Annotated in this window: 42 protein-coding genes and 1 pseudogene; 17 read left to right on the top strand and 26 right to left on the bottom strand. The window is 68.4% G+C overall.

From position 1 onward, the window contains the following. The 6 genes from folK to Q0Z44_RS08720 all read right to left on the bottom strand — a co-directional run. Nucleotides 1–530 (bottom strand): 2-amino-4-hydroxy-6-hydroxymethyldihydropteridine diphosphokinase (gene folK, locus Q0Z44_RS08745; RefSeq protein WP_366517592.1); only part of this gene is annotated, 530 nt, incomplete at its 3' end. After that, nucleotides 527–2,092, bottom strand: a complete 1,566-nt coding sequence (gene pcnB, locus Q0Z44_RS08740; RefSeq protein ID WP_298011800.1) for a polynucleotide adenylyltransferase PcnB — start codon at nucleotides 2,090–2,092, stop codon at nucleotides 527–529. The genes pcnB and folK, both read right to left, overlap by 4 nt. Beyond that, nucleotides 2,089–2,757 (bottom strand): HAD family hydrolase, encoded by a 669-nt coding sequence (locus tag Q0Z44_RS08735; protein WP_109036712.1) that lies wholly within the window; start codon nucleotides 2,755–2,757, stop codon nucleotides 2,089–2,091. Before Q0Z44_RS08735 ends, pcnB begins: the two co-directional genes overlap by 4 nt. Beyond that, on the bottom strand, nucleotides 2,754–3,506 hold the full coding sequence (locus Q0Z44_RS08730) for a DnaA regulatory inactivator Hda (RefSeq protein WP_298011799.1): 753 nt from the start codon (nucleotides 3,504–3,506) through the stop codon (nucleotides 2,754–2,756). The genes Q0Z44_RS08735 and Q0Z44_RS08730 overlap by 4 nt, the downstream gene beginning before the upstream one ends. Nucleotides 3,507–3,537: 31 nt before the next feature. Then, the gene (locus tag Q0Z44_RS08725; protein ID WP_298011798.1) at nucleotides 3,538–4,617 is read right to left on the bottom strand and encodes an AI-2E family transporter; all 1,080 of its coding nucleotides are present in this window, start codon (nucleotides 4,615–4,617) and stop codon (nucleotides 3,538–3,540) included. Between the two features lie 49 nt (nucleotides 4,618–4,666). Then, nucleotides 4,667–5,404, bottom strand: coding sequence for a hypothetical protein (locus Q0Z44_RS08720; protein ID WP_298011797.1), 738 nt, complete (start codon nucleotides 5,402–5,404; stop codon nucleotides 4,667–4,669). A 181-nt stretch (nucleotides 5,405–5,585) separates the two neighbouring features. Here Q0Z44_RS08720 and plsY point away from each other — a divergent pair, with 181 nt between their 5' ends. Together plsY and Q0Z44_RS08710 are read left to right on the top strand one after the other, a co-directional pair. Continuing rightward, the gene (gene plsY, locus Q0Z44_RS08715) at nucleotides 5,586–6,218 is read left to right on the top strand and encodes a glycerol-3-phosphate 1-O-acyltransferase PlsY (protein ID WP_298011796.1); all 633 of its coding nucleotides are present in this window, start codon (nucleotides 5,586–5,588) and stop codon (nucleotides 6,216–6,218) included. 15 nt (nucleotides 6,219–6,233) lie between these two features. After that, nucleotides 6,234–6,668 (top strand): glutaredoxin family protein, encoded by a 435-nt coding sequence (locus tag Q0Z44_RS08710; protein WP_298011795.1) that lies wholly within the window; start codon nucleotides 6,234–6,236, stop codon nucleotides 6,666–6,668. A 9-nt stretch (nucleotides 6,669–6,677) separates the two neighbouring features. Here Q0Z44_RS08710 and Q0Z44_RS08705 read toward each other — a convergent pair whose 3' ends face one another. The 4 genes from Q0Z44_RS08705 to dcd form a co-directional block, all read right to left on the bottom strand. Beyond that, the gene (locus tag Q0Z44_RS08705; RefSeq protein ID WP_109036717.1) at nucleotides 6,678–7,304 is read right to left on the bottom strand and encodes an L-threonylcarbamoyladenylate synthase; all 627 of its coding nucleotides are present in this window, start codon (nucleotides 7,302–7,304) and stop codon (nucleotides 6,678–6,680) included. Nucleotides 7,305–7,354: 50 nt separating this feature from the next. After that, nucleotides 7,355–8,221 (bottom strand): 3',5'-nucleoside bisphosphate phosphatase, encoded by an 867-nt coding sequence (locus Q0Z44_RS08700; RefSeq protein ID WP_298011794.1) that lies wholly within the window; start codon nucleotides 8,219–8,221, stop codon nucleotides 7,355–7,357. A gap of 51 nt (nucleotides 8,222–8,272) precedes the next feature. Next, on the bottom strand, nucleotides 8,273–8,656 hold the full coding sequence (locus tag Q0Z44_RS08695) for an iron chaperone (protein ID WP_109036719.1): 384 nt from the start codon (nucleotides 8,654–8,656) through the stop codon (nucleotides 8,273–8,275). Nucleotides 8,657–8,923: 267 nt separating this feature from the next. After that, nucleotides 8,924–9,493, bottom strand: a complete 570-nt coding sequence (dcd, locus tag Q0Z44_RS08690) for a dCTP deaminase (RefSeq protein ID WP_109036720.1) — start codon at nucleotides 9,491–9,493, stop codon at nucleotides 8,924–8,926. Nucleotides 9,494–9,659: 166 nt separating this feature from the next. On the opposite strand from dcd, the gene Q0Z44_RS08685 reads away from it, so the two are divergent. Beyond that, on the top strand, nucleotides 9,660–10,922 hold the full coding sequence (locus Q0Z44_RS08685) for an MFS transporter (RefSeq protein ID WP_298011792.1): 1,263 nt from the start codon (nucleotides 9,660–9,662) through the stop codon (nucleotides 10,920–10,922). Between the two features lie 6 nt (nucleotides 10,923–10,928). On the opposite strand, the gene Q0Z44_RS08680 is transcribed toward Q0Z44_RS08685, so the two are convergent. Further along, entirely contained in the window at nucleotides 10,929–12,671 is a 1,743-nt protein-coding gene (locus Q0Z44_RS08680) for a bifunctional protein-serine/threonine kinase/phosphatase (RefSeq protein WP_298011791.1), read from the bottom strand. 227 nt (nucleotides 12,672–12,898) lie between these two features. Between Q0Z44_RS08680 and Q0Z44_RS08675 the strand changes: the two are divergent. The 3 genes and pseudogenes from Q0Z44_RS08675 to ybiB all read left to right on the top strand — a co-directional run. Further along, nucleotides 12,899–14,116: pseudogene (locus tag Q0Z44_RS08675) on the top strand (FAD-dependent oxidoreductase); the annotation flags it as partial. A 185-nt stretch (nucleotides 14,117–14,301) separates the two neighbouring features. Then, nucleotides 14,302–17,136, top strand: a complete 2,835-nt coding sequence (locus tag Q0Z44_RS08670; RefSeq protein WP_298011789.1) for a nitrate reductase — start codon at nucleotides 14,302–14,304, stop codon at nucleotides 17,134–17,136. A 71-nt stretch (nucleotides 17,137–17,207) separates the two neighbouring features. Further along, nucleotides 17,208–18,167: a DNA-binding protein YbiB gene (ybiB, locus tag Q0Z44_RS08665; protein ID WP_298011787.1), complete on the top strand. Its 960-nt coding sequence runs from the start codon at nucleotides 17,208–17,210 to the stop codon at nucleotides 18,165–18,167. Between the two features lie 6 nt (nucleotides 18,168–18,173). Here ybiB and Q0Z44_RS08660 read toward each other — a convergent pair whose 3' ends face one another. Both Q0Z44_RS08660 and Q0Z44_RS08655 read right to left on the bottom strand, forming a co-directional pair. Further along, a complete protein-coding gene (locus tag Q0Z44_RS08660; RefSeq protein ID WP_298011786.1) occupies nucleotides 18,174–19,175 on the bottom strand; it encodes a DMT family transporter in 1,002 nt (333 codons plus the stop codon). Between the two features lie 38 nt (nucleotides 19,176–19,213). After that, the gene (locus Q0Z44_RS08655; RefSeq protein WP_298011785.1) at nucleotides 19,214–22,831 is read right to left on the bottom strand and encodes an indolepyruvate ferredoxin oxidoreductase family protein; all 3,618 of its coding nucleotides are present in this window, start codon (nucleotides 22,829–22,831) and stop codon (nucleotides 19,214–19,216) included. A gap of 249 nt (nucleotides 22,832–23,080) precedes the next feature. Here Q0Z44_RS08655 and Q0Z44_RS08650 point away from each other — a divergent pair, with 249 nt between their 5' ends. Next, the gene (locus Q0Z44_RS08650) at nucleotides 23,081–24,130 is read left to right on the top strand and encodes an NADP(H)-dependent aldo-keto reductase (RefSeq protein ID WP_298011784.1); all 1,050 of its coding nucleotides are present in this window, start codon (nucleotides 23,081–23,083) and stop codon (nucleotides 24,128–24,130) included. 24 nt (nucleotides 24,131–24,154) lie between these two features. On the opposite strand, the gene gshA is transcribed toward Q0Z44_RS08650, so the two are convergent. Together gshA and hisC are read right to left on the bottom strand one after the other, a co-directional pair. Continuing rightward, nucleotides 24,155–25,696, bottom strand: a complete 1,542-nt coding sequence (gene gshA / locus Q0Z44_RS08645) for a glutamate--cysteine ligase (RefSeq protein WP_298011783.1) — start codon at nucleotides 25,694–25,696, stop codon at nucleotides 24,155–24,157. A 105-nt stretch (nucleotides 25,697–25,801) separates the two neighbouring features. Further along, complete coding sequence (gene hisC, locus Q0Z44_RS08640; protein ID WP_298011781.1) at nucleotides 25,802–26,896, bottom strand: histidinol-phosphate transaminase; 1,095 nt, start codon at nucleotides 26,894–26,896, stop codon at nucleotides 25,802–25,804. 92 nt (nucleotides 26,897–26,988) lie between these two features. On the opposite strand from hisC, the gene Q0Z44_RS08635 reads away from it, so the two are divergent. Continuing rightward, nucleotides 26,989–27,894 (top strand): bestrophin family ion channel, encoded by a 906-nt coding sequence (locus Q0Z44_RS08635; protein WP_298011780.1) that lies wholly within the window; start codon nucleotides 26,989–26,991, stop codon nucleotides 27,892–27,894. A gap of 18 nt (nucleotides 27,895–27,912) precedes the next feature. On the opposite strand, the gene Q0Z44_RS08630 is transcribed toward Q0Z44_RS08635, so the two are convergent. From Q0Z44_RS08630 to Q0Z44_RS08600, 7 genes are all read right to left on the bottom strand, one after another. Then, a complete protein-coding gene (locus Q0Z44_RS08630) occupies nucleotides 27,913–29,778 on the bottom strand; it encodes a PAS domain S-box protein (RefSeq protein WP_298011779.1) in 1,866 nt (621 codons plus the stop codon). A 27-nt stretch (nucleotides 29,779–29,805) separates the two neighbouring features. Then, a complete protein-coding gene (locus Q0Z44_RS08625; protein WP_298011778.1) occupies nucleotides 29,806–30,144 on the bottom strand; it encodes a hypothetical protein in 339 nt (112 codons plus the stop codon). A gap of 1 nt (nucleotide 30,145) precedes the next feature. Then, nucleotides 30,146–31,942, bottom strand: coding sequence for a GGDEF domain-containing phosphodiesterase (locus Q0Z44_RS08620; RefSeq protein ID WP_298011777.1), 1,797 nt, complete (start codon nucleotides 31,940–31,942; stop codon nucleotides 30,146–30,148). 109 nt (nucleotides 31,943–32,051) lie between these two features. Continuing rightward, entirely contained in the window at nucleotides 32,052–32,693 is a 642-nt protein-coding gene (locus Q0Z44_RS08615) for a response regulator transcription factor (protein WP_298011776.1), read from the bottom strand. Then, the gene (locus Q0Z44_RS08610) at nucleotides 32,690–35,227 is read right to left on the bottom strand and encodes a PAS domain S-box protein (protein WP_298011775.1); all 2,538 of its coding nucleotides are present in this window, start codon (nucleotides 35,225–35,227) and stop codon (nucleotides 32,690–32,692) included. Before Q0Z44_RS08610 ends, Q0Z44_RS08615 begins: the two co-directional genes overlap by 4 nt. A 9-nt stretch (nucleotides 35,228–35,236) precedes the next feature. Next, nucleotides 35,237–35,599 (bottom strand): RidA family protein, encoded by a 363-nt coding sequence (locus Q0Z44_RS08605; RefSeq protein ID WP_298011774.1) that lies wholly within the window; start codon nucleotides 35,597–35,599, stop codon nucleotides 35,237–35,239. After that, a complete protein-coding gene (locus Q0Z44_RS08600; protein WP_298011773.1) occupies nucleotides 35,596–36,249 on the bottom strand; it encodes a YbhB/YbcL family Raf kinase inhibitor-like protein in 654 nt (217 codons plus the stop codon). Before Q0Z44_RS08600 ends, Q0Z44_RS08605 begins: the two co-directional genes overlap by 4 nt. Nucleotides 36,250–36,394: 145 nt before the next feature. On the opposite strand from Q0Z44_RS08600, the gene Q0Z44_RS08595 reads away from it, so the two are divergent. The 5 genes from Q0Z44_RS08595 (at nucleotide 36,395) to Q0Z44_RS08575 (ending at nucleotide 40,153) form a co-directional block, all read left to right on the top strand. Beyond that, complete coding sequence (locus Q0Z44_RS08595) at nucleotides 36,395–36,988, top strand: TetR/AcrR family transcriptional regulator (protein WP_298011772.1); 594 nt, start codon at nucleotides 36,395–36,397, stop codon at nucleotides 36,986–36,988. Nucleotides 36,989–37,031: 43 nt separating this feature from the next. Next, on the top strand, nucleotides 37,032–38,141 hold the full coding sequence (locus tag Q0Z44_RS08590; protein WP_298011771.1) for an alkene reductase: 1,110 nt from the start codon (nucleotides 37,032–37,034) through the stop codon (nucleotides 38,139–38,141). 99 nt (nucleotides 38,142–38,240) lie between these two features. Beyond that, the gene (locus tag Q0Z44_RS08585; RefSeq protein ID WP_298011770.1) at nucleotides 38,241–38,648 is read left to right on the top strand and encodes an MAPEG family protein; all 408 of its coding nucleotides are present in this window, start codon (nucleotides 38,241–38,243) and stop codon (nucleotides 38,646–38,648) included. Between the two features lie 54 nt (nucleotides 38,649–38,702). Further along, the gene (locus tag Q0Z44_RS08580; RefSeq protein ID WP_298011769.1) at nucleotides 38,703–39,386 is read left to right on the top strand and encodes a YceH family protein; all 684 of its coding nucleotides are present in this window, start codon (nucleotides 38,703–38,705) and stop codon (nucleotides 39,384–39,386) included. Between the two features lie 5 nt (nucleotides 39,387–39,391). Then, the gene (locus tag Q0Z44_RS08575) at nucleotides 39,392–40,153 is read left to right on the top strand and encodes an SGNH/GDSL hydrolase family protein (protein ID WP_298011768.1); all 762 of its coding nucleotides are present in this window, start codon (nucleotides 39,392–39,394) and stop codon (nucleotides 40,151–40,153) included. On the opposite strand, the gene Q0Z44_RS08570 is transcribed toward Q0Z44_RS08575, so the two are convergent. Both Q0Z44_RS08570 and Q0Z44_RS08565 read right to left on the bottom strand, forming a co-directional pair. Beyond that, complete coding sequence (locus Q0Z44_RS08570) at nucleotides 40,098–40,955, bottom strand: prenyltransferase (RefSeq protein ID WP_298011767.1); 858 nt, start codon at nucleotides 40,953–40,955, stop codon at nucleotides 40,098–40,100. The genes Q0Z44_RS08575 and Q0Z44_RS08570 overlap by 56 nt on opposite strands. Before the next feature lie 93 nt (nucleotides 40,956–41,048). Next, nucleotides 41,049–41,657, bottom strand: coding sequence for a DUF1415 domain-containing protein (locus Q0Z44_RS08565; RefSeq protein ID WP_298011766.1), 609 nt, complete (start codon nucleotides 41,655–41,657; stop codon nucleotides 41,049–41,051). A gap of 17 nt (nucleotides 41,658–41,674) precedes the next feature. On the opposite strand from Q0Z44_RS08565, the gene Q0Z44_RS08560 reads away from it, so the two are divergent. From Q0Z44_RS08560 to Q0Z44_RS08545, 4 genes are all read left to right on the top strand, one after another. Continuing rightward, nucleotides 41,675–42,205 (top strand): MOSC domain-containing protein, encoded by a 531-nt coding sequence (locus Q0Z44_RS08560; protein WP_298011765.1) that lies wholly within the window; start codon nucleotides 41,675–41,677, stop codon nucleotides 42,203–42,205. A 69-nt stretch (nucleotides 42,206–42,274) separates the two neighbouring features. Beyond that, the gene (locus tag Q0Z44_RS08555; protein WP_298011763.1) at nucleotides 42,275–43,123 is read left to right on the top strand and encodes an urease accessory protein UreD; all 849 of its coding nucleotides are present in this window, start codon (nucleotides 42,275–42,277) and stop codon (nucleotides 43,121–43,123) included. A 146-nt stretch (nucleotides 43,124–43,269) separates the two neighbouring features. Continuing rightward, on the top strand, nucleotides 43,270–44,004 hold the full coding sequence (locus tag Q0Z44_RS08550) for a response regulator transcription factor (RefSeq protein ID WP_298011761.1): 735 nt from the start codon (nucleotides 43,270–43,272) through the stop codon (nucleotides 44,002–44,004). A gap of 15 nt (nucleotides 44,005–44,019) precedes the next feature. Next, complete coding sequence (locus Q0Z44_RS08545) at nucleotides 44,020–45,852, top strand: ATP-binding protein (RefSeq protein ID WP_298011760.1); 1,833 nt, start codon at nucleotides 44,020–44,022, stop codon at nucleotides 45,850–45,852. 42 nt (nucleotides 45,853–45,894) lie between these two features. On the opposite strand, the gene Q0Z44_RS08540 is transcribed toward Q0Z44_RS08545, so the two are convergent. Then, the gene (locus tag Q0Z44_RS08540) at nucleotides 45,895–46,872 is read right to left on the bottom strand and encodes a nitronate monooxygenase family protein (RefSeq protein ID WP_298011759.1); all 978 of its coding nucleotides are present in this window, start codon (nucleotides 46,870–46,872) and stop codon (nucleotides 45,895–45,897) included. A gap of 154 nt (nucleotides 46,873–47,026) precedes the next feature. After that, the gene (locus tag Q0Z44_RS08535) at nucleotides 47,027–48,832 is read right to left on the bottom strand and encodes an acyl-CoA dehydrogenase (RefSeq protein WP_298011757.1); all 1,806 of its coding nucleotides are present in this window, start codon (nucleotides 48,830–48,832) and stop codon (nucleotides 47,027–47,029) included. Nucleotides 48,833–49,044 lie beyond the last annotated feature (212 nt).

The following is a 49,044-nucleotide window of genomic DNA, read 5'->3' as shown; positions in this document are numbered from 1 at the left end:
ATACCCTGGCTCTCACGCAATCGCATGCGGGTGTCCGTGTCAGGCAGCGGCAAGTCCGGCACGCTCCACCCCTCGGCCGCCAGGGCGTCGAGCACGTCGATCAGCGGTTCCAGCACAAAGGCGCGCGCCATCATGCGGGGGTGCGGCAAGGTCAGGGTCGGGGTACACCGCACCGCATCGCCATACCAGAGCAGATCGAGGTCGAGCGTGCGAGGAGCGTGGCGGTAAGGACGCTCGCGGTCGTGCGCGGTCTCCAGCGTCAGCAAGGCGGCCAGCAGTTCCTGCGGCCCCAGCGCCGAGGACAGCACGGCCACGGCGTTGATGAAGTCGGGGCCGGTGGCGTCCACAGGCGCGGTCTCGTACAAGGACGAGACGCGGACCACAGCCGTGCCCGGCAAGCCATTCAGATCCTTGAGCGCACGGGCCAGCCGCGCGCGCATGTCACCCAGGTTGCCACCCATGCCCACCAGCGCGAGGTGCCGAGGCACCCGACTCAAAGCCAAGGTTTCCGGGGCGACCGGGAGTGTCACTCGCTGGCTCCGTCCTGCGGCGTACGGTCACCCGCGGGCTTGCGCCGGCGACGACGGCGCTTGCGCGGGGCATCGCCGCCGCCCACCTCGCCACCGCCCTCCCCGCCGGTGTCCGGCGCGCTCGCGCGGGTCTGGCGACGCTGCACTTCCTGCTGGCGGGCTTCGTCGAGCAGGCGGCGGCGTTCGTGGTCGTCGGCCAGCGAGAAATCTTCCCACCAGGTGGCCAGCTCCATGTCGAGCTCGCCAGCCTGCGCGCGCAGACGCAGGAAGTCGAAACCGGCACGGAAGCGTGGCTGCTCGACCAGCGTGAGCGGGCCATTGCCGACGCGGCGCTCGAAGCGCGGCTGCATGGTCCAGATCTCGCGCATGTCGGCGGCCAGCTTGCCACGACCGGAGATGTCGCCAATGCGGGCGTTGAAGACGGCGTCGGTGGCCGACTGCAGCGCCGGGAACGGCGGCTCGCCCTGCGCCTGGTTGCGCTTCCAGTGCTCGAGCACGTCGTGCCACAGCAGGCAGGCCAGCAGGAAGCTGGGCGCCACCGGCTTGCCCTCGCCGACGCGGCGGTCGGTGTCGTTGAGCGCCAGTTGCACGAAGTGATCGCGCCCCGGATGGCGGCGAGCTTCGTCGAACACGGCGTCGAGCACGGGGAACACGCCGCGGTCCAGGCCCTGCTTGCGCAGCTCGTTGAGCGACGCGGTGGCGTGGCCGGTCTGCAGCAGCTTGATCATCTCGTCGAACAGGCGCGACTGCGGCACGTTGGCCAGCAGGTCGGCCATCGCCTGGATGGGCTCGCGGGTGCGCGGCTCGATCTCGAAGCCGAGCTTGGCGGCGAAACGCACCACGCGGATGATGCGCACCGGGTCTTCGCGGTAACGCACTTCCGGCACACCGATCATGCGCAGCACGCGCTTCTTGGCGTCCTTGATGCCGCCGTGGTAATCGACCACCACGCCGGTGCGCGGGTCGTAGTACATGGCGTTGATGGTGAAGTCGCGGCGGGCGGCGTCCTGGTCCTGCGGGCCCCAGACGTTGTCGCGCAGCACGCGGCCACTGGCGTCCACCACCAGCGACTTGTCAGCCAGTTCCTTCTTGGAGGTCTTCTCGTTGCCCTCGACCTGCTCGGCGGCGGTGGCGTCCATGTAGGCGCGGAAGGTCGAGACCTCGATCACCTCGTGCTCGCGGCCTCGGCCGTACACCACGTGCACGATGCGGAAGCGGCGGCCGATGATGAAGGCGCGACGGAACAGGGCCTTGACCTGCTCGGGCGTGGCGTTGGTGGCCACGTCGAAATCCTTGGGGCGCATGCCCAGGATGAGGTCGCGCACGGCGCCGCCGACGATGTAGGCCTCGTAACCGGCGTCCTGCAGGGTCTCGACCACCCGGCGGGCGCGTTCGTCGACCAGCTCGGGGTCGATGCCGTGCTCGCTCGCGGGCACGTCCACACGCTTGCCCACCGGAATGCGCGGGGGCTTGGCGGCCTTCGCCGTCTTCGCGGCCGGCGCGGCACTGCGCTGGCGCGGGGGTTTCTTACCCAGGATCTTGTCTATCAGGCTCTTGATCATGCGAACAGTCGAAGGATGCGCCAGCCGCGTTCACGGGCCACGGTCTCCAGCGCGGGGCTGGGATTGGTGGCCACAGGGTCGTTGGCGCGCTCCAGCAAAGGCAGGTCGTTGGGGGAATCGCTGTAGAAGCTGACGCGTCCGAAGTCGCTCAGCTGTCGTCCCTTCTCGGACAACCATTGTTCCACACGTGTGATCTTGCCTTCACGGAAGGAAGGCACGCCGTCAATCCGCCCCGTCACGCGGCCCTCGGCATCGCGCTCCAGGCGCACGGCCAGCAGGTCGTCGACGTTGAACGCGTCGGCAATCGGGCGGGTGACGAATTCGTTGGTGGCGGTGACGATGGCCAGCAGGTCGCCCTGCGCGCGGTGGCGCTCGACCAGCTCGACGGCCTGCGGGTGGATGGCCGGCAGGATCACCTCTTCCATGAAGGTCTGCTGCAGGGCGGCCTGGGCCTCGGCATCGAGCTCGCGCCAGATGCTGGTGGTGAAGGCGATGTAGTCGTCGAGCACCAGCGTGCCGTTGCAGTACTGCTCGTAGAAGGTGTTGTTGCGGGCGCGGTAGGTCACGCCATCGGCCAGCTCGTGGCGGATGAGGAACTCCCCGAACTCGTGGTCGGAGTCCAGCGGCAGCAGCGTGTGGTCGAGGTCGAAAAGGGCAAGGTTCATGGGTTCTCCACGGCCAGCATCTGCTTGAGCAGGGGCACGGTGATCAGGCGGTGTTCGGCCAGCGCATAGCGGTCGAGGCGGTCCAGCAGCGTCATCAGGAAACCCAGATCGCGGCTGTAGCGGGTCAGCAGGTAGGAGACGATGTCGTCGCCCAGCGCCATGCCGCGGCGCGCGGCCTCGCGCTGCAGGGCGTCGCGCACACCGGCTTCGTCGAGCGGGCTCAGCGCAAAGATGAGGCCCCATCCCAGGCGGGTGCGCAGGTCGTCGCGCACGGGCAGGTCGACCGGGGGCACGTTGCCCGCGGCCATGATGAAAAGCGGGCCGGCCTCGGTCGGGTTCGAGGGGCTGGCCGACTCGATGAAGAGGTTGAAGGCGAGATGCTGATGGTCGGCGTCGAGCTGGTCGCACTCGTCGATCAGGGCCAGCGTGGGCGACATCGGGTCGGCCGCGTCCCACATCTGGCAGGTCTGCGCGTTGAGCCACACGACGCCGAATCCCTTGCCGAGCGCGTGCTCGACCATGGCGCGCATCAGGTGCGTCTTGCCCGAGCCCGCGGCGCCCCACAGGTAGGCAGGCGAGACCGGCCCGCTGACGGCTGGCCAGGCACGCAGCCAGGCCAGCAGGTCGGCATTGGGCCCGTCGACGAAATCGTCGAGGGTCTGGACGACAGCGGGCCCCAGATCCAGCGGAATCTGGCGCATGGGCTGCACACCCGAAGAACGACTCAGCAGCGAGTCCAGGTGACTCATGTTGACAGCAGACAGACCAGATCCATGCGGATCAATCGGCCCGGTACAGGCGCGATGCCTGCCAGGCCACGAAGGCACGACGACCCAGCACCATTGCCAGCGCGGACACGGGCAAGGCGATCAGCAGGCCCCAGAAGCCCATCCACTGACCGAACAGCATCAACGCGAAGATGACACCCAAGGGATGCAGGCCGATGCGCTCGCCCACCAGCCGGGGCGTGAGGAAGAAGCTCTCGACGACCTGACCCAGGCCGTAGACCACGCCCACGCCAAGCAGGGGCCACAGCACACCCTGCTCGCCGTTGCCGAACTGCAGCAGACCGGCCAGCACGGCCAGCACCATGCCAAGGCCGAAACCCAGATAGGGAATGCAGACGGCGAGGCCGGTGAAGACGCCGATCGGCAGGGCCAGGCTGAAGCCGAACAGCGACAGCCCGACGCTGTAATAGACCGCCAGGACGCCCATGACGATGAGCTGCCCTCGCAGGTACTGACCGAACAGCTCATCGCATTCCGCCATCACGGCATGGCCCGGCTCACGCCAGTGCGGTGGCACCAGAGAGGCCCACTGGCGGCCCAACCGATCCCAATCGAGCAGCCAGTAGAACGCAAGCATCGGCACGAGCAGCGCCATGCCCGCCACCGACATCAGGCCGCCCCCGCCGGCCAGCACCGACTTCCAGATGGCGCCGCCCCATTGCGAGACGTGGTCCTGCATGAAACCAACCATCCAGGTCTTCAGTTCTTCGGCGGTGGCCGGCACGCTGAGCCCGAACTGGCTCAGCCACGGCACGACGCGCCCCCACACGCCCACCAGCAGGTCGGGCAACTGTTCGCGGAGCATCGGGGTCAGCTTGGACACGATGGGCACGAGCAGCACGAACACCGTGGCAGCCACGAGCAGCACCGCCAGCAGACACAGGCCGATGGCGAGGGCGCGGGGCACGCGCCAGTGTTGCAACCGCAACACGGCGGGCTGCAACACATAGGCCAGCACCAAGCTGAGCACGAACGGCGCGAGGATCGCGGCGTGCCACCACAGCAGCACCACCGCCACCACCGCGGCGATCACCCAGGGAAGGCGGCGCGAAGACAAGAGAGAAGCAGGCATGTGCGGCCCATTCTATCGGCCGCTGGCCCGCCAACCCGTTGGGCGTGCCTCAGTTCTGGCCACCGTAGACCGCGCGGCGTGCCGCTTCCAGCGCCTGCTCGAGGCGCGCCTGACTGCGGTCGGTCGGGGGCCGCGCCTGCCAGTCCGCGACGATGGCAGCCTCGCGGCGTTTGTATTCGGCGAGCAGGGCCGCCTCGCGCGCCTGCTGCTCCTTGTCGGGCAAGGGCGCAGCCGCTTCGAGCGCCGCCCGGGCCGCGTCCAGACGCACCTGCCGCCGGGCCTCGTCCGGCTCGAGATCGGCCAGCAAGGCTGTGCTGAGCATCAAGGCTTCGCCCATGGTGGACTCACCCTGACGCAGGCGCTCCGGAACCTGTTCGAGCAAGCGCTGGCCCAGTTGACGCCGCAACGCCGTGTCCGGCTGGTCCTGCATGGCCTGCCACTGCTCGAAGCCGCGCTGAAAACGCAGATAGGCCACCACGCGCTGCAACTCGGCCTGGGGATTGGCCGACTGCGCCATGGCGTCTTTCAGGGCGGCCCACTCGGACGGGTTGAAGTCGGCAGGGCGTCCGTCGGCGTCGACCTCGGGTGGGGACAGCAGGGCAACGGGCGGCGGCGTGGGCGTGAGGGCCTGCGGCGCCAGTCCCTCGCGGCTGGGCGGCGCCGGTGCAACAGGCCCCTCCTGGCGCCCCGACAGGACGAGCCCCGTCACCAGCGCGACGAGCAGCACGCCAGCAATGAGGCGCACCCAGGCGCGTCGCCAGATCGGAGGCTTGTCGTAAGTGATCATGGGCGAGCGGGGCGAAGCCCGACAACGTGACGGATGACACGCGATTGTGCGATGCACCGGGCGCGTGCGCGAGCCGGGACAACCCGCCGCCCCCTGATGCCGGGGCGCAGGGGCGCAGGGGCGTCAGCCCGCGAGCCCCAGCCACTACACTGGCGCCCTGTTGCCAACGTCTCGTTCCGGAATGAACCTCGCCAGCCTCGATCCCAGCCTGCTCTGTGCCTTGGGCGCAGTCATCGCCTACCTGATCGGCTCCCTTTCCTTTGCCGTCATCGTCAGCCGCCTCTTCGGGCTGGCCGACCCCCGCACCTACGGCTCGGGCAACCCCGGCGCCACCAATGTGCTGCGCTCGGGCAACAAGGGCGCCGCCATCCTGACACTGCTGTTCGACGCGCTGAAGGGCTATGTGCCTGTGGCGGTCGCCTACCAGCTGGGCCTGTCGGAACTCGTCGTCACCGTGGTCGGCCTGGGTGCGTTCATCGGGCACCTCTGGCCGGTGTTCTTCCGCTTCGAGGGCGGCAAGGGTGTGGCCACGGCCGCAGGCGTGCTGCTGGGGTTCGCCCCGGCCCTGGGCGGCCTGGTGTTGCTGGTCTGGGTGGCGGTGGCGGCGGTGTTCCGTTACTCGTCACTGGCCGCGCTGGTGGCAGCGGTCTCGGCGCCCGCCATCCAGGTGTGGGGATGGGGTCAAGGCCCCATGACGGCCGGCGTCATCCTGATGAGCGCCCTGCTGATCTGGCGGCATGCGGCCAACATTCGCAAGCTGCTCAACGGTCAGGAAAGCAAACTCGGGCAGAAGGCCGCGCCGCCCAAGGCCTGATCGTCACAGCCACCCATGCCTCCCACCCCGTCAGCATCCCCCGAACCGACCCACGGCAGCCTGGGACGTCGGGGCTGGGTGAGCCTCATCGTGGTGCTGGCTTCGGTCACGGCCCTGTCGCAGGGCTGGTCGTGGTGGCGTGAACGGGGCATCGTGCGCACGGTCAAAGCCGAGGCCGCCGCCGGGGACATCGAGATGTTCACCACCCTCACCTGCCCTTACTGCGCCCAGGCCCGCTACTGGCTGGATCGCCACGCGGTACCCTGGCAGGAGTGCAATGTCGACACATCGGCCACCTGTCGAGACCGCTTCGAGGCCAAAGGGGCGCCGGGCGTCCCGCTGATGCATGTGCGGGGGGAATGGCAACTGGGTTTCGACGCCAGCCGGCTGGCGCGCACCCTCTCCGCCACACCGCGACCGTCCGCCTCCACGGCATCTGCCGCTCGCTGACGCGGGCAGTCAGGCCAGACCCAGACGGGCCAGATCGCCTCGGCCCTCGCGCAGCACTTCGGGTGTGCCGCTGGTGAGGTCGATGACGGTGGTGGGGGCCAGCGGACACGCCCCCGCATCCACCACTGCCTGAATCCGCTTTTCCAGTGCCGCACGAATCTCCTGCGCGTCGTTCAACGCGTCTTCGTGATCCGGCAGGATCAGCGTGGTGGCAAGCAGCGGCTGACCGAGGATTTCCAGCAGCGCCTGGGTGGTGGCGTGCTCGGGCACGCGCAGGCCGATGGTGCGCCGGGAGGGGTGCGAGACCCGACGGGGCACTTCCTTGGTGGCCTCCAGGATGAAGGTGTAGGGGCCAGGGGTGCCGAGTTTGAGCAGGCGATACTGGGTGTTGTCGACCCGGGCATAGCTGGCCAGCTCGGAGAGGTCGCGGCACAGCAGCGTCAGGTGATGCCGCTCGTCCACGCCCCGGATGCGCCGCAGCTGGTCGACCGCGGACTTGTCATCCAGGTGACAGACCAGCGCGTAGCTGGAGTCGGTGGGCAGCGCGACGACACCGCCCTTGTGCAGGATGTCGGCCGCCTGCTTGAGCAGACGGGCTTGTGGGTGTTCCGGATGAACTTCGAAGTATTGGGCCATGAGCCCGATAGCCTACCGCGTTTGCGCCTCGGCGCGGCGGCGGCACCCTGTCAGGCGCGCAGGATACGGTGGGAGAGCGCCTCCCAGATCGGGGTGACGGAGCCCGGCAGCGCAGGCAAGGTGCCGAGATCGGTGTGGCTTTCGGTGGGGTCGTGGAAGTCGGAGCCCCGCGATGCCAGCAGGTCGAACTCCCGGGCGACTTCGGCGTAGCGTTGGTACTCGGCTGGTGTGTGGCTGCCGGTGACGACCTCCACACCGATGCCGCCATGCGATTTGAATTCGACGAAGAGCGCGTACTCTTCGTTGGGCGTGAAGTCATAGCGCGCGGGGTGCGCCACCACGGCGGCACCGCCGGCTTCCACGATCCAGCGCACAGCATCGCCCAGCTTCGCCCAGCGGTGTGGCACGAAACCGGGTTTGCCTTCGGTCAGATAGCGTCGAAAGACCTCATGGGGATCCGCGCAGATGCCGATCTCGACGAGATAGCGGGCAAAGTGGGTTCGGCTGATGAGATCCGGGTTGCCGACGTACTTCAGCGCGCCTTCAAATGCGTTGGGGATGCCCACACGGGCAAGGTCATCGGCCATGTCGCGGGCGCGGCGCTCGCGCCCTCCGCGCGTGGCGGCCAGCCCCCCCACCAGTGCCGGATGGTCGGGATCGAAACCGAGCCCGACGATGTGCACCGTCTTGTCCGCGAACGTCACCGAGATCTCGGTGCCCGGCAGGTAGTCCATGCCCAGGGCGTGGGCCGCATCACGTGCGCGGTGCTGGCCGCCCACCTCGTCGTGGTCCGTCAGGGACCAGAGCTCGACGCCGTTCCGGTGGGCACGCTCGGCCACCGCCTCGGGCGGCAGCGTGCCGTCGGACACATTGGAGTGACAGTGCAGATCGGCGTTCATGAGGTGCAAGGCGGACATCTTGGTCACATCGTAGCAAGCATGGCCACGCGGCCCTGGCGACCCGGGCGATTAACCCCAACGCGGAGACGACCGGCCCCACGCCTGCAGGCAGGCCAGTGTCAGTTCGCGCACCAGCTGGTCGTTCACGGGCTGGCGGTAGCGGATCTTGATGTGACGCATGCCCTTGCCGGCGCCATCCAGCTCAGGGAATTCGCTGACGAGTTGCACGCCGTTGAAGATCTGCAGGTGGGCGTGCATCTTGTAGAGCACGATGGCCATCACGTTGTCGCCATCGTTCATGAAGCACAGGTTGCCCCACTTCACTTCCGGCCGCAGCAGCGGGGCGGCCGACACGATGGCCTTGTGCATGGCCTGGGCGGTGTCGCGCTGCTCAGGACGCAGGCTGTCGTAGAACGCGTTGATCAACGCAGGAGACTGAAGCGGTCGGCGCATGGGGGAAAAGGCCCAGGAAGAGTGGTACTGCAGGAACGTCACCACGCGACCGCCGGCTCCCTGAAGCGCGGACGCTTCCCGTGCGGGCACATGGACCCGGGACCACCCACTGCCTGTTCTTGTCTGCCGACGCGGTCAACAACGCAGTCCCGGTTGCGACCTGGTACGTCTCGGTGTCGGTCCAGGTCGGCCCGGGATTGTAACGTTCCGTTAAGAACACTCAACGCCTGGACGGGTGGATCCCCCCTCTTTATCGGCGCCGCAGGTTCAGGTCTTAGGCAGGGTCACCCCACGTTGCCCCTGGTACTTGCCACCTCGGTCACGGTAACTTGTCTCGCAGACCTCGTCGCTCTCGAAAAAGAGAACCTGGGCACAGCCCTCGCCAGCGTAAATCTTGGCGGGCAGCGGCGTGGTGTTGCTGAATTCAAGCGTGACGTAGCCCTCCCACTCGGGCTCGAAGGGCGTGACGTTCACGATGATGCCGCAGCGGGCGTAGGTGCTTTTGCCCAGGCAGATGGTCAGCACGTTGCGCGGAATGCGGAAGTACTCGACCGTGCGGGCCAGCGCGAAGCTGTTGGGCGGGATGATGCAGACGTCGCTGTTGATGTCGACAAAGCTTTTCTCGTCGAAGTTCTTCGGGTCGACCACCGTGGAGTGGATGTTGGTGAAGACCTTGAACTCAGGGGCGCAGCGGATGTCGTAGCCGTAGCTCGACGTGCCGTAGCTCACGATCTTCTGACCCGTGGCCGACTGGCGGATCTGCCCTGGCTCGAAGGGCTCGATCATGCCGTGCTCTTCAGCCATGCGGCGAATCCAGCGGTCTGACTTGATGCTCATGGATGCAATGCTCCTGTTCTGACAGGTGTGATTGTCTCCGATGACGCTGCCCTTCCGCAGGTGGGCCCGCGCACCCGGGCGGTGCGGCCGCTTGGCATGCATCTCGCTTCCAGGGCGTGCAACACAACAGTGCATCCAAGATGGTGCACACGCTGCTGAGGACTCCATGTCAGATTACAAGGCCTTTCTCAGGTCGGGCCACGTGCCGACCCTGCTCGCATCTTTCCTGTACTTCGATTTCACGTTCGCCATCTGGGTGCTCAACGGTGCGATGGCGCCGTTCATCAGCGAGACGTTCTCGCTGAGCCCGGCCGAGAAGGGCTTCATGATCTCGGTGCCCATCCTGGCGGGGGCACTGATGCGCTTTCCGCTCGGTCTGCTGTCGCAGTACATCGGTCGCAAGAGCGCGGCCATGGTCGAGATGGCGCTCATCATGCTCGCACTCGCCTACGGCTACTTCTTCGTGGACAGCCACAGTGAGGTGATCGCCATGGGTGTGCTGCTCGGCATCGCGGGCGGCAGTTTCGGCATCGCGCTCTCACTGGGATCGGGCTGGTTCCCGCCGCGCTACAAGGGGCTGGCCATGGGCATTGCGGGAGCGGGCAACAGCGGCACGGTGCTCGCGGTGCTCTTTGCCCCACCGCTGGCGGCCCGGTTCGGGTGGCAGGCGGTGTATGGCCTGGCGGCCTTCACGATGCTGCTGCCGATGGCGGTGATGGCGGTCTGCGCGAAGGAGCCGCCGGACCGCGAACACCAGACGCTGCGCGAGCACACCGCCTGCCTGTTCGAGAAGGATGGCTGGGCCTTCAGCCTGATCTACGTCATCACCTTCGGCGGGTTCATCGGCCTGGCGAACTTCCTGCCCACCTACTTCTACGACCAATTCCACGTCACCAAGGTGGAGGCCGGCCAGCTCACCATGCTGGCAACGTTGATGGGCTCGGCCACCCGGGTCGTGGGCGGCTGGCTGTCGGACCGCTGGGGCGGCATCAACACGCTGACGGCCGTGCTGGTGTTCGTGGTCTGCACGCTGGTGGTGTGCGGCACGATGGGGCAGCAGCTGGCGCCCACCACCCTGCTCTTCATGCTGTGCTTTGCCGCGCTCGGCGCAGGCAATGGCGCCCTCTTCCAGCTGGTGCCGCTGCGCTGGCCGGTCACCACGGCGGTGGCGGGCTCGATGATCGGTGAGCTGGGGGCGCTTGGCGGCGGCTTCATCCCGAACGCGATGGGGTTGTCGAAGCAGCATCTGGGCACGTACTTCTATGGCTTCCTGGCTTTCGCACTGCTGGGTGTGGCCGTGCTGCTGATGATGCGGGTGATGCAGGTTCGCTGGACGCGCACCTGGGCTGAGAAAGGGGGCCGCGCGCGCTCGACTGGCAGCACGGCGGCGGCCTTCAACAGCCCGCGTGCACGTCGGACCGCGCGATGAGCCGGTTCAGCGCGGCAGAAAGAGGGCCCAGTACAGCAGCAGCACGTTGAACAGGGCCGAGCAGGCAAAGGCAATGCGCCAGGCCATGACAGGGTCACGCGCCATCATCGGTGAGGCGAGCGGTGCGTTGATCGGCCGGGACGCGCCGCGCTCGAGGGCGAGCACCAGTTCTTCCGCGGTCTCGAAGCGCTGCCGCGCATCCAGCGCAATGGCTTTCAGCACGATGTGGTCGAGCCAGATGGGAACATCGGGCCTGAATCGCGAGGGGGCGATGGGATCACGCCGGTATCGGGCCAGCTGGTAGGGCTCGACATCGCCGTAGGGCAGCCGACCGGTCAGCCAGAGATAGAGCGAGACGCCCAGCGCAAAGAGGTCGCTCTGTGGGGAAGCGGCCGCCGCGACCGGGTCATCCCCCCACTGCTCGGGGTTCATGAAGCTCGGCGTGCCGGCATGCAGCACCCGCAGTGCCTCGGGCTCCTTGCCAGACAATGCCGCGCCCAGGTCCAGAATGCGCCACTGGCCGTCGTGTCCGCGATGCAGGTTTTCTGGCTTGATGTCGCGGTGGATCACACCATGCTGGTGCAGATGCCCCAGCGCACGCGCAAGCATGGTGACCCCGGCGACGACTTCCGCGATGGGAAACGGCGTGCGGTCGCTCAGCAACTGAGCGAGGCTCTCGCCTTCAAGCCAGTCTGACAGGGTGTAGAAGAAGCTGGGATCGACCGGCTCGGTCACATGAAGCAGCCCACGCGCGCCGCGCTCGGACACGCGTGCGCCCAGCCATGCCTCGTGGGCAAGCATGGCGCGCTCTTCGGGATCACTGGCTCGGGCTTCATGCAGGGTCTTGAGGGCGTGGAGGTGGCCTGTTGCCAGATTGCGCACCCGATAGACCCGATGCACGCCGTTGTTGAAGATGCTGGCCTCGACCCGCAGCCCGTCGATGAGCTCTCCCTCCTGCAGCCGGGACGGGACGGGAAGCTGTCGGCCTCGTCGGCGCATGTCGTCGAGCGACGCCACGTCGAGCCCGTTGATGCGCACGACCAGCGCCGTGGCGTTGTCCTGACTGCCTGCGGTCAGCGCGCGGGCGACCAGCAACTCGCTTGCTTCCTGGGCTGTGCCAGCGGCAGCGAGCTCGTGCAGCACCCGCGGCTTGAGCACGCCGTGCACGCCGTCGCTGGTCAGCACGAAGGTGTCTCCGATCTGCAGCTCGCCTTCCTGGTAATCGACACGCAAGCCCTCGTCCAGTCCGACCGCGCGTGTCAGCCCATTCTGGAAGGCCCGCTGGCCCAGCGTGTGGTCCTGCGTCAGCTGGACGCAGTCATTTCCGCGAAGCAGGTAAGCACGGCTGTCGCCGACGTGGGCCAGCGTGTAGCCATGAGCGCGCAGCACCAGCGCCGTGAGCGTGCACATCGCGGCCTGACCGGTGCCTTCACCGCGGTCCGCGGTTCCTGCGCCCTGACGGCGCCGGTTTTGGGCGACAAGCCATGCGTTCTGCGCCGCAATCAGCCTGTCGAGGGCGACGGTGGTGTCCCATGTCGGCGGCGTGGCGTACCAGTCACGCAGCAAACTCATCACGGTGCTCTGCGCCGCCTCGCGGCCCAGCCCGCCCTCCGAGACGCCGTCGGCCAGGGCTGCGACCACGCCCCAGCTGATCTCGTGGGGTGCCGGGCGGCTGGCCCCCGCGAAGTCCTCCAGCTCGGATCTCGGCCCACGGCCGCTCGCATACCCGATCTCGACATCAAAACTCATTGCCTGTCTCAGTTCTTGTTGGATTCGAACCCACGGCACCCGATTGGTGCCCTGCCCTGCTCGGGGCAAGAGCAATGCAAGTTTCCCGCCCAGTCACGGTGCATGCGGGCGGAACGCGCTGCGGTCGGCCTGGAACCGGCGTGGTGCACAGGGTCGCAAGCCGGTGGCCCCGTACTTGCATGACCAGGTGCATAACGATTCTGAAATCCCGCTGACGGAGCGCGCGCATGGCCAAGCTGAAATTGGTGATGGTCGGCAACGGCATGGCCGGTGTCCGCACCCTCGAAGAACTGTTGAAGGTGGCGCCGGACCTGTACGAGATCACGGTGTTCGGTGCGGAGCCACATCCGAACTACAACCGGATTCTCCTGTCGCCGGTGCTGGCAGGCGAGCAGACGCTCGACGAAATCATCCTCAACCCGCTGAGCTGGTATGCCGACCACGGCATCACCCTGCATCTGAACCGCCGGGTGGTCGAGGTGGACCGCAGACGCCGGGTGGTGGTGGCCGACGACGGCACCGAAGCGCCCTACGACCGGCTGCTGCTGGCCACGGGCTCGAGCCCCTTCATCCTGCCCGTGCCCGGCAAGGAACTGGACGGCGTGATCGCCTACCGTGACATAGCCGACACGAACCGGATGATCGATGCCGCCCGCACCCATCGGCATGCGGTGGTGATCGGTGGCGGCCTGCTGGGTCTGGAAGCCGCCAACGGCCTGATGCTGCGCGGCATGACGGTGACAGTGGTGCACATTGCGCCCTGGCTGATGGAGCGGCAACTGGACCAGGTGGCGGCCACGATGCTGCAACGCTCGCTGGAGGCGCGCGGCCTGCACTTCCGCATTGGCGCGCAGACCGAGGCGCTGCTGGGCGGCGGCGGCGACGGCGGCGTGAAAGCCGTGCGCTTCAAGGATGGCACCGAAGTGCAGGCAGACCTCGTCGTGATGGCGGCCGGCATCCGCCCGAACACCGAGCTGGCGCGACGCATCGGCCTGCTGTGCGACCACGATGGACGCGGCGGGATCTCGGTGAGCGACACGATGCAGACACTGACCGACCCGCGCATCTACGCAGTGGGCGAGTGCGCTTCCCATCGGGGTGTGGCGTACGGGCTGGTGGCGCCCTTGTTCGAGCAGGGGCGCGTGTGCGCCACGCATCTGGCGCAGTTCGGCATTGGCCGCTACGGTGGTTCGCAGACGTCCACCAAGCTCAAAGTCACGGGCATCGACCTGTTCTCGGCAGGGCAGTTCATGGGCGGTGACGGCACGGAGGAGATCGTACTGACCGACCCGTTCAGTGGTGTCTACAAGAAGCTGGTGCTCAAGAACGACAGGCTGGTGGGCGCGTGCCTGTACGGCGACACCGCCGATGGCAGCTGGTACTTCCGACTGATTCGGGAAGGCGCGAATGTGGCGCACCTGCGCGCACAGTTGATGTTTGGCGAGCCTGCAGAGGCCCAGGAAGCGATGGGCGAGCCGGCGAACGACATGGGCGCCGCGCCCGAGCGCCTGGCTGCCTGAACGCCGCGGCGCGTGCCGCCCGCCGCAGCCCCGCCTGCGTTTGTCCCCCGACACGACACCACTCCAAAGCAGGGTGGTGCCCGCTGAGACCTGGTTTTCTTCTAGCCACCATGAGCCCCTCTGCCCCGCCCGACATCCAGACCCGCACCACATGCCCTTACTGCGGCACCGGCTGCGGGGTGATCGTCTCAACCCGCGAGGGCCGCATCGTCGACGTGCAGGGCGACCCCCGGCACCCGGCCAATTCAGGCCGCCTGTGCACCAAGGGCAGCACACTGCACCTGACCGCCGCCGAGCACGTGACCCGTCAGGCGCGGCTGCTGACACCCATGGCCCGGGCGCAGCGCGGCGGTGCACCGCAAGCCATTGGCTGGGAAGCGGCACTGGAGCAGGCCGCAGACCGCTTTGCGCAAGCGATCCGCGAGCATGGCCCGCAGGCGGTCGGCTTCTATGGCTCGGGCCAGTTGCTGACCGAGGACTATTACGTGCTCAACAAGCTGGTGAAGGGGCTGATCGGCACGAACAACCTCGACACCAATTCGCGCCTGTGCATGAGCAGCGCCGTGGCCGGCTACAAGGCCACGCTGGGCGCAGATGCGCCGCCGGCCTGTTATGACGACGTCCGGCATGCCCAGACGCTGTTCATCGTGGGTGCCAACACGGCCTGGGCGCACCCCATTCTGTTCCGGCGCATCGAAGACGCGCGCAAGGCGAATCCGGCGCTGAAGCTCATCGTGGCCGACCCGCGCCGCACCGAAACCGCCGAGATGGCCGACCTGTTCCTGCCCATCCAGCCGGGTACGGATGTGGCCTTGTTCCACGGCATGCTGAACGTGTTGCTGCAGGAAGGCCTGGTCGACAAGGGTTTCATCGACGCCCACACCGACGGGTTCGATGCGCTGTGCGCGGCGGCCCGGGGGTGCTCGCCCGCCGCGGCGGCGGCCCTCTGCGGCATCCCGCTGGACGATCTGCTGCAGGCGGCCCGCTGGTTCGGGGGCCACACACCGACGCTGTCGCTCTACTGCCAGGGGTTGAACCAGAGCACCCGAGGAACAGACAAGAACGCGGCGCTGATCAACCTGCATCTGGCCACCGGGCAGATCGGCAAGCCGGGCGCGGGGCCTTTCTCGCTGACCGGTCAGCCCAATGCCATGGGGGGCCGGGAGGTGGGCGGCATGGCGAACCTGCTGAGCGCCCACCGCGATCTGGGCAACGCCCGCCACCGCGAGGAGGTGGCCGCGCTGTGGGGCGTCGACAGGGTGCCCGAGCAGCCGGGCCTCACGGCGGTTGACATGTTTGAAGCCGCGGCACGCGGTGAGATCAAGGCGCTGTGGATTGCGTGCACGAACCCGGCCCACTCGATGCCGGACCAGGCCACGGTGCGCCGCGCGCTGGAACGCGTCGATTTCGTGGTCGTGCAGGAAGCCTTTGCCACCACGGCCACCTGCGCTCATGCGGACCTGCTCTTGCCGGCCACCACCTGGGGAGAAAAGGATGGCACGGTGACCAACAGCGAACGCCGCATCAGCCGGGTGCGGCCTGCCGTCCCCCCGGCCGGGGAGGCGCGTCACGACTGGTTCATCTTCACGGACTTCGGCCGCAGGCTGGAAGCACGGCTGCCGGAACGCACTGCCCGTTACCGTCCCGGCACGCGCACGCTCTTTCCTTACACCACGCCCGAATCGGTGTGGGTGGAGCACCGAGCCTCCACACGCGGGCGTGACCTCGACATCACGGGGCTGAGTTACCACCTGCTGGAGACACAAGGCCCTCAGCAATGGCCGATGCCGGACGGTGCGACGCAGGGTGCCGAGCGGCTGTATGCCGACGGCGTGTTCCCGACGACCAATGGCCGCGCGCGCTTTGCCGCGGTGGCCTATGCGCCCGTGGCTGAACCCTGCGATGCCGATTACCCCTTCAGCCTGAACACCGGACGGCTGCGCGACCAATGGCACGGCATGAGCCGCACGGGCACGCTCGGCCGACTGTTTGGCCACGTCAGTGAACCGGCCGTCGAAATGCACCGGGACGACATGCGGCGCCTGGGGCTGGCGGAGGGCGACCTGGTGCAGGTGCGCTCGCGGCGGGGTGCCCTCGTCATCCCGGCGCAGGCGTCGGACGCGATCGCGCCGAGCCAGGCCTACATCGCCATGCACTGGGGCCCGGAATACCTGGGCGGCAAGGCGGAAACAGGCGCCACGGTGGCCGGCGTGAACAGCCTGACCCAACCGCTTGGATGCCCGACCTCACGCCAACCCGAGTTGAAGCACGCGGCTGTGCACTTGGCGCCCGTCACCCTGCCATGGCGGGTGCTGGGCCTGGCCTGGTTGCCCGCCGAGCAGGCGCTGGCAGTTCGCGAGGCGCTCAAGCCCCTGATGGGTGCCTTCGCATTCAGCAGTTGTGTGCCCTTTGGGCGCGAGGGTGCGGACGGGGCGCATGAGGTGGGGGTGCTGTTCCGGGCCGCGGCCGCCCAGCCAGCGGATGTCGCCGTGCTGACGGCGTTGCGCGGCCTGCTGAAGCTGGACGGCGACGATGTGATGCGACTGGACGATGCCCACGGTGGGCAGCATCGCGCCATGCGCCTGCGCCCCGAGGCGGACGGCCTGCGCCTGATCGGCTGCCTGCTGGCCGGTGACACCCGCTCGGAGGCCTGGCTGAGGCCGCTCCTGCAGGACGGGCTGGTGGCCGATGCGTATGGCCGGTCCCTGCTGGCGCCGGGCAGCACGCCACCGGTGGCCATGGCGGCCCGAGGCAAGCAGGTGTGCACCTGCTTCAATGTGAGCGAATCGGCCATCACCACGGCGCTGAGCCAATGCCCGGGCAGCGACGACGAACGCCTGGCGCGGCTGCAGGGCGAGCTGAAGTGCGGCACCAACTGTGGCTCGTGCATCCCCGCCCTGCGCAAGCTGGTGAAGCTGCACCCGGTGCCGGAGACCCAGAGCTGAACAGGCCAGATCCCGTCGCCCGATAATGCGAGCCCGGGCGGATCGATCCGCCCCCTCACGATCGGACCCCCATGAGCATTGCCCCCTACATCAAGGTGATTGGCCGCGGCAAGGACGGCGCCCGCCCCCTGAGCGCCGAGCAGGCCGACGACCTGCTGAGCCAGGTGCTGGACGACCAGGTGACCGACCTGGAGATCGGCGCCTTCTGCCTGGCCATGCGCATCAAGGGTGAAACGCCCGAAGAGCTGGACGGCTTCGTGCAGGCCACGCTGCGCCGATGCGTGCCCCTGACTGCAGCTTCGGCGCGCGTGCCGGGCAGCCGGGGCACGGTGGTGCTGCCCTCGTACAACGGCGCGCGCAAGCTGCCGAACTTCACGCCGTTGCTGGCCGCATTGCTCGCGCGCCGGGGCGTGGCCGTGCTGGTACACGGCCCGGCAGCCGACCCAACCCGCGTGACCACGGCCGAGGTCTGGCGCACGCTGGGGTGGGCCCGAGCGCAGAACGAAGACGCGCTGGCCGCAGCATGGGCGGCTGCGCAGCCCGCGTTCATCGACACCGAGACGCTGTGCCCTGCCCTTGCGAAGCTGCTGGCCGTGCGCTGGACCATCGGCCTGCGCAACCCGGGCCACACCGTGGCGAAGCTGCTGGATCCGTTCGCGGCATCGGGCCGGCCGGCCATGCGGGTGGTCAACCACACGCACCCGGAGTACGCGCACTCGCTGACGGGCTACCTGCAGCGCGTGCGTGCCAACGCCTTGCTGATGCGTGGCACCGAGGGCGAACCGGTGGCCGACGCGCGCCGGCAGCCGCGCTTCGAGGTGTTCCTGGAGGGCGAGCGCGACGAGGCGCTGTCCCGGTCGCCGCAGGAGGGCGTGCTGTCGGCCCTGCCCGAGTTGCCCGAGGGCTACGCCGCCGATGTGACCGCGGCCCACATCGACGCGATGCTGGCCGGCCGCGTGGCCGTGCCGGATGCCATCACCGCGCAGGTTGACTGTCTGGTCGCGGCCCTCGCCCGGCAGACAGAACGCTGAACGGGATCAGGCCTTGCGCGCCGTGCCGCCCAGCCGGCCGAGCATCAGCACCGCCACGACCACAACGGCCGTCCCGGCCAGCAGCCGGGTCGAGATGGGCTCGTTCAGCCAGATGGACGCCATCCAGATGGTCGACAGCGGGCCCACCATGCCGATCTGCGACGCGGTCGACGCGCCCAGCAGCGCCACCCCGCGCATCACGAACCACATGGGCAGCACGGTGCACGCGGTGGCGTTCAGCAGCGACATGGTGTAGACCTCGAGCGGCAGGCCTTGCAGCGAGCCCATGGCCCCGCCGCTGCCCAGCCACACCACCGCCCATTGCACCAGTGTGACCACACAGGCCACGGATGACGCCAGGCCGATGAGGCGCGCAGAGCCGACCCGTGCGACCAGCCGGCCACTGCCGATCAGGTACAGCGCATACGCCGTGGCACTGAGGAACACCAGCACGCTCCCGATGGCGACCGCATGCCCCGGCGACACACCGCCAGCCGACGCGGCAGCCATGTGGGCCACATCCAGATCGTGTCCCCACACCAGCATGACCCCCGCGTAGGCCAGCGCCATGGCGACCACCTGGGCGACGCTGACCCGCTGACGGAACCACAGCGCCGACAGCAGCAGCACGATGGCCGGGTTGAGATAGAGGATGGCGCGCTCGAGCGCGGCGCTGATGTACTGCAGGCCGAGAAAATCGAAGGTGCTGGCCAGGTAATAGCCGCAGAAGCCGAGGCCCGCGATCTGCCAGCGCTCACGGCGGCTGAGGGGCACGCGCGGGGCGGCGCCCTGCCCTGAGCGCCCCGTCCACCACGCGATGACCAGGAAGAGCGGCAGGGCCATGGCCATGCGCAGGCCGATCACCGCGAAGGCATCGGCGCCCGTCCGGTACATGAGCTTGGCGAGGATGGCTTTTCCGGAAAACGCGACGGCCCCAGCCAGCGCAAAGGCCAGGCCTTGCAGGCGGCGCGAGTCGGAAGGGAAAATGGATCTGGCAGGCGGGTGCATCCCGGCACCTTAGCCGATCTGCTGCCTCCGCTGCCAGATCAGGAGCGCGATGTGCTCGCTGAGCGGCTGTCCACCGCGCAGCCCGTTGCAGCGGGTTGCGCCATACGATCCCACTCGGCCATGGCCGATTGCACCTGCGCATGGCGCACCACCCCAAAGCCCTTGATGCGGTCAGCCACCGACAACAGGCTCACGGCCTGATCCAGCGTCTGCGGCGTGAGCGTGGCCGCGCACTGGTCCACCAGCCGCTCAAAGCGGGCCAGCACCGCCCGGTCTTCGCGGCGGTCGGCCGTCCAGCCGAATGGGTCATACCAGCGGTGACGCAGGACCTTGAGCCGGGACAAGCCCGCCATCAGCATCTGCCAGCCCGCGCCGAACGCGTGCTTGGCTGGCCGCCACGTGCCGGCCACCATCCGCCCGCCCCCCAGGCGTCCGAGCCCCGGCGGCGCCAGGTGCCAGACCACGCGGTAGTCGCCCTCGAACTGCGCCTCCAGCTGCCGCTTGAAGGCCGGCGAAGTCAGGAGCCGGGCCACCTCATACTCGTCCTTGTAGGCCATGAGGCGGGCCAATTGCCGCGCTGCCACACGGGTCACCCGGTTGCTGCCCAGCGCGGCCTCGGCCTGCCGCAACGACTCGATGCGGGCGATGTAGCGCGCCGCATAGGCTTCGTCCTGGTACTCGCGCAGCCAGGCAGCATGGCGGCTCAGCACGGTGTCGAGCGGCTCGCTGTCGGGCCGACGCCCGGCCGCCCACTGCACCGTGCGCGTGGGCGCCAGCAGGCGGGCCACCCCCACCGGGTCGTGCGCCACATGCCGTCCCCATTCGAAGGCGGCCAGGTTCTTCTCCACCTGCACGCCATTGAGTTCGATGGCGCGCCGCAACGTGGTGCCCTGCAGCGGCACCCAGCCGCGCTGCCAGGCCAGGCCCAGCATCATTGGGTTGGCATAGATCGCATCACCCAGCATGCGCTCGGCCAGTTGCACCGCATCGACCTTGACTGTGCGGCCCGCACCCACGGCGCCCTCGATCTGGCTCTCGCAGGCGGCACCAGCGAACTGCCAGCCTGCATCCTGCATCAACGCCGCGGTGGGCGTGTGGTGCGTGTTGAGCGCCACATGGGTGCGCCCCTCACACAGCACGGCCTGGGTCTGTGCATGGGCCGCCACGATTGGATCGCAGGCAATCAGCAGATCGGCCTCCGCCATGCCCACCCGCGTGGTATGGATGCCGGCGGGGTCGTCCGCAATCTGCACATGGCTCCAGGTGGCGCCGCCCTTCTGGGCCAGGCCGGCCGCCTCCTGGGTGATGACGCCCTTGCCTTCCATGTGGGCCGCCATGCCGAGCAGCTGGCCAATGGTGATGACGCCCGTGCCCCCGATGCCAGCCACCACGATGCCCCAGGCCTGTGGCGCGGCCGGCACATCGGGATCAGGCAGCGACGGCAGCGCTGCGAGATCCGGCAGCCCGGCCTGCGGCGACGGCGCACGCAAGCGCCCGCCCTCCACCGTGACGAGGCTGGGGCACAGTCCGTTCAGGCAGGAAAAATCCTGGTTGCAGCTGCTCTGGTTGATGCGGCGCTTGCGGCCCAGCGGCGTTTCCACCGGCTCGACGCTGAGGCAGTTGGACTGCACCGCGCAGTCGCCACAGCCCTCGCACACGGCTTCGTTGATGACCACGCGGCGTTGCAGGGCCGGCAGCTTGCCGCGCTTGCGACGCCGCCGCTTCTCGGTGGCGCAGGTCTGCTCGTAGACGATGGCGGTGCAGCCCGGCTCGTCGCGCAGGCTGCGCTGCAGGGCTTCCAGCTCGTCACGGTGGTGCACGGTCACGCCGGGTGCCATGTCCGGCGTGCGGGTGTGGCGCTCGGGGGCGTCGCTCACCACGACGATGCGGCGCACGCCCTCGGCCTGCAACTCACGGGTCATCGCGGCCACGCTGAGCTGCCCGTCGAGCGGCTGGCCGCCTGTCATGGCCACCGCGTCGTTCACCAGAATCTTGTACGTGACGTTGACGTGCGCCGCCACCGACTGCCGAATGGCCAGCAGCCCCGAGTGGAAGTAGGTGCCATCCCCCAGGTTGACAAACACGTGCGGCTCGTCGGTGAACGGCGCCTGCCCCACCCAGCCCACACCCTCGCCGCCCATCTGCGTGACCATGCTGGTCTGCCGGTTCATCCACAGCGCCATGTAGTGGCAGCCGATGCCGGCCATGGCGCGCGAGCCTTCCGGCACGCGGGTGGAGGTGTTGTGCGGGCAGCCACTGCAGAACCACGGCGCACGTTCGGCCGAGGCGCCCTGGGCGGCCAGGGCCTGCTCCTTGGCATCGATCACGCGCAGGCGCTCGGCCATGCGGGCGCGCAGCGCCGGGTCGTGCCCGTCGAGCAGGCCCAGGCGCTCGATGCGCTGGGCCACGGCCCGGGCAATGAGCGCCGGGTTGAGGTCGGCCTTGGCCCGCAGCAACCAGCGCGAGGCCGGGTTGGCCACCGACCACTCGCCCCCGGTGAAGTCGCCCTCGGGTTCGCTGAACTTGCCCAGTACATTGGGGCGCACGTCTTCGCGCCAGTTGTAGAGCTGCTCCTTGAGCTGGTACTCGATGACCTGGCGCTTTTCCTCGATCACCAGGATCTCCTGCAGCCCCGTGGCGAACGCGCGGGTGATGCTGGCTTCCAGCGGCCACACCACGGCCACCTTGTGCACCCGCAGCCCGATGCGCGTGCAGGTGGCATCGTCCAGCCCCAGGTCGAACAGCGCCTGGCGCAGGTCGTTCCAGGCCTTGCCGCTGGCAATCAGGCCCAGCCGGGCGTTCGGGCTGTCGATCACCGTGTGGTTGAGGCGGTTGGCTCGCACGTAGGCCAGGGCCGCGTACCACTTGTGGTCCATCAGCCGGGCTTCCTGCTCCAGGGGCGAGTCGGGCCAGCGGATGTGGACACCCCCTTCCGGCATCGCGAAGTCATCGGGCAGCGCGATCTGCACGCGGTCGGGGTCGACCTGCACGGTGGTGGAGGATTCGACCACTTCCTGGATGGTCTTGAGCGCCGTCCACACCCCTGCGTAGCGGCTCATGGCCAGGGCGTGCAGCCCCAGGTCGAGGATCTCCTGCACGCTGCTGGGGAAAAAGACGGGGAAGCCGCAGGCCTTGAAGACGTGGTCGCTCTGGTGCGCCACCGAGGAACTCTTTGCCACATGGTCATCACCCGCCACAGCCACCACGCCCCCGAGCGGCGCCGTGCCCGCCATGTTGGCGTGCTTGAAGACGTCAACGCTGCGGTCCACGCCCGGGCCCTTGCCGTACCAGATGCCGAAGACGCCGTCGACGTGGTGGGGGCCGGGCCCGAGGTGCAGTTGCTGCGAGCCCCACACGGCCGTGGCCGCCAGCTCTTCGTTCACGCCGGGCTGGAAGACGATGTGGTGGGCCTTGAGGTGCTCGCGCGCCTGCCAGAGGGCCTGGTCGTAGCCCCCCAGGGGCGAGCCCCGGTAGCCACTGATGAAGCCCGCTGTGCGCAGCCCGGCCTGGGCATCGCGCGTGTGCTGCAGCAAGGGCAGGCGCACCAGCGCCTGAATGCCGCTCATGAAAGCGGGGCCGCGCTCAAGGGTGTACTTGTCGTCCAGCGTCAGGGTGGACAGCGCGCGGCGCACATCGGCCGGCAACGGTGCATTCATATCGGGCCTCCCGGGTCAGGAAGATCGTTCACGGGCACACCGCCTTGTGAGCGGGCGCCGCCAGGCAAACCGAAGGACAGCTTCAATGTAGGACGATGGCGCGCTGGCAGACTCGGTACTTTCACGGAGCCAGGCCGGTGTGCGCACGGGGCTTTGTGCGGCGTCGCGGCACCGGGTGCTGGCATGCGTCAAACTCGGCGGTTGCCCGCAACCTGACGGGCGACCACGCCAAACGCACCGACACCCACCATGCAATACCGTCCGCTGGGCCGCACTGGCCTCCAAGTCAGCGTCATCGCGCTGGGCACCATGACCTGGGGCGAACAGAACACCGAGGCCGAAGCCCACGCACAACTCGACGCGGCGCTGGCCGCCGGCGTCAACTTCATCGACACGGCCGAGATGTACCCGGTGCCGCCGCGCGCCGAAACCCAGGGCCGCACCGAGCAGTACATCGGCACCTGGCTGAAGAAGACCGGGCGGCGCCAGGACATCGTGCTGGCCACCAAGGCCACCGGCCCCTCGCGGCAGCCGGGCCGCCCTTCGCACGTGCGCGACGGGCGACTGAACTTCACCCGCGCCAACCTGGAAGAGGCGGTGAACGCCAGCCTGCACCGCCTACAGACCGACCACATCGACCTGTACCAGTTGCACTGGCCCGACCGCACAGCCCCCATCTTCGGCCAGCGCAGCTACGCGCACAGGCCGGATGAGGACACCGTGCCGATTGAAGAAACGCTGGACGCCCTGCAGGGCCTGGTGCAGGCTGGCAAGATCCGGCACTTCGGCGTATCGAACGAGACGCCCTGGGGCCTGAGCCGCTTCCTCACGCTGGCCGATTACAAGGGCCTGCCACGGGCGGCCAGCATCCAGAACGCCTACAGCCTGGTGAACCGGCACTTCGAGCTGGGGCTATCGGAGATCGCACTGCGCGAAGAATGCGGCCTGCTGGCCTACTCGCCGCTGGCCTTCGGCGTGCTGAGCGGCAAGTACCTGAACGGCGCCCGGCCCGAGGGCGCCCGCCTGACGCGGTTCGAGCGTTTCACGCGCTACAACGAGCCGGGCATCACGGCGGCCACCGCGGCGTATGTGGCCCTGTTCCGCGAACATGGGCTGGACCCGGCCCAGGCTGCGCTGGCTTTCGTCAACAGCCGGGATTTCGTCACCGCCAACATCATCGGGGCGACGACGATGGCGCAACTGCAGACCAACATCGCCAGCATCGACCTGGTGCTCTCGCCCGAGGTGCTGGCCGGGATCGAGCAGATCCAGGCACAGTGGCCCAACCCCGCCTGCTGACCGATTGAGCCTGGTCGGCCAGCTTCAGCGGCCGGGCTTCACGCCCAGGCCCAGCCGATCGGGCGACAGATAGGCCTGCCGATAGACCTCGAACGGCATGGAGTCGGCGGCCTCGATCCGGGCCTGTTCGGCGTGCGAAGCCTCGGCTTCGGCAGACAGCTCGCGCAGGCGGCTCTGGCTCAAGGGATGAGCCAGCAAGGCGGCCTGGGCCTGGGCAGACAGCGCCTGCACCAGCGCGACATGGCCTCCCTCCGGCACATCGGCCATGGCCTGCAACACGCGGGCGGAAGGCAGGGTGTCGGGCGCTGCCAGCTGGGCCAGCGCGCCCGCCAGCACACGGGCATGGTCGTCGCCGCCGTTCAAGGCGTCGAGGCGGCGGGCGATCGGCTCGCAGCCACGCAGCACCTCGGCCGCCCAATCCAACAGCACAACTGGCTCGCCGCGCCGGGTCAGGCACAGGCCCGGCTCGCGGCCGCGCGATGCAGTCAGCTGCTGGTTGCGTGCCAGTGCAGCGATCTCCTGCGGCGTGTCGGGCGGGCTGTCGCTCAGCAGGCAGTGCAGCAGGAACATGTCGAGCATCCGCATGGTGTCGGCGTCGATGCCCACCGGCAGGAAGGGCTGCAAGTCCATGCAGCGGACTTCGACGTACTCGACGCCCCGCTCGCGCAAGGCGTGCAAGGGCCGCTCGCCTGGAAAGATCACCCGCTTCGGACGAATGGCGCTGTAGAACTCGTTCTCGATCTGCAGCAGCGAGGTGCTGAGCTGGCGATAGCCGCCCTGCCCGTCCTGGATGCCGATGGCTTCGTAGGCCGGGTAGGGCCTCACCAGCGCGTCGTGCAGCGAGGCCGCATAGCCGTCCAGTCCGTTGTAGCTCACGCACAGCGCGCTCTGCGCGTCGCTCTGGTAGCCCAGCCGCCCCATGCGCAGCGAGGTGGCGTGCGGCAGGCCCAGCGTGTCGCGGCCCAGTGGCTGCAAACCGTGCTCCAGCCCGTCCACAAAGTGGGCGGGCACGGCGGGCGACGCGCCGAACAGCGTCAGCAGCACGAAGGCATGGCGGCGGAAGTTGCGGATCAGGCCGAAGTAGGCGTCACTGTCCAGCCCCGGAAAGGACCAGTTGTAGTGGATGCCGGAAATCGTCTGCATGCGCGGGCCATAGCGGTGCGCCAGACCATGGCGGTACACGGTCTTGGCCCGTCCCACATTCGAGCTGCCGTACTGCCCGATGGGGATGTCGGCGTCGGCTGGCAGCTCGCTGGGCATGCTGGCCGACCACATCTGCTCGCCAGCGGGTTGCAGCACGTGGTGCACGAAGCGATGCACCTCGGTGAGCTCGTCGACGCAGGCCTGCGCGCTGTCATGCACGCCGGTCACCAACTCGAGCTGCGATTCGCTGAAATCCGTGGTGATGTGCGGGTGGGTGAGCGCCGAGCCGAGCGCCTGCGGATGCGGCGTGTGCACCAGCCTGCCCTGTGCATCGGTGCGCAGGCCTTCTTTCTCGACGCCACGGCGCATGCCACGCAGCTGGGCGTCGGTCAGGTCGTGCAGACGGTCCGTCAGGCTGGACAAGGGCGCTCTCCTCAGTGGAATCCGGGCCCGCGAAGTTAACAGAAGCCGGTGAAGCGCGCTTGACGCGGCCGGGCAGCCCTTGAGCCCGGTCAGATCAGGCGCATGTCATCCACGGCCGACGATGGCCGCCAGCGCATCAAGCAAGGTCGACACCTGCTCGGGCGTGCCCACGGTGATCCGCAGGAAATCGGCAATGCGCGGCTTGTCGAACTGGCGCACCAGAATGCGACGCTGCCGCAGCGCAGCCAGCAGCGCCGGCCCGGCATGCGCAGGGTGCCGCGCAAAGACAAAGTTGGCTTGCGAGGGCAAAACCTCGAACCCGAGGTCGACCAGCCCCTGGCTCAGCACCGAACGGGCCGCCATCACTTGGCGCCGCGTCTGCTCGAACCAGGCCTCGTCTTCCAGTGCGGCCACCGCACCGGCCTGCGCCAGGCGATCAAGGGGGTAAGAGTTGAAACAGCCTTTGATGCGCTCCAGCCCTTCGATCAAGGCCGGGTGGCCGATGGCAAAGCCCACGCGCAGCCCCGCCAGCGAGCGCGACTTCGACAGCGTCTGCACCACCAGCAGGTTGGGATAGGCTGGCACGAGCGACACGGCCGACTCGGCACCGAAGTCGACATAGGCCTCGTCGACGACCACGACCGACTTCGGGTGCGCTTCGAGAAGGGCCCGGATCGCGCTCAGTTCCAGCGCGCAGCCGGTAGGGGCGTTCGGGTTGGCGATCACGATGCCGCCATTGGGCTCGACGTAATCCGCCGGGTCCACCGAGAAGTCTGCGCGCAGCGGCACGGGCTGCAAGGCGATGTCGAAGAGCCGCGCGTACACCGGGTAGAAGCTGTAGCCGATGTCCGGCGTGAGCACCGGCCGGCCATGCCGCAACAGCGCGCGGAACACATGGGCCAGCACCTCGTCCGAGCCGTTGCCCACGAACACCTGGCTGGCATCCAGCCCATGCCGCCGGGCCACCGCCTGCTTGAGCGCCGTGGCATCCGGGTCGGGGTAGAGACGCAGGGCGTCGCCGGTGGCATGGCGGATGGCCTCGAGGGCGGCCGGCGAAGGCCCGTACGGGTGCTCGTTGGTGTTGAGCTTGATCAGGCCGGCGATCTGCGGCTGCTCGCCGGGGGTGTAGGGGCTCAGGTCGGCAACGCCCGCGCTCCAGAACGGCGAGACGCCCGACAGGCTGGGGATGGCAACGGTCATGGTGCAAGGGATCAGGACAAGCGCACATGATAGGCCCCGGCCCAAGGGATGCCTGAGCGACAATCTCCCTGCCGTCCCCTCGGAGTTTTTGCTTGATCGTCCGCCCTCGCCCCAATTGGCTGCGCATGCTTTTCGTCTGGCGCGGCTCCATCATCCTGCGCATCCTGCCCCAGCTGATGGTGGTCACCGCCATCTCCATCATCGTCGTGATCTTTCATGGCGAATTGCTGCACTGGAAGGTCACGCTGACCACCGTGCCTTTCTCGCTGGTCGGTGTCGCGCTGGCCATCTTTCTCGGCTTTCGCAACAGCGCCAGCTACGACCGCTACTGGGAAGCACGCAAGCTCTGGGGCAAGCTGCTGGTCGACAGCCGCGGCTTCACACGGCAGCTGATCAGCTCGAACGTGCCCGACGCCCTGCCTCTGGCCCGCGCTGTGGCGGCCTTCGTGCACGGCACACGCCACCACCTGCGTCGCACCGATGCCACCGCCGAGATGCAGCGGCTGCTGCCGCCGGAGGTGTGGCCCATGCTGAGGGACCGCCGCGTGCCGCCCATGCAGGTCCTCGCGTGGCTGGCGGCCCGAGTGGCCTCGCTGCGGGAGCAAGGGCGCATCGACAGCGTGCAGGCGGTGGAGCTGGACCGCAGCCTGGGCGGCCTCAACGAAGCCTTTGGCGGGTGCGAGCGCATTGCCTTCACCCCCCTGCCCTTCACCTACTCGGTGATCCTGCACCGCACGGTGTACCTGTACTGCCTGATGCTGCCCTTCGGGCTGCTGGACGCCATCGGGTTCATGACGCCGCTGATGGTCGCCTTCGTGGCCTACACTTTCTTCGCCATCGAGGCCCTGAGCGACGAGATCGAAGACCCGTTCGGCGTGGAGCCCAACGACCTGCCGCTGCTCGCCCTGTCATCGGGCATCGAGGCCTCGGTGCTGGAGTTGCTGGGCGAGCGCGACCTGCCGCCCGTGGTCGAGCCAGTGGATCACCTGTTGAGCTGACCCCGTCGCGACACGGGCTCAGGCTGCGAGCTTGCGCAGCGCATCCCGGGCCGCGTGCTTGACCTCGTACATGGCCTTGTCTGCGCGGTCCAGCAGCTCTTCGACCGAGCTGGTGCTGCCGGGTGAGTAGATCTGCACCCCGATGCTGGCCGACACGGGGATGTCGTGCCCGTCGATCTCGAGCGGGGCGCTCAGGCGCTCATCCAGCAAGGTGATCAGCTCTTCGTCGATCACCGGGGTGTACAGGCCCTCGAACAGCACCACGAACTCGTCGCCCGCCAGCCGTGCGACCGTGTCGGTCTCGCGCACACTGCTCTGCAGGCGGTTCGCAAACGTGCACAGCACCCGGTCACCCACCTCGTGGCCCAGCGTGTCGTTGATCTGCTTGAAGCCGTCCAGATCCAGAAAGATCACGGCCATGTGGTGCTCGGATCGGTCTGCCCGGGCCATGGCCTTGGGCATCTCCGAGATCAGTTCGCGCCGATTGGGCAGCCCGGTCAGCGGGTCACGCAGCGCCTGCTCTTCCAGGGTGCGCAGCATGGCCTTGCGCTCCGAGATGTCGTGCAGAAATGCGCAGTACAGCGTTCGCCCGTCACAGGGCACCGCACCGAGGCTGACCTCGACCGGCAGCGTGCGGCCATCGCGCGTCAGGGCCGTAAGCTCGACCCGCCGGTTGACCCGGCCGCTGTCCGGTGCCCCGAGGGAAGTGCGCGCCAGGCTGCCGCGGTGTGCAGACCGCAACTCGTGCGGGACGATGGTCTCGTCGATGCGCAGGCCCAGCGCCTCGTCGCGGCGCCACCCGAACAGCTGCTCGGCCTTGCGGTTCCACTCGCAGATCACCCCGTGTTCGTCGATGCAGATGTAGGCGTCGTTGGCATGCTCCAGCACCGCGCGCATCTGGCTTTCGCGGGCGTGCAGCGCGCGGGTGCGCTCGGCCACCTTGTCTTCGAGCGTCTGCCGCAGCGCCTGCAGAGCGAGTTCGGCGGCCTTGCGCGCCTGAATGTCTTCGATGACCGCAATGAAGTGGGTGGGGCGCCCCTGGTCGTCCAACGCCGCAGACACCGACAGGTTGACCCACACCACGTGGCCTTCGGCGTGCATATAGCGCTTCTCGAGCGAATAGGTGCTCTGCTCGCCCTTGCAGACGCGGGCGGCCAGCGCCAGGTCGGTCTCCAGGTCTTCGGGCACGGTGATGTCCTGGAAGGTCATCTCCAGCAGTTGCGACGCGGGGTAGCCGACGATGTCGGCCAGGGTCTGGTTGACCTGCAGCCAACGCCCGTCCAGCGCCACCACGGCCATGCCCACCGCGGCCTGCTCGAACACGCCGCGGAAGCGCGCCTCCGTGCGGGCCAGCGCCGCCCGGGTGGTGCGCGAACTGTGTCTTGCATGGTGGAGCGTCTCGCGCAGGTGGAGTTCCCGGTTCACCAGCGCGGCGAGGTCGCGCAGCATCGCGCGGTCTTCGTCGGTCAATTCGCGGGGTTCGGTGTCCAGCACGCACAGCGAGCCGAGCGCCAGCCCGCTCGACGACGTCACCGGCACCCCGGCGTAGAAGCGGATGTACGGTGCGCCGGTCACCAGCGGGTTGTCGTGGAACCGAGGGTCGGCGTGGGCGTCGTGCACCACGAACTCGTGCTGCCCGTGGATCGCATGGCTGCAGAAGGCCCAGTCCCGCGGGGTCTCGGTGGCGTCCAGCCCGACACGGGATTTGAACCATTGGCGATCCCGGTCGATCAGCGAGAGCGCGCTCATGGGCGTGCCCAGCAGGCGGCTGGCCAGACGCGTGATGCGGTCGAACACCTCTTCCGCGTCGGTATCGAGGATGTTCAGCGAGTCGAGCACCGCCAGGCGGGCGTCTTCGTCCAGAGGAGCACGAGGGGCTTGCATGGGCTTGCCTTGTTCTTTCAGTTCGGGTCAACCGTGGCGTGCGATCGGCAGCACGGCTTCCAGGCTGTCCTGCAGCGCCCCCCAGGACCGGACGGGGGGATTGCCGCCGTGGGCGTTGTTGCCAAACACCAGAATCCGCGACTGCGGTGACTGGCGACGGAAGTGGCGGAGCAGCGCCGGCGAGGCACCCGCAAACGTGTCGTCCATCACGATGACGGCAACGTGCAGCGTGTTCACCAGCAGCGCCGCGTCGGAGAGGCTGGGCGCCGTGGCCAGCAGGCCCGTCGGCTGGGCCGCGCGCCAGCACTGCTCGATGTCATGCTGGCGCGCCGCATCGGACACCAGCATCAGCAAAGTCGGCTGCATCTCAGAGTTCCATCGGCCGCGAGGGCGCCATCACGACCTCGACCCAGGGCGTGCGGCCGGCCAGCACCGGCGCGAGCGCTTCGGTGTCCAGCGGCCTCGCGAAGAAGTAGCCCTGCGCCTGATCGCAGCCCAGCTCCATCAGCACCTGAACCTGGTCGAAGGTCTCCACGCCCTCGGCCACGCAATGCATGCCGAAGCGATGGGCCAGGCTCACCACGGTCGCCACCACATGGCGGGTCCGGTCGTCGGTGCACAGGTCGGCCACGAAGCTGCGGTCGATCTTGATGCAGCTCACCGGCAGTCGACGCATGTAGGCGAGCGACGAATAGCCGGTGCCGAAATCGTCGATCGAGAGCGTCAGCCCCAGGTGGCGCAGCCCTTGCAGCGTGGTCACGGCGGCATCGAAGTCCTCCAGCAGGATGGACTCCGTCAGTTCGATCTCCACCAGGTGGGCTGGCACGCGGTGCCGGGCCAGGGCCGCTTCCACGCGGGCCACCACGTCGGGCCGCTTGAACTGCGCGGCCGAGAAGTTCACCGCCACCGGCAGGGTGTTCAGGTGCCCCTCGCGCCAGCGAGCCAGGCTGCGCAACACGCTCTCCAGCACTCGGTCACCCAGCTCCGCGATCAGCCCGTGGCGCTCGGCCAGCGGAATGAACACGCTGGGCGGGACCGGCTTGCCGTCCGGGCCCGTCCAGCGGCACAGGGCCTCGAGCCCCACCGGCGCGCTCGTGTTCAGACGCACCTTGGGCTGAAAGACCACTTCCAGCCGGCCGGCCACGATGTCCTCGCGCAGCGCGCGCGTCAGGCGTCGCTCGGCTTCGAGCCGCTCGTAATGCTGAACGGCGGTTTCCAGTCCACCCGGCGCCTGCCGTGCAGCCGAGGCCTGCAGCAGCGCATCCGCCGCCCCCAGGTGCAGCACCGCGCCGCCCGCATCCGGCACGCTGTCATTCGCCGAGAGGACGGCCAGTCCGACAGAGACCGACACATCCACCGTGCGGCCGGAATCAAGCTGGTAGCGTGTGGCCACGGCATGGCGCATCTGCTCGGCCATGCGGTGAATCTCTGCACGCGGCGTGTCGCAGCCATCCAGGCCCCCGACCGCCCAGGCGAGTGCAAACTCATCGGAACCGACGCGGCCCACCACGCATTCGGCGCCATGCTGTGCCGCCGCCTGTGTGCACCGGTGCGCAACCTGGCGCAGCAGTCCGTCGCCGCAGTACAGCCCGTGGTGCTCGTTGATGTCGGTGAAGCCGGTGATGTCCAGCGCCATGAAGGCCAGCGGGCCGGCGCTGGCATTCAGCCGCTCGGTCGCCTTGATGAAGGCGCGGCGCCCCAGCACGCCGGTCACGGCATCGACGCCACCGTAATCCTCGCTCTGCGCCTCGGCCAGCTGCGACGAAGACAGCCCGCTGTAGACACCCAGGAAGTGCGTGGTCTCGCCGCCGCCCTCGTTCAATGCCGAAATGCTCAGCCACTCGCGAAAAAGCCGTCCGTCCTTGCGCCGGTTCCAGATCTCGCCCTGCCAGTAGCCCTCCTCCAGCAAGGCCGTCCACATGCGGCGGTAGAAGTCGCTGCTCTGCATCTTCGAATGCATGACCGTGGGGAAGCGACCTCGCAACTCCTCCAGCCCATACCCCGTGGCCTGTTCGAACGCCGGGTTGACATGACAGATGCGTCCCGTCGTGTCGGTGATCAGCATCGGCGACAGCGTGCGATGAAAGGCTTCGTGCAGGAGACGGGGCCCCAGCTCGAAAGCGGGCATCGGCAGCGCGGCCGTCGCGGAATGGGCAGACAACATGAGACCCCTGTGATGGATGGGGCCACTGTAGGAAGACGCGCCCGGCGCCGCTGTCAGGAGTTCTTGACGCGTGCTGTCAGGAAGTGCGGACGGTACCGCACCTGCCGCATCAAACCGTGTCGTCCTTCACGAGTCCGACGCGGATCGCCCACCGCACGAGCGCCGTCACGTCGCTCACGCCGATCTTGGTCATCAGCCGGCTGCGGTAGGTGTCCACCGTCTTGGGCGACAGGTGCAGCGCCTCGCCGATCGCCGCGCTCGACAGGCCATTGACCACCATCGTGGCGATCTGCCGCTCGCGCCCGGAAAGACTGGCGAGCGGGTCCGGGGCCGCATCGGGGGCCGTGGCGCGCAAGGCGATGTCGGCCACGTCATGCGCCAGATGCCGGCGCCCCTGCAGCACCGTCTGGATGGCGGCCAGCACCTCGCGTGCCGAGGAGCCCTTGAGCACATAGCCCGACGCCCCCAGACGCAAGGCCTCGGTGATGTGCTGCGGCTGCGGCGACATGGTGAGCACGATGGTGCGGGCTTCCGGCGCGCGCCGCGGCAGCTCGGCCAGCACCTCCATGCCAGAGTTCGAGCCCAGATGGAGGTCCAGCAGGATCACATCAGGTTGCAACTGCTGGATGTCGGCCCGGGCCGCCCCGGGCTGGTCTGCCTCGCCCACCACCTCGTGGCCGCTGGCCTCCAGCACGGCACGCATGCCGTCGCGCACCAGCGCATGGTCGTCGACCAGATACACACGGCTCACCGCGCTGTCTCCCATTGCAATTCGACCAGGGTGCCGCCTTCCGGCCGGGGCGCAACGGCCAGCGTGCCATGAATGGCCAACGCCCGCTCGCGCATGCCCACAAGCCCGAGGTGACCGGGGCGCCCCATGGCCATGTCTGGCGGCAGCCCGCACCCGTTGTCCGTCACCCGCAGGCACAGCAGGCCGTCGCGGCCCGACAGGGCAATCTGGATGGAAGACGCCCGAGCGTGCTGCAAGGCGTTCACAACCGCCTCGCGGGCAATCATGAAAGCCGCGTACTCGACGTCGGCCGGCCAGCGCTGGCCGGCTTCCTGCAACTCGACGTCGAAGACCAGCCCTGTCCTCGATGTGGCAGGCTGGTGGAGTTGCAGCTCGTTGTCCAGGGCTGCGACCAGCCCCTGGTCTTCCAGCAAGGGCGGGCGCAAGTCAACCAGGGCCTCGCGCACCTCGGACGCGGCCTGCTGGGCCAGGCGGTCGACCTTGCCCAGGCGCTCGGACAACGCCTTGTCGTCCCGCTGCTGCACGGCCAGCGCCTCGCACGACAGCCGCAGTGCCGTGAGCGTCTGGCCCAGGCGATTGTGCAGCAGTTGCGCCAGTCGCCGCGTCGTCGCCCGCTCCTGGTCCATCAGCTGGTGCGTCAGCTCCGACAGCTCGAGCTGGTACTGGATCTGTGCCCGCTCGGCGCGCACGCGCTCGGTCACGTCGCGCAGCATCGCTGTGAGCACCCGCCGCCCCTGCACCGTCGTCTGCGAGATCGACGCATCGAGCACCAGCTCCTGCCCATCGCTGCGCAGCCCCGCCACCCGGCCCGAACCCATGGTGCGCCGGCTGACCTGCGAGGCAGAGAAACGCTGCATGTCCTGCTGGTGCGCCGACCGGACCCGTTCCGGAATCAGCCGGTCCAGCAGTTCGCCCATGATGTCGTCGGCTCGCACGCCGAAGATGCGCTCGGCCGCAGGGTTGAAGAGCACGATCCGGCCCGACTCATCGGTGCTGATGACCGCATCGCTGGAGGCCTGGATCACGGCCGCGAGCGTCTCGGTCTGCTCCAGCAAGCGCTGGTTCGCCTGCCGCTCTGCCGTCAGGTCGCGAACCTGGGTCAGCACTCCCGCACTGCCGCCATCAGCGTCGTGCAGACGCGTCACCGTCCATGCCGCCCAGACCTCCTTGCCGGACAAGGTGTCTGCCCGAGCCTGGAAGTGCCACGCACCCTCCGGAATCGATGCGGCTTCGCGCCATGCGGGGGCATCGGGCGCCCACCGCAACAGTTCGGCAAGCGGTCTGCCCGCCGCATCCGGCGGCCAGTCGAACACGGTAGCCGCCTGTCGGTTCCAGTACACCAGCCGCCCCTCGTCATCGACCAGAAACAGCGGCGCCGGCATCTGGTCCAGCATGCTGCCCAGGCGTTCCGCGTCGGCCAACAGACGCAGCAGCATCTGCTCGCCCGGGCTGTTGGTGCTGGCCGGACGCACCCGCTGGGCCAGCAGGCGCAGCACGTCACGGAAGTGTTCGGCAGGCAAGGCGTCCGGGCGACGCGGCACGTGGGCTGCCACCGCGTCCAGCATGTCGGCATAGGGCCGCGCCAGCCGCCGGGCCAGCACGGCTCCTGCCCCTCCGATGAGCAAGGCCGACAAGGCGCCCCAGAACAACACATAGCGCTGAAGCGACCGGGCCGGCGCGAGGGCAGCCTCCAGGGGCTGCGTGGCGAGCACGCTCCACCCCGAACGCACGCCCAGCGGGGTGTCCCCCACCGCCACATGCGCGACCATGTAGCGATGCCGCCTGTCGTCCTCGACCGAAAGCGCCTCGATCGAAGGGCGACCCGATGGCTGCGGCCAGTATCTGGAAGCGAGCGGTGCGCGGCCCAGCACGATCCTGCCCTCCTGGCCGATGATGGCCAGCTCCATGCTGCGCCGACCATCCGGCGTGCCCAGCACGTCTTCACGCAGCAGCGCGAAGGCCTTCGAGTCAAAATGGCTGGCCAGCACGGCCCACACCCTGCCCTGTGCGTCGCGCACCGGCACGGCCAGGTCGGCCACCTCGTCGGGCACGCCCATCCCCGCGTCCTGCAGCACGGGCTTGAGCACCACCGGCGGGTGGAAGCTGCCAAACCAAGGCCCATCGCGGCCATGCACGAACACGGGTCGGCTCGCAATCGAGCGGCCTTCCAGCAGCCCATCCGAGCCGGCCAGCACACGGCCATCCAGCGCCACCAGACCCAGCCAGACCACGTTGGGGTCCCGCGCCCGGAAATCATCCAGGGCCGCACGCCAGGCCGTCACGCCGCCCTGCGGGGACTGCAACGCCGCGTGGCGTCCCAGCAGATCGATGGCGACCGAGCGGCGCGACAGATCGCGGTTGAGCTCCTCGGCATAGGTCTGCGCCGCCTGGCCGATGCGAAAGCGGGCACGCCGGGTCAGGTCGTCGCCCACAATGCGGTCGACCCCCAGCAGCATGGCCAGCAGCAGTGCCATGGCCACGGCCAGTGGCACCAGCGGCAGCGCCTTGTGCAGATTGAGTCGGTGTGCCGGCATGGGGCGTTGTCAGGCGCCGATCTGGCGCGCGACCACCACCACCTCGATCCGCCAGCGCGGGTCGGCCAACGCAGCCTGCACCGTGGCGCGTGGCGGGCTCTGCCCCGGCGCAACCCAGGCGTCCCACACCGCATTCATGCGGCCGATGTCGGCAATGTCCTTCAAGAAGATCTGCACGCTCACCAGGTGAGCCTTGTCGCTGCCGCACTCGGCCAGCAGGCGGTCGATGTGGCCCAGCACCTCGCGGGTCTGCCCCTCGATGTCGGCCTCGGGGCTCAGCTCGGGCACCTGCCCTGCCAGCCACACGGTACCGCCGGCCATCGCCGCCTCGCTCAGCCGGGCACCCACATGCAGACGCTGCAGACCGCTCATGCCGCGCCCTCCGACTGTGGCGCCAGTCGCGGGTTCAGCGTGTAGGTGCCGGTCAGCGTGGCCTGCGCCAGCACATGGCCCTGCATGGCCTGCCGCACGGCCGCACCGGTCAGGTCACCCTTCACCTCCAGCGTCGGCACATCAAGCGCGAACACCGTGAACACGTAATGGTGGACCAGGCTGTCGTTCCACGGCGGGCACGGGCCGTCATAGCCGAAGTAGGCGCCGGCCATGTCGGCATCCCCCGCAAACCAGCCGGTGTAGTCGTTCAGGCCATGACGCCCAGCACCACCCGATGGCAGCGCCGGCCCCGGCTTGCCGCGCGGCGTCACGCCCTCGCTGTGGCTGCCGGCAGCAATCTCGCGCACGCTGGCGGGCAGATCCACCAGTGTCCAGTGAAAGAAGTCCACACGCGGCAGGTCGGCGGGCACCTCGCGGTCGGGCTGGTTCACGTCGTCGCCCAGGCTGGGCACATCGCGGTCGTGGCAGATCACCACGAAGGACTGCGTGCCTTCCGGCACATCGGACCACGCCAGATGTGGGTTGCGGTTCGGGGCCAGGCGCACCCGCGTGGTGGGGTCGATCACGCAGAAAGCGTACGCGTCAGGGATGCGCGCGCCGTCGGCGAAGCTGTGGCTGAGCAGTTTCATGAGGGTGTCTCCGTTTCGGACAGATCCGGTCGGCACCATGCTAGCGCGGCTTCGGGCACGCACGGCGAGTGTGGCGCACCGAGCCCACACCGGCTCTTTCCGCCAGCCGCTTGCATTTCAAGACGACTGGTCATATTATTTCCACATGGCCCGCACCGCAGACAAGACCGACATCCCCCGCCGCCTCGCCGAGGCGGGCTACACGCTGTTCAACCAGCTTGGCTACAACGCCACCGGCATCCAGCAGATCACCGAGGCCGCCGGTGTACCGAAAGGCTCGTTCTACAACCACTTCGACAGCAAGGAAGCCTTTGCCGCCCAGATCATCCGCAACTACGCGGTTTGGATGGACAGGCGATGGGAAGCGATCATGGCCGATGCCCCCGAAGACCCGCTGGACGCGCTGCGCCACCTCTTCAACGCCTTCATCGCCCATCACGAGCAGGCCAGCTGCCCCGGCTGCCTGGTGGGCAACTTTGCCGCCGAAGTCAGCGAGACCAGCGACACCTGTCGAACCGAGCTCGCTCACGTGATGAGCCAGTGGCGCGAGCGCCTCGCCGAGCTCATCGAACGCGCGCAACAGGCTGGCCGCATCCGCACCGACCTGCCTGCCCCCACGCTGTCTGCCTTCTTCTGGGACAGCTGGGAAGGCGCCGTGCTGCGCATGAAGGTGGAACACAGCGCCCAGCCGCTGAGGGACGCCGCCAGCCTGATGCTCGACACCTTTTTCCGCCCCTGAACGTCTTTCAGGCACATCCCATCCCTACTCCCGAGGAAACCACATGGCAAGCCAAACCGCTCTCACAGCCGACGCCCTGTTCCAGCCCTTCCAGCTGGGCGACATCACGCTGGCCAACCGCATGGTCATGGCCCCTCTGACCCGCAACCGCGCCGAAGCCGGCAACGTGCCCGGCCCGCTGACGGTCGAGTACTACGCCCAGCGCGCCAGCGTCGGCCTGATCGTGGCCGAGGCCACCCAGGTGTCGGCCCAGGCGCAAGGCTACGTCTCCACCCCAGGCCTGCACACCCCCGAGCAGATCGCGGGCTGGAAGAAAGTGACCGACGCCGTGCACGCCAAAGGCGGCAAGATCTTCGTGCAGCTGTGGCACACCGGCCGCATGTCGCACCGCGCCTTCCAGCCCGGTGAACAGGCCCCGGTCGCCCCGTCGGCCATCCGCGCCAACGCCAAGACCTACATCCCCGGCCAGGGCTATGTCGACACCTCCGAGCCGCGTGCACTGGAAACCAGCGAGATCCCCGGCATCGTCAACGACTTCCGCACCGCCGCCCGCAACGCCATCGAAGCGGGCTTTGACGGCGTCGAGATCCACGGTGCCCACGGCTACCTGCTGGACGCCTTCCTGCGCGACGGCGCCAACAAGCGCACCGACATCTATGGCGGCTCGATCGAAAACCGCGCCCGCTTCCTGATCGAGGTGATGGCAGCCGTGATCGGCGAGATCGGCGCCCAGCGCGTCGGCGTGCGGTTGTCGCCCGTGTCGCCCGTCAACGACTCGAGCGAGAGCAACCCGCAGCCGCTGTTTGAGCACGTGGTGCGCGAGCTGGAAAAGCTGCACCCGGTCTACATCCACGTCGTCGAAGGCTACACCGGCGGCCCGCGTGACAACGCCCCGTTCGACTACGAGGCCCTGCACAAGCTGTACTCGGGTGTCTGGATGGTCAACAACGGCTACACCAAGGAAATGGCGGCCGAGGCCATCACCAGCGGCAAGGGCGACCTGGTGTCGTTCGGGCGCGCGATGATCACCAACCCGGACCTGCCGCGCCGCCTGAAGGAAGGCGCGCCCCTGAACGAGCTGTTCAAGGACGCGCCGCTCTACGGCGGTCAGGGCGCGCACGGCTACACGGACTACCCGGCCCTGCCTGCCTGACATCCGGCGCCTCTGATGGGGGAGACGGCGACAATCCGATTTGACAAGGAATGTTGTCACAACCAGAATCTCGCCATCCCTCATCCAACAGGAGACAAGATGTCCATTGCCAACACCTGTGTGCTGGTTGCCGCCGTGATGCCCATCGTCACCATGGGCCTGGCCAAGGCCAGCACCGTGGGACGCAAGCGCCGTGACGGCGGCTACGACAACAACAACCCGCGCGAATGGGCGACTCAGCTGCAAGGCTGGCCGGCCCGCGCCGCCGCCGCGCAGAACAACGGCTTCGAAGCCCTGCCCCTGTTCGTGTTCGCCGTGCTCGCTGCCCAGGCCGCCGGTCTGGACCAGGGCCGCACCGACACCCTGGCCATGGCCTTCATCGGCATTCGCATCGTCTACACGGTGCTGTATCTGGCCAACGTGGCGACGCTGCGTTCGTTGGTGTGGGCCGCTGGTCTGGGCGTCACCATCGCGATGTTCGCGCCGACGCTCAAGCTGCCGTTCTGAGCGAGCTGCGGGGTTAAGCTCCACGGCTTGAACAGCCGTACCGTGGAGCCCTGAATGCAACGCCCCCTGACCCCTGAAGAGGCCCGTGTGCTGGCCGTGCTGGTCGAAAAACAGCACACGGTGCCGGACAGCTACCCGCTGTCCCTGAACGCCCTCACCCTGGGCTGCAATCAGAAGACCGCCCGCGACCCGGTGATGAACCTGAGCGAGGCCGATGTCCTGGCGGCCGTCAACGGCTTGAAGGAACTCAGCCTGATCAGTGAAGTCAGCGGCAGCCGCGTCGTGCGCTTCGACCACAACGCGGCCCGCGGCCTGGGCGTTCCCAGCCAGTCCGTGGCCTTGTTGACCATGCTGATCCTGCGGGGCCCGCAGACCGCCGCCGAGTTGCGCCTGCACTGCGAGCGGCTGCACCGCTTTGTCGACATTTCATCGGTCGAAGGCTTTCTGGAAGAGCTGGCCGAGCGCGAGCCCCATCGCGTGGTGAAGCTGCCGCGCGCCCCGGGCGCCCGCGAGGCCCGATGGGCCCATCTGCTGTGCGGCGAACCGTCCATCCCGTTGGCGACCGCACCCACGGTGCAGGCACCCGCCGCGCTGGAGGCCGAGGTGGCCGCGCTGCGCGACGCCGTGGCCACCTTGCGGACCGACCAGGCTGCTCAGGCGGGCGAGATCCATCGGCTGCGCACGCTGGTGCAGCGCCTGGCCGCCGAGCTGGGCGTGTCGACCGAACCCGACGCCTGATCAACATGGACCTCGCCCACCTGCTGGCCACCGTGGCCCTCGGCCCTGTGTTGCTGATGCAGGGCCGTGGCGTGCGCAAACGAACCCCGCGCCTGCCCGAGGCCGCCGGCCCACGCACAGGCCACTGCGGCTCGGGCCCCGACCTGCGCTTGCTGATCGTGGGCGACTCGGCCGCAGCCGGCGTCGGATGCGATCACCAGGACGATGCCGTGTGTGGCCATCTGGTCCGGCAACTGGCGGGCCACCACACCGTGCACTGGCGACTGGAAGCGCAGACCGGCCGCACCACGGCTGACACCCTGGCGCACCTGCGTTCACTGCCACGCGAGCCCGCCGACGCGGTGCTGGTGTCCCTCGGTGTGAACGACGTGACGGCCGGGCTGCACACCGGCACCTGGCTGGCGCAACAGGCCGAGTTGGTCGGGCAGTTGCGCGCCCTGTGTGGCGCGCCGCAGATCTGGCTCACGGTCGTTCCGCCCATGGGGCATTTTCCTGCGCTGCCGCAGCCCCTGCGCGGCTACCTCGGCGCGCAGGCCCGTCGCTTCAACACCGCACTGGCTCGCTGGGCCCGCACACAGCCTGACGTGACCATCCTCGACCCTGCCCTGCCGCTGGACCAGACCCTCATGGCCTCGGACGGATTCCATCCGGGTCCGGCTGCGCACCGCGCCTGGGCCCAGGCGGCGGCCAACGCCATCCGGGCCAGCCGTTTCAGCGAAGAGGCCACGCCACGCCCAGCGCCACCAGCACCGGCGTCAGCAGCGTGAGCACCACGTTGCGACCCAGAGTGGGCAGCAAGGCCTCCGGCGCATCGGCATGGGCCACCGCGCCGCGCCACACCTGCCAGGCCAGCGGCAGGGTCAGCAGCCCCGCCATGGCACTGACGGGCAGCATGCGGGCCGCCACCATGCTCGCCAGCAACGCGTAAGCCAGGGCACTCTGCAGCCCGATGAGGTGGGCGCAACGCCGGCGCCCCCACTGCATCGGCAGCGTGCGGCGGCCCACCGACCGGTCGGCGTCCACATCCGGGAACTGGTTGAGCAACAGCAGGTTGTTGACCAGGAAGAACGGCAGCATGGGCAGCAGCCAGGCCACCGTCGGCGCCTGCACGCCCACCAGCACCGACACCGTGCCCCAGCCCATCAACGGCCCGAAGCCCAGGCCCGGCGCGATCAGACACAGCCAGGGATGACGGGTGAACCAGGGCGTGTAAGCGGCCGCCAGGCCCAACCCCGCCACGCCCACCGGCAACAGAACCGGCCAGGCTGCCCCGTGCTTCGACAGCAACCACAGGCCCGTCAGACCGGCCAGCGCCAGGCAGCCGGTGCCCATGCGCCAGGCCAGTGGCACCAGCCCCGGGTGAGCCGGCAGCGCGCCGCTGCCCCCGCTGAACGGGGTGCGCTGCGTGCGCAGATCCAGCCCGGACTGGAAATCGTGATGCTCGTTGAGCGCGTTCACGCCCACATGTGCCGCCAGGGCGCCCAGCATCACAGCCACACTGTCCACCACCGACAAGCTCAACCCCTGGGCCTGCGCGGCCAGACGGCACCCTGCCAGGACCAGCGCCATGCAAGCGGGCGTCAACAGCAGGAACGGCAGCCTCGCAGGGCCCCACCAAGGCAGCCCGCCACGCCCGTTCGCCATCACGCAGCCCTTCCCGCCTCAGTGCGCGGCAGCGCCACCTTCATCGGCACCGGCGTTCGGCGCGGCCTCGGCCAGCCAGAGCCGTCGCCAGCCCGCATGACCCAGCCGCTGCAGCGTCTCGATGTTCGTTTCGTAGATGTCGGCCGCATCGGGGAAGGCCTGCACCGCCTGCGCGATGCTGCTCTCGCGCAGCAGATGCAGGGTCGGGTAGGGCGCTCGGTTCGAGAAGTTCTCGATGTCGTCAGGTTCGCTGTCGGCGAACTGGTAATCGGGGTGAAAGCTCGCCACCTGCAGCTCACCGTCCAGCTCCATCTCCTCGACGATGGCGTCGGCCACATCGAGGAAGTCATTGAAATCCAGGAAGTCGCCCAGCACCTGCGGGTGGATCAGCAGCGTCGTTTCCACCGCCTCGGGATCGGCATCGCGCAGCAGGGCCAGTTCGGCCATCAGTTCCTCGGCCAAGGCCTCGGGCGTGGTCGCCGTCGACACCACGTAGCGGATCTGCTGTTTGACGTGCACGGCCTTGGCGAACGGGCAGAGGTTCAGGCCGATCACGGCCTTTTCCAGCCAGGTGCGGGTGGCTGCCGTCACAGCGGCGGCATCGGTGTCGGTGGGGGTGTAGGGCATGTGGCATTCTCCCACGCATGCTGTCCTCTCCCACCCTGCGCGACCTGGCCCGCCAGTTCCCCCACCCTGGCCGAATCGAAGCCGTGTTCGTTCGCCCCCGGCGACTGGCGCTGGTCGAGCGGGTGGACCATGTGGAGGCGCTGGCCGGTCGCGGCCTGATGGGCGACCGCAGTGCAGCCCGCGCGCCGACGCGACCTGAAGGCGGCAAGCGCCAGGTCACGCTCATCCAGGCGGAGCACCTGCCTGTGGTGGCCGCGCTCATGCAGCAGCCCGCGGTCGATCCGGCCGTGCTGCGCCGCAATCTGGTCGTGAGTGGCCTCAACCTGCTGGCGGCCCGCGCCCTGTTCAAGGACGCGCCCCTGCAGTTGCGCATCGGCGATGAGGTGGTGCTCGAACTGACCGGCCCGTGCGATCCCTGCTCGCGCATGGAGGCCCTGCTCGGCCCGGGCGGCTACAACGCCATGCGCGGGCACGGGGGCATGACGGCACGGGTGTTGCGTGGTGGGATGATCCGCGAAGGCGACACCGTCCACTGCGAACCGGCCTGATCGCGCACACCAGCCCCCCTCTTTCTGACCCTGACGGGCCTGCGCCCTTCCCTGCCCCTTCTTCACACCATGAGTTGGCTCGGCCACCTGACCCTGGACTACTGCCTCGATGGCGATCGCACCACCGCACTGGACCGCCACGACGGCCCGCTGCGCGTCCTGCAGCGCCTTTACCCCGAAGGCCCGCGCGTATGCCACCACGTGCTGGTGCATCCGCCCGGTGGCATCGTGGGCGGCGACGTGCTCGACATTCAGGCCAACCTGGCGGCGGGCACCCATGCGCTCATCACCACCCCCGGCGCCACACGCTTCTACCGCAGCAGCGGGCCGGAAGCGGTGCAGTCCCTCACCGCCCGCGTGGCCGACGGCGCCCGCCTGGAATGGCTGCCGCTGGAAACCATTGCCTACCGCAGCAGCGTCGCCACCAACCGCATGCGCTTCGAACTGGCGCCGGGCGCCGAAATGATCGGCTGGGACGTGCTCGCCCTGGGCCTGCCGGCCGCTGGCGAAGCGTTCGAGCAGGCGGCTTCGCCTGTGGGCAGCCGCTACACCCAGGAGATCGAGCTGCCCGGCGTCTGGCTGGAGCGGGGCACCGTGCGCGCCGACGACACCGCCCTGCTCGACAGCCCGCTGGGCTGGGCCGGCCACCGCGTGATGGGCACCGTGTGGCTGGCGGCAGGCAGCCCGCTGGCGCGCGAACGCCGCGAAGCGCTGCTCGACCACGCGCGCCAGGCCGCCAGCGCGCATGAACTGGCCGGCACGGCCGGCACCACCAGCCCGCACGCCGCAGTCATCGTGCTGCGCGTGCTGGGCCCCCGGGTCGAGCCCGTGATGCAGATGCTTGCCCAGGTGTGGGCCCGCTGGCGCACCGAGGCCTGGCAGATCGATCCTGTGCCCCCGCGCGTCTGGCGCACCTGACGCCCCCCTCTTCTGCACGGACGACAGCGCGAAGCGACCCCGCTGCAAGCCACTATCATGTGAGGTTGACAAACACGACCCTGCAGCGGCCCTGAACGGCCCCTGACGCGGCCGGAAAAAACAAGAGCATTTCAAGGAGTTCGCCCATGAGGGTCTTGCTGATTGACGACCACCCCCTGATCCTGTCCGCACTGCAGTCGGTGATCCAGGGCCTGGGCGACAACGTCACCGTCGACGCCGCCGACAGCGGCCATGCCGCCCGACAGGCGCTGCGCACACCGCCAGCCTACGATCTGGTGCTGCTGGACCTCCACCTCGGTGACGTCGACGGCTTCGACCTCCTGGCCGAGTTCCGGACCCTCTACCCAGCCCTTCCCGTGGTCGTGATCTCGGCATCCGACCGCACCAGCGACGTCATCCGCGCGATCGACATGGGCGCCATGGGCTTCGTTCCCAAGCGCGCCACCAACGAAACACTGTTCGACGCCCTCCAGCAGGTCATGTCGGGCGGCGTGTACGTGCCGCCCATGAGCATGGGCGCCCACAGCCACGCCCAGCTCAGCAGTTCGCCCGCCCTGCGCCAGGTGCAGCGCGAGGCCGTCGACTCCGGTTTCCAGACCATGCCTTCGCTCACCCAGTTGGGACTCACCCCCCGGCAGGCCGACGTGCTGGGCCTGCTGCTCAAGGGCCAGCCCAACAAGCTGATCGCCCGGGAACTGGGCCTGTCGGTCGAAACCGTCAAGGACCACGTGGCCGCCGTGTTGCGCGCGCTGGGCGTCAGTTCGCGCACACAGGCCGTGATCGCCGTCAGCCAGATCCTGCAGAAGACGAGCGTGCCGGTGCCCACCGTGGGCGGCATGGGCGTCTGGCGCCCTCGCTGACACCGGAGCGTCATCATGGCTCTGACTGCCACCCTGCCCGCTACTGAGCCGGGCACGGGGGGACGCGGGCTGCCTGCGCCCTCCAACGACGCCCTCATCGAAGACACCGAACGCCTGGTCTATCGCCAGACCAGCGCCGGCCTGATGGGGCACTTCCTCGGCATGGTCGTCGTGGCGCTGGCTTACTGGAAAGTCGCCCCGCCCGTCGTGCTGCGCGGCTGGATCATCGCCTTTCTGGTGCTGTGGACCCTCCGCTTCGCCACCCTGCTCGCACACGACCGCGCCGTGATGCAGGGCGAGGACGCCCCGGCACGCTGGCTGCGCCGCTGGAACACCGGCGCCCTGGCCGGGGCCGCACTCTGGAGCCTGGGCTCCATGCTGCTGTACGACCATGGCGGCTGGTTCCAGCGCACCACGCTGATGCTGGCCATCTACTCATTCGCCATCGGGGCGGTGCCCTACATGGCCTCGCAGCCCAAGCTGTTTCTGAGTTGCATGGGGCTGTACTTCCTGCCCATGATCGGGCGCACGGCCCTGCACGGCGGCCCGGACGACGTGCACCTGGCGGGCGTGTGGTGCCTCATGGCCCTGTGCACCCTGGTCGTGGGCCGGGGCTTTCACAACGTGTTCGGCGACATGGTCAGCCTGCGCCTGCACAGTGAAGACCTGGCTCAGCGCCTGAAAGGCGAGATGGCCCTGGCCGAAGCGGCGCAGCGCGAAGCCGAGACCGCCAACCGCGCCAAGACCCAGTTCTTTGCCGCCGCCAGCCATGACCTGCGCCAGCCTCTGCACGCCATGGGGCTCTTTGCCGAGGCGTTGCGCCAGCGCTGCAAGGACGACGATGTGGTCCACCTGGTCAACAGCATCAACAGTTCGGTCGATGCGCTGGAGGGCCTGTTCAGCGAACTGCTCGACATCACCAAGATCGACACGGGCGCGGTCGAGATCGAGCCCGAGCACTTCTCGATGCGCGATCTCTTCGCCCGCATCCGGCTTCACTTCGAACCCACTGCGTTCGAGAAGGGTTTGATGCTCGGCTTCCGGGGTGAACACCACCACGCCTACGCCGACCCGGTGATCGTCGAGCGCATCCTGCGCAACCTGGTGTCCAACGCCATCCGCTACACCGAAGACGGGGGCGTGCTCGTCAGTTGCCGTCGCCGAGGTCAGGCGCTGTGCCTGCAGGTCTGGGACACCGGCATCGGCATCACCGAAAAAGAGCAAGGCCGCATCTTCGACGAGTTCTACCAGACGCACAGCGGCCGCCCGCTCGAGCCGCACCATCGCAAGGGCCTGGGCCTCGGCCTGGCCATCGTCAAGCGACTGGCGGACCTGATGCAGAGCCCGCTGAGCTTGCGTTCACGCGTGGGCCACGGCACCGTGTTCACGCTGATGATTCCGGTCGGCCGGGCACCGCGCCTGCAGCCGGCCAGCACGCTGAGCCGCCCCACCCTGGGCATCACGCTCGACCGCCGACACGTGGTGGTCGTGGAAGACGAGCAAGCGGTGCTGGACGGCCTGCAGGTGCTGCTCAAAGGCTGGGGGGCGACCGTCAGCGCCTTCGATTCCGTCCCTGGCGTGACTGCGTGGGCTCAGCAGACGACGGCTCGCCCCGATCTCGTGATCGTGGACTACCGCCTGCCGGAGCAACAGACCGGCATCGAGGCCATCCGGGCCCTGCGGGCGCGGTTCGGCAAGGATCTGCCCGTCATCATGGTGACCGGCAGCACGATGACGGGTCACGAGGAAGAAGCCAGGCAGCACAACTTCCACGTGCTCATCAAGCCCGTGGTGCCGACCAAGCTCCGGGCAATGATCGCCTTCAAACTTGGCGTGCGCCAGGGCTGAACACCGGGGCCCGCGAGGCCGCGGTGTTTCGGCCACCCACCTTCAGCCAGTGCAGAGCGCGCGACGCGCGTCGTCGTACTCGCGCTGCAGCCGCGCCACCAGGTCGGCCGCCGGCACCACGGCCTTGACCGCGCCGATGCCCTGCCCGCAACCCCAGATGTCTTTCCAGGCCTTCTTGGCGGCGCCGGCGTCCTGCCCGCCGTCGGTCGTGCCGAAGTCCATCTTGCTGGGGTCGGCCTCGGGCAGGTGATCCGGGTCCATGCCGGCGGCAGCGATCGAGCCCTTCAGGTAGTTGCCGTGCACGCCCGAGAAGTAGTTGGTGTAGACGATGTCCTGGCTGCTGCTGTCGACGATCATCTGCTTGTAGCCTTCCACAGCCCGCGCTTCTTCGGTGGCGATGAAGGCCGAGCCGATGTAGGCAAAGTCGGCCCCCATGGCGCGCGCCGCCAGAATGCTGCGCCCATTGGCAATCGACCCGGACAGGGCCAGCGGGCCGTCGAACCATTCGCGCAGTTCCTGCACCAGGGCGAAGGGGCTGGTCGTGCCGGCATGCCCGCCAGCGCCGGCCGCCACGGCGATCAGGCCATCAGCGCCTTTTTCGATCGCCTTGCGCGCAAAGCGGTTGTTGATGACGTCGTGCATCACCACGCCGCCATAGCCGTGCACCGCGTGGTTCACGTCCTCACGCGCGCCCAGCGACGTGATGATGAGCGGCACCTTGTACTTCTCGCACAGCGCCAGGTCGTGCTCCAGCCGGTTGTTGCTCTTGTGGACGATCTGGTTGATGGCGAACGGCGCTGCAGGCTGATCGGGATGGGCCGCATCGTGCGCGGCCAGCGCCTCGGTGATCTCGTGCAGCCACTCGTCCAGTTGGGACGCCGGACGGGCATTGAGCGCCGGCATCGAGCCCACGACGCCCGCCTTGCATTGGGCAATCACGAGCTTGGGTGTGCTGACAATGAACATGGGCGACGCGATCACCGGAAAGCGCACGCGCTGCAGAACGGAAGGCAAAGGCATGGAGTCTCCTCGAAGGGGGGCCGCTTCTTTGTCGGCTTGTGAGAGCGATCAAACAAAACGGCCCCGGCCGGTGCGACACCGGACGGGGCCAGAGGCTCATCGCGGAAGCGAGCGGCACGGCGGCCGCATCGCGTCAACGCGGGTGGTCATGCGATCAGAACGCATCCACGGGCATGGCGGTGACGGATTCACCACCCTGCAGGATGCTGTCGCGCAGCGAGGCCACGCGCGCCAGGATGTGGTCGCCGTAGAAGCGGCAGGTGGCGACCTTGGCGGCCATGAAAGCAGCCTCTTCGCCAGCCGCCAGCTTGTCTTCGGCCACGATCAGCGCACGCCCCATCTGCCAGCCGGACACCAGGTTGCCCGCCAGCATCAGGTAAGGCACCGAGCCGGCGAACACGGCGTTCGGGTTGGCCTTGACGTTGGCCAGCACAAAGTCGACCACCTGCAGGAAGGCCTCACGGGCGGTCTTCAGCTGGGCGGCGTACTTCTTGCCGGCTTCGCTGGCGCGGCCGGCCAGCTGGCCTTCCACATCGGCGATCTGGGCTGCGATGGCGCGGGCCATGGCGCCGCCGTCACGCGCGGTCTTGCGGCCGACCAGGTCGTTGGCCTGGATGGCGGTCGTGCCTTCGTAGATGGGCAGAATGCGCGAGTCGCGGTAGTACTGGGCGGCACCGGTTTCTTCGATGAAGCCCATGCCACCGTGCACCTGCACGCCCAGCGAGGTCACTTCCACCGAGTTCTCGGTCGAGAAGCCCTTGATCAGCGGCACCAGGAACTCGTAGAAGGCCTGCGCCTGCTTGGCGGTGTCGGCATCCGGGTGGTGGTGGGCAGTGTCGTAGGCTGCCGCACCGACCAGGGCCATGGCGCGCTCGCCCTCGATCAGCGCACGCATGGTCATCAGCATGCGCTTCACATCCGGGTGGTGAATGATCGCCACCGATTCCTTGGCCGAGCCGTCGACCGGACGCGACTGCACGCGGTCACGGGCATAGGCCACGGCGTGCTGGTAGGCGCGCTCGGACACAGCCAGGCCCTGCAGGCCCACGTCGTAGCGGGCGGCGTTCATCATGATGAACATGTACTCGAGGCCGCGGTTCTCTTCGCCCACGAGGTAGCCGATGGCGCCCGGGCCCACTTCGCCCTTGTCGTCACCGTAGACCAGCACGGCCGTCGGCGATGCCTTGATGCCGAGCTTTTCTTCGATGGAGGCGCAGTACACGTCGTTGCGCTTGCCCAGCGAGCCGTCTTCGTTGACCATGAACTTGGGCACGACGAACAGCGAGATGCCCTTCACGCCTTCCGGCGCGTCCGGCGTGCGCGCCAGCACCAGGTGCACGATGTTCTCGGACATGTCGTGCTCGCCGTAGGTGATGAAGATCTTCTGGCCGCTGATGCGGTAGGTGCCGTCAGCCTGCTTCACGGCCTTGGAGCGCACCAGGGCCAGATCCGAACCCGCCTGGGGCTCGGTCAGGTTCATGGTGCCCGTCCAGCTGCCTTCGATCATCTTGGGGATGTAGCGCTGCTTCAGCTCATCGCTGGCGGCGGTCAGCAGGGCTTCGGTGGCGCCGGTCGTGAGGATCGAGCACAGCGAGAAGCTCAGGTTGGCGGCCATCGTCATTTCGATGCAGGCCGCGCCGATGGTCTTGGGCAGGCCCTGGCCACCGTACTCGGTCGGCATCTGCAGACCTTGCCAGCCGCCTTCGGTCAGCGCCTTGTAGGCTTCCTTGAAGCCCGGCGAGGCCTTCACGACGCCGTTGTCCCACGAGCCGTGGTCCTGGTCGCCGCTCCAGTTCAGCGGGGCCACCACTTCTTCGTTGAACTTCGCGGCTTCTTCGAGCACGGCCTGGGCCGTCTCGTAGCCGGCGTCTTCGAAGCCGGGGATTTGCGCGATCTGGTCGATGCCAGCCAGTTCCTTCATGCAGAACAGCTGGTCTTTCACGGGGGCCTTGAATGCCATGGTGTGTCACTCCACGTTCAACGTCCGATGCGAGGGATTCTCGGACGAAAAAAGGGGCGCCTCGAAGGACGCCCCGGTGCGGTGCTCAGTCAGACATGGTGATCTGCCTGCATCACCACGGGTTCATCACAGCGCCTTCACGAGCTCGGGCACGGCGGTGAACAGATCGGCTTCCAGACCGAAGTCGGCCACCTGGAAGATCGGGGCTTCCG

It is taken from the genome of uncultured Aquabacterium sp., assembly GCF_947366995.1.
GTDB lineage: Bacteria > Pseudomonadota > Gammaproteobacteria > Burkholderiales > Burkholderiaceae_C > Aquabacterium.
This window is presented reverse-complemented; position numbering and strand designations above follow the sequence as displayed.

Coding starts and splice junctions, on each gene's coding strand:
- pcnB (WP_298011800.1), bottom strand. CDS start 2,092: ATGATCAAGAGCCTGATAGACAAGATCCTGGGTAAGAAACCCCCGCGC.
- Q0Z44_RS08735 (WP_109036712.1), bottom strand. CDS start 2,757: ATGAACCTTGCCCTTTTCGACCTCGACCACACGCTGCTGCCGCTGGAC.
- Q0Z44_RS08730 (WP_298011799.1), bottom strand. CDS start 3,506: ATGAGTCACCTGGACTCGCTGCTGAGTCGTTCTTCGGGTGTGCAGCCC.
- Q0Z44_RS08725 (WP_298011798.1), bottom strand. CDS start 4,617: ATGCCTGCTTCTCTCTTGTCTTCGCGCCGCCTTCCCTGGGTGATCGCC.
- Q0Z44_RS08720 (WP_298011797.1), bottom strand. CDS start 5,404: ATGATCACTTACGACAAGCCTCCGATCTGGCGACGCGCCTGGGTGCGC.
- plsY (WP_298011796.1), top strand. CDS start 5,586: ATGAACCTCGCCAGCCTCGATCCCAGCCTGCTCTGTGCCTTGGGCGCA.
- Q0Z44_RS08710 (WP_298011795.1), top strand. CDS start 6,234: ATGCCTCCCACCCCGTCAGCATCCCCCGAACCGACCCACGGCAGCCTG.
- Q0Z44_RS08705 (WP_109036717.1), bottom strand. CDS start 7,304: ATGGCCCAATACTTCGAAGTTCATCCGGAACACCCACAAGCCCGTCTG.
- Q0Z44_RS08700 (WP_298011794.1), bottom strand. CDS start 8,221: ATGTCCGCCTTGCACCTCATGAACGCCGATCTGCACTGTCACTCCAAT.
- Q0Z44_RS08695 (WP_109036719.1), bottom strand. CDS start 8,656: ATGCGCCGACCGCTTCAGTCTCCTGCGTTGATCAACGCGTTCTACGAC.
- dcd (WP_109036720.1), bottom strand. CDS start 9,493: ATGAGCATCAAGTCAGACCGCTGGATTCGCCGCATGGCTGAAGAGCAC.
- Q0Z44_RS08685 (WP_298011792.1), top strand. CDS start 9,660: ATGTCAGATTACAAGGCCTTTCTCAGGTCGGGCCACGTGCCGACCCTG.
- Q0Z44_RS08680 (WP_298011791.1), bottom strand. CDS start 12,671: ATGAGTTTTGATGTCGAGATCGGGTATGCGAGCGGCCGTGGGCCGAGA.
- Q0Z44_RS08670 (WP_298011789.1), top strand. CDS start 14,302: ATGAGCCCCTCTGCCCCGCCCGACATCCAGACCCGCACCACATGCCCT.
- ybiB (WP_298011787.1), top strand. CDS start 17,208: ATGAGCATTGCCCCCTACATCAAGGTGATTGGCCGCGGCAAGGACGGC.
- Q0Z44_RS08660 (WP_298011786.1), bottom strand. CDS start 19,175: ATGCACCCGCCTGCCAGATCCATTTTCCCTTCCGACTCGCGCCGCCTG.
- Q0Z44_RS08655 (WP_298011785.1), bottom strand. CDS start 22,831: ATGAATGCACCGTTGCCGGCCGATGTGCGCCGCGCGCTGTCCACCCTG.
- Q0Z44_RS08650 (WP_298011784.1), top strand. CDS start 23,081: ATGCAATACCGTCCGCTGGGCCGCACTGGCCTCCAAGTCAGCGTCATC.
- hisC (WP_298011781.1), bottom strand. CDS start 26,896: ATGACCGTTGCCATCCCCAGCCTGTCGGGCGTCTCGCCGTTCTGGAGC.
- Q0Z44_RS08630 (WP_298011779.1), bottom strand. CDS start 29,778: ATGCAAGCCCCTCGTGCTCCTCTGGACGAAGACGCCCGCCTGGCGGTG.
- Q0Z44_RS08625 (WP_298011778.1), bottom strand. CDS start 30,144: ATGCAGCCGACTTTGCTGATGCTGGTGTCCGATGCGGCGCGCCAGCAT.
- Q0Z44_RS08620 (WP_298011777.1), bottom strand. CDS start 31,942: ATGTTGTCTGCCCATTCCGCGACGGCCGCGCTGCCGATGCCCGCTTTC.
- Q0Z44_RS08610 (WP_298011775.1), bottom strand. CDS start 35,227: ATGCCGGCACACCGACTCAATCTGCACAAGGCGCTGCCGCTGGTGCCA.
- Q0Z44_RS08605 (WP_298011774.1), bottom strand. CDS start 35,599: ATGAGCGGTCTGCAGCGTCTGCATGTGGGTGCCCGGCTGAGCGAGGCG.
- Q0Z44_RS08600 (WP_298011773.1), bottom strand. CDS start 36,249: ATGAAACTGCTCAGCCACAGCTTCGCCGACGGCGCGCGCATCCCTGAC.
- Q0Z44_RS08595 (WP_298011772.1), top strand. CDS start 36,395: ATGGCCCGCACCGCAGACAAGACCGACATCCCCCGCCGCCTCGCCGAG.
- Q0Z44_RS08590 (WP_298011771.1), top strand. CDS start 37,032: ATGGCAAGCCAAACCGCTCTCACAGCCGACGCCCTGTTCCAGCCCTTC.
- Q0Z44_RS08585 (WP_298011770.1), top strand. CDS start 38,241: ATGTCCATTGCCAACACCTGTGTGCTGGTTGCCGCCGTGATGCCCATC.
- Q0Z44_RS08580 (WP_298011769.1), top strand. CDS start 38,703: ATGCAACGCCCCCTGACCCCTGAAGAGGCCCGTGTGCTGGCCGTGCTG.
- Q0Z44_RS08575 (WP_298011768.1), top strand. CDS start 39,392: ATGGACCTCGCCCACCTGCTGGCCACCGTGGCCCTCGGCCCTGTGTTG.
- Q0Z44_RS08570 (WP_298011767.1), bottom strand. CDS start 40,955: ATGGCGCTGGTCCTGGCAGGGTGCCGTCTGGCCGCGCAGGCCCAGGGG.
- Q0Z44_RS08565 (WP_298011766.1), bottom strand. CDS start 41,657: ATGCCCTACACCCCCACCGACACCGATGCCGCCGCTGTGACGGCAGCC.
- Q0Z44_RS08560 (WP_298011765.1), top strand. CDS start 41,675: ATGCTGTCCTCTCCCACCCTGCGCGACCTGGCCCGCCAGTTCCCCCAC.
- Q0Z44_RS08555 (WP_298011763.1), top strand. CDS start 42,275: ATGAGTTGGCTCGGCCACCTGACCCTGGACTACTGCCTCGATGGCGAT.
- Q0Z44_RS08550 (WP_298011761.1), top strand. CDS start 43,270: ATGAGGGTCTTGCTGATTGACGACCACCCCCTGATCCTGTCCGCACTG.
- Q0Z44_RS08545 (WP_298011760.1), top strand. CDS start 44,020: ATGGCTCTGACTGCCACCCTGCCCGCTACTGAGCCGGGCACGGGGGGA.
- Q0Z44_RS08540 (WP_298011759.1), bottom strand. CDS start 46,872: ATGCCTTTGCCTTCCGTTCTGCAGCGCGTGCGCTTTCCGGTGATCGCG.
- Q0Z44_RS08535 (WP_298011757.1), bottom strand. CDS start 48,832: ATGGCATTCAAGGCCCCCGTGAAAGACCAGCTGTTCTGCATGAAGGAA.